Consider the following 50,614-nt stretch of genomic DNA (forward strand, 5'->3'; position numbering starts at 1 on the left):
TTGTTCTTTCCCCTGAGGAAAATGATGATAGATGGAGCCTCTTGGCGCGCCTGTTGCCTTCATTATTTCATTCAATGAAGCCGCATGCGCTCCCCGCTCGCCCAGAAGCTTTACAGCGCCTTCAATCATTCGTTCTCGAGAATTGAGAGTCATTTGTCACACCTCCCTTTATAACGTATATAACGTATCTTTTTTTCCGTAATGTTAATTATAACAATTGTACAATCCAAAAGCGTAAACGTACAGTACAGGTTACGGCAGACACATTCCAAAATTCGACATTTTTCTGTTTGGATATCACAACTCTCGAAAAAAAGTCCTATTTAACGAAAAAAAATCCTATTTAAAAATTGGAACCTGAATAATTATTCCAAACTCGCTGGCAATACCGTAATTTCCTACAAGAAGTAGTTGCATGCTTCATTCCGATATGGGAGTCCTCTGCCCTATAATTTACTTGTATCACTTAGAAAGGGGCACCTTCGTATGGCAACCAGCACTACTTACGCTATGAAAGGCAAAAGCAAACGAATCAAAAAAGACGGAATTACTTTATTTCTACTATCAACGCCTTTCATTATTGCTATGATCTTGTTCAGTTACTTTCCGGTTTATGGTTGGATTTACGCTTTTTTCGACTACAAGCCCGGCATCCCACTGTCGTCGACACCTTTTGTAGGTCTTTCTAACTTCCAGAAGATATTCGACACACCTGCTGACTTGATTAACGCACTTATCAACACACTGGCTATGAACTTTCTGAATATTCTTCTATCGCCGTTAGCAATTGTATTCGCCATCATGATAAATGAAGTTCGTTCAACCCGATACAAAAAATTTGTTCAGACGTTATCTACATTGCCAAATTTTATAAGCTGGGTTTTGGTTTTCTCATTGGCTTTCGCGTTTTTCTCCAGTGACGGTTTTATCAATACCGTGCTGAGCAAACTAGGAGTCGATAAGCAAATTGATCCTATTGGCACAGAAAGTGTGACCTGGTTCTTCCAAGCAGGAATTACGGTGTGGAAGTCACTCGGCTGGAGCGCCATTATTTATATTGCTGCAATTGCAGGTATTGACGGGGAGCTTTATGATGCAGCCAAGGTAGACGGAGCGGGCCGATTCAAGTCAATCTGGCATATTACAGTTCCTGGTGTGCTGCCAACCTTCTTCGTATTGCTCTTGCTTAGTGTAAGCAACATGCTTTCAAGTTCATTTGACCAGTATTTTGTTTTTTATAATCCTCTTGTCGCTGATAAAATTGAAGTCCTTGATTACTATGTGTACCGCGCAGGGATTAAGGTGGGCGACTATCCGTTTGCGACTGCAGTTGGTATGTTTAAAACGCTTGTCAGTGTTGTCCTGCTGTTTTCCGTGAACTTCATTTCAAAAAAAATTAGAGGACAAAGCATGATTTAGTTGGAGGGGCAGACATGACTTTAATTCTGAAAAACTTTAGCGGGAAAGCCTTTGATTGGCTAAACGGCATCCTTTTATTACTGTTCACATTGATGTGCATCTACCCGTTTTATTATGTGCTTATCTATTCGATTAGTGATCCGGCAAAAGTAGCACAAGGGATCTTCTTGCTCCCTGCCGGATTGGAGTTTGGAACGTACAAGAGCATTCTGTCTCTCCCATACATCAAGACATCGTTTTTTATCTCGTTGTCCCGGACTGTTATTGGTACTCTGTTAACTGTTCTTTGCTGCAGCTTCTTCTCTTACTTGTTAACGAAAGACCGGATGCTGCTGCGCAAATTTGTTTACCGGATGCTTGTTGTTACCTTATACATCAATGCGGGCTTAATTCCTTGGTATATCACCATGAAAATGCTCCATCTTGATGAAAACTTCTTGCTCTATGTGCTTCCAACCGCCGTCTCCGGCTTCAATGTTATTTTGATCAAGACGTACATTGAACAGCTTCCAGCAGCGCTGGAGGAGTCCGCAATGATTGATGGGGCCGGTTATTTGACGATATTCACCAAGATTATTTTTCCGCTCTGTAAACCGATTGTCGCAACCGTCGCCGTATTTGCTGCTGTAGGACAGTGGAACACATGGATGGATAATTATTTTCTTGTGAATAGTGCAAGCCTCAAAACGATTCAGCTAACCTTGTATGAGTTCTTAAGTTCTGCCAACACTTTTACCGGACTGGATGCAGCTTCTATAACTCGCCAAGCCCAAAATGTAGTGTTGACCCCTGAAAGTATCAAGATGAGCACAACGATCATTGTTACATTGCCTATTCTAGCTGTTTACCCATTTATGCAACGTTATTTCGTTAAAGGTATCATGCTCGGCGCTGTCAAGGGATAATTCACATCCCGCTTCTTGTAACTAACGATATACGATCCCTGCAAAGAGCCGATCTTTGCAGGGCTGTATATATAGAAAAATCATGGAGGGGTAAAGACAAGATGATGAAGAAAAAATTGAAGTACACCATGTCACTGGCACTTGCTATCTGCCTGTTATTTTCAATAACAGCTTGCAGCAGCGGAAACACCAAGAATGCTGAACCCAACACGAACTCTTCAAATCCAAAGGGTACGGAAGGAAACAACACCGATAAGTCCAGTAATTTGGATCCGCTTACATTTACAATCAGTTGGGATCAGCAATTCAATGGCGTACCCGGTGTTCAAAACAACCCTGTAGCGAATGCAATCAAAGAAAAAACCGGAATAACGATGGATATCATCGGAACAGACCGGGATAAACTGAAAGTTATGCTGGCAGGAGGAGACCTCCCGGACATCATGGTTCTGCCTCCGGAACTGGGTAAGGTTGCACTTGACGGTAAAATGGCTCTTCCATTAGATGAACTTTTGGAAAAAGCGCCTAATATTGCAAAGCATAAGACTGCGCTTGACGTCATCAATGCGCGTCTTGACAATCAAGATGGCAAGCACTACTTCTTGCCAATCAGCATCACCCCCGATGCAAAGCCATATGTCAACTATTCACCATGGATTGGCTGGTTTACACGTTGGGACTATTTTAAAGAAGAAGGATATCCAGAACTGAAGTCCTATGATGATATGATCCCGATGCTGGCCAAACAACTGGAGAAGCATCCGAAGACAGACGAAGGCAAGAAAGTTTATGGATTGTCTGGCTGGACGGATTGGGGATTGTGGTCGTATTACGTACCGTTCATTTACGCAGAAGGATGGACGGAGTCTACTAAGAATACCGTCACCAAGCCGGATGGTTCTTACGTCTACCGCTATGCAGCTGACGGACCGTTCTGGAGAGGCGTAGAGTTTTACAATAAAGCATTCCGCGCGGGTATTCTGGACAAAGAAATGTTTACACAAAAATATAGCGATTATCAAGCCAAGCTCAAGTCTGGTCAGCTTCTGACGATTCACATGGGATGGGAGCTGGATGGCGCAAACACTTACTTCCAGTCCAAAGGCCAGACAGATAAAGGCTTCGTAGCTCAGGTCGTTGATGGAGCAACATCCCAGTCTTACTCACTGCAATCGATTGTAGGCGCCAATGACCCGTGGATTATTATCTCTAAAAACGCTAAGAACCCTGAACGTGCAATCGCCTTCCTTGACTATCTGTACTCCGTTGAAGGATCGAGTCTCATCATGAATGGCGTCAAAGGCGAGCATTGGGATATTGAGAACGGCAAACCGGAATTGACAGATGCTACGATTAAGGCAAAAACGGAAGATAAAGATTTCACGATCAAGACCGGTATTTCCTTGTACGGCAAACTGCAGGGACTTGGCGGAAGTACAATTAATCCAGAAACAGGAACTTATATCCAGATGGATCTGACGGAGAAATACTTCAAGACCAAGTTAACTCCGCTTGATAAAGAGTACAGTGAATACTATGGCGGAACATTCCCAGGCGACGCATGGAATAAGCTGGTTGAAAAAGGAAAAGCGAAAAACTTGAGCCCGGCTTATATTCCAGCGCTGCCTTCATTGCAATCTCAAGGTGACGATGACCTCGCCAAATTGGAAGCAAATATTGAACAAATTCTGATCAAGGAAACGCCAAAAGCTGTTATGGCTAAAGATGAAGCTGCGTTCCAAAAAGAGAAAGAGCGTATCCTTGGCCTTGTGAACAAAGCTGGAATGTCTCAAGCAGATGCTTTCTGGAAAAAATCTTTTGAAGACGGAATGAAAAAATACGATGATTTAATTAAAAGTCCAAAATAAGTTATAATATATGCATAAACTTTCAAGATACCGGCAGCCTTTTTAGGATTGTCGGTATCTTGTACTCTTTTCAAACCTATATTCATTATGGCATTGCTTCAAGTCATGAGGGGGAATTAAGATGTTCAAGGTTTTGATTGTGGAAGATGAGATGCTTGTACGCGTTGGGCTGACCAACTCCATAGCTTGGAGCAAATACGATATGGAAGTTATTGCTGATGTGTCCAACGGCCGCGAAGCGTTAGCAATCTATATGAACGAGAAGCCTGATTTGATCGTAACCGACTTGAAAATGCCGGTAATGGACGGGTTAGAGCTGATTTCAACCATTCGCAGCAAAGACGTGGATACCAAAATTCTCATTCTTTCCTGCATAGATGACTTTGAATATGCCCGCAAAGCAGCAAATCTGAAAGTGTCCGGCTATATATTGAAGCTAACCATGACGATGGAGGAGATTGAAGGAACCTTAGAGGAAATTCGCAAGGAATTAGTCGCCCACTCCTATTCATTCAAGCCGCCTGTTCAGCAACAATTAAGTCTGGATTTGCTCAAAGAGAAAGTGCTTAAAGACTACTTGTTCTATGGCGTGTACTCTGAAGATGAGATGGGAACGATCATGCAGCAATTTGAACCTCCTATTCATACGGGACCCATTGCGGTTGCCATTTTGGAGACGTATCAGTACGACCGGCTGCATGAACGATTTGATGACGATCGCGGCAAGCTGATCCAATTTTCAATTCTCAATATTTTGAACGAAATCATGGTCAATCATGGCGGCGGCATTGCCTATCATGATCAAAAGAATCGGTATCTAATGATTTTCTCGTTCCTTTCTCATCATTCCGCTGAAACCAATCGTTCCAGGTTGACGGCCGTATTCGATAATATTCAGAAGGCGATGCATTCCTATTTTAATGTGCCTGTTTTCATTAGTGTCAGCGCTACCGGAGAAGGCTTTCACAGCATGAGAAGATTTTATCAGGAATGCACAAGAATGCTGAATGACCGCTACTTTTCCCATACTGCAATCATTACTTCCGTTGAAAACCGAATTATCGGCGAGCCTAAATTTAAAAAGCTGATCGCAAATAGCTGTAATAAATGGGCTCTTCTAGGGGAGAGCTATTATAAAAATCTTCAAGAAACAACATTTCATGCACTTAAGCAGCCACTTCAAGATGAAGGCGATTGGAAACAAGTATTTATTCACTTAATGGAATGGACCCGTGCTTATCTTGCCATCCCGGACGACCAGGCCGCTTTAATGGAATTGTCCGGTACGGAGCGCATTCTGGTCAGTCCTACCATTTACGATTCCATTCAGGCATGGGAAAATTATTTGGAAGAGACCGCCAAACTTAAGCATATGATCAAGTCTGTAACCAAGGAAGTTGCTGAGGCTGTTAAATATATTCAAATGCGGTACGACCAGGACATTACGCTCAAAGAGATTTCGGAATTGGTGAATCTTAGCCCCAACTACTTAAGCCTGCTGTTCAAAAAGAACATGGGCCGCAATCTAATCGAGTATTTGACAGATTACCGTATCGAAAAGGCCAAAGAGCTGCTGCAGAAAACAAATCTTAAAACTTATGAGATTGCGGAAAATGTAGGATTTTCGGATAGCGCCTATTTCAGTCGGATTTTCAAAAAAGTAACCGGGATTTCGCCGCTTGAGTTCCGAAAAATCAAAGTGCTCGGAGGGACCGCGAAGCATGAGGACATTTAAATTCTTTACGGATCGCGGTTTCAATGTGAAGCTCAAAACGCAATTAATTGCTTCATTTCTTACCATGTCTTTGCTGGTCGTTGCCGTTATTGCTATTTTAGTGTATAACAGCGTACTGACAATCCTTAGAAATCAGTCCAATGAAATGGTGACCCGGCAATTTTACCAGTCCGAACACAACATTCTGGAATTTCGAGACCAAATCGAAAAAATAGCAGGGGTTTTGGCCATTAATAAAGACATTCAGAGCTTTATTGACCGGCAGAACGCCCCTGATGCAGTACGTGTTAATGAAGTGAGAGTCGTCCTTAAATCGCTGGACACTTTTCTTAATACTTACCCTTATATCGATTCCATTTCTTTATTTCGGCCTGACGGCGAGGCGATTTATGACTCGTTGTCAGCTAGTTGGTACCGTGAAGATGCTCGTGAGGAAATTCCCTTTTATTCATCCGCTCTTTATGAGCAGATTACCCAGCAAGGTCACGGATTTCTATGGGAAGGGCAAAGCAATTCGAAGCTGTTTCAGTTGACTGATCAGGCGGACATATACGAGGAGCCGGTCCAATATATAACGGTATTCCGGAACGTGTACGTCCTCGGTCGGATTAGCCAGTCGGCGGTTATCGCTGTGAATATCAGGCAGTCTAATTTTGAATCCATTTTCAAAAGCAAGGGCAATTCATCAAACAGTGTTCAGTATCTGATAGACACTGACGGAATACGAATTTCCCAGTCGGCTTCAGGCGCAATCGGCACACGGGCAGAACTTGCAGATCACATTGCTCCAAATCAGACAAGCGGCAGCTTTGCGACTAGCACCAACGGGGACTCCAAGCAGGTCACCTATTATAATATTGGGAACACGGGCTGGACGCTTATTAACGAGACACCGGAAGGTGAGTTTATTCGCAACACTTTGGCGCTCCGCAAGCTGATCCTGGTTGCAGTGGCCATCGGCGCCATTTGCGCGCTGTTCTTGTCCAACTACTGGATTTATCGCATTACGAGACCATTTAATCATCTAGTGAATGCCATGCGTGAAATGGAGAAAGGGAACCTTGGTGTTATTATCAACGAGACCCCCAGCACTGAGTTGGGCATCATCGGGAGAAGGTTCAACAAAATGTCTCTAAGCATTGAGGAACTGATTCAGAAAAATAAAACGATCGAAGAAGACAAACGCAGGCTGGAAATCGAAGCGCTCCAAGCCCAAATCAACCCGCATTTCCTCTACAATGCTCTGAATACAATCAAGTGGGTCGCCATGGTGAGGAAGGAACTAAGCATTGTAGATAGCATCACGACACTCGGGAATATGTTGCGTTCGATTTACAAAGACCGTACTTTAACCGTTCCATTGCAAGTTGAGGTGGAGTACATTGAAAATTATTTGAAAATTATGAATATCCGTTTTGGTGAAGGGGTTAGAGTAGACATCCATATCCCGGATCACTTGAAAGACTGTCATCTCATTCGGTTTATTATGCAACCCATTGTAGAGAATGCTTTCATTCATGGGATGTCCTTAAGAAGCTATAGAGGGAAAATCGGCATCATTGCCTCCCAGGAAGATAATAACCTGATGATCACGATTTCCGACAATGGCGTCGGGATCCACGCGCAGTCGCTGGAAAAATTGCAAAACCATCTGAATGCCATTCCATCGCATTCATCGGACGCTTCCCTGCCTGAAGGGAGCATCGGTCTGTCTAACGTCAATCGCAGAATCAAGATGCAATACGGTCACGACTATGGCCTGTTTCTGGAAAGTGAAGAAGGCTCCGGGACTACTGTGAGAATTCGTGTACCGATGATTCGAACTGCAGAGTCTGTCTAGACTGAAAACCGTCGGTGCAGCGGCAGTAACTCAGGCAACCTCGAGCTATCGATTGACGAGATTTGAAAGTCGCATCCGCATGTCAAAAAGGTACAGCCTCCAAACGAGCTGGAAGCTGTACCTTTTTAAATTTGACCTGATATTACGGTTTCAGTGATGCGGCGATGATATCGCGCGCAGCCCAGTGGCTGACTGGGACGTCTTTCCATGGGGATTGATCCACATCAGCAACCTTCAGACCGATTACACGATTTATGATCGCTACTGCTTCTGCTCTAGTCAGTGACTGATTAGGCCGGAATGTGCCATCCTGGTAACCATTGATGTAACCTGCGCTTTGAACGGCTTTAATTTCCTTCTCCGCCCAAGTTCCTGCAATATCCTTGAAGCCTTTGCCCGATTCAGACAGGTTCATTGCGCGGGAAATGAGCGCAGCCATTTCAGCGCGGGTAATCGGCTGTTCAGGCTTGAATGTGCCATTGCTGAATCCTTTCATAAGCCCAAGTTCAGTTGCTTGATGGATGGCCTTCTCCGCCCAGTAGCCGGATTTCACATCACTATAGCTATTCGTACTATTACCAGATTCACCATTGAAAATGCGAGACAAGATAGTTGCTATTTCCGCTCTGGTCATCACCTTGCTTGGCTTGAACAATTCGCCCTGGAACCCTTGAATATAAGGTCCTGTATGGTCTGGCGAGATGCTCTTGCTCTTAACAGGTACGAATGTGCTGAATTTTGTTGTATCGATTTGAACAGCGCTTCTGGAACCATGCGTAGTCAGGCTTCCTTTCGTACGCTCCTTGGTGCCGTCGCTATGCTCAATATATGCGCCGAGGCGTTTGGAATCAGCCTGGCTTGGCTTCTCATCCTGAAGCGGAAGAACTAGCTTCACTTCATGGTTTTGCAAGTTGGTTTCAATATCTACAGGGCGACCGTTCAGAACGACTTCAGCGCCATTCCATGCATCAGCGCTAAATGATTTGGCATTTGCACGCTGCGCAATTTCCTTGATCCGCTCTTCCGATTTGACCGGTACTACCTTGAAGGTAACCGCTTCGTTGACGTTTTTCAAAGAAGTATTCGGAATCATGATCGCCGCATTAGCCGTGTTCAAAACCAGATCAAGATTGCTCTGCGTCAACTGCTTCACTGCCTCTTTGTCAATCGCGATACTTGTCAAGCTTGCCTCGTCCTTCTCGTCAGGAATGTCCACTACAAGAGACTTGGAACCCGCCTGCTTCGCGATGAGAGACTTTACGATATTTTCGGTAAGCCCAACTTCATCTTTATAGCTGCCATCGGATTGCTTGTTGCGCTTTACAATGGAAGAAGAGTCATTCCCTCCACCTCCAAATCCGCCGCCGCCGTTGTTACCGCCGTTGTCTGCACCCGGAAGTTGCGGTTTCGGAGTATTGAAGATAAGCTTATCGACAAGCATCAGAGCATCCGAAGCATTAACAACTTTAAGCGTATGGAAACCGTTGCTCAGCCCATTGATGGAAAACAAGCTTTTGGTCAGTGTGCGCTTTTCCGAGTGGGCGTCAACTGTTTGTTTCAGAACGCCATCCATGTAAATGTCCATCTTGCCTTGTTTTGGCCCTGTCGGGAAAAGCAGTTCAATACCGTTGCCCTTGAAAGTATACTCGAAGTAAGCGCCTTTCTTCGACGTTTCATGTACATCATCAAAGTAGTCCCCAGCGAAGTTGAAAGTCAGGTTGAGCTTTCCGTTAGGCTGCGAATTCAGATAGGATGGCAAGATTTTCACCTGATTGCCTGCAATCGTATAATCCGTTCCTTCCACAAGCACCTGGGAACCGTTATTAACCTTGGTGAGAAGATCGATGTCCTCGATAAAGCTCACATTGAAGCCCTCGTTGCTGGCTTTATCGTATTTTACGATTGTTTCTTCCAGCAGGCTAGGCAAGTGTATCCGGAATGCATCCAATACCGCAAAGCGCGCTTTTTCCAGACTGACAACCTTGATCGTATGCTTGCCGTACGGCAGTCCTGATATGGAAAAAGCGGTGTACATAGGCTCATTGCTAGCATTTGGGTCACTAGGATCGATTATACCTTTGGATTGGCCATCGATGAATACCTCGAGTTTGCCCATTCCTTTATCCTTTTCAGTTATTACATCGATACCTGTACCCTTGAACCTGTAAGAGTAGGAAGAGCCTTGCGTTTCTGTCCAATGCACATCCTTCTCGTAATTCCCGGAACGACCGCCATTATAAAACCATTTTCCAGAAAAGGAGATGCTGGAATCCGTGTTATTGACCATAGCGTAGCGCCCAGGAGCAGCCGAGTTTGTAACTGTTATTTTAAGTGGTAAAGGTGTACGATTCTTAAACTCAAAGCTCAGTTCATTTAACCCTAATGGAAGTGTGGCCAAGTAGTTTTTGCTGATCGTTACAATATTATCAGCGATTTGATAATCTGTATCGTTGACTAAAGGAGAGGTCCCCTTCTTAATACCAGTCAAGCTATCGTCGCCTGTTAGCAGTAAGTTCACCGCCAGATCAGTTTGGTTCCAGCTCGCTTTGTCAAAACTTAGATCGGTAGGAGAAATGGATGTTCCGATTATTGCAATGCTAAGACTTTGGGTAGCCCCTTCAGCAAACTCGAATGTCAGATTGACCGGCTGCAGCGCATCCTGTTGCATGAAGTAGTTCGACTTCAAGGCGACTTCGCTATCTTGCAACGTATAATCTGTATTCTTAGTCAAAGTCTTCGTGCCATTTTTAATGCTTACAAGCGACTCTGAAGCAAACGGCAACGGAATTTTGATGTCTTTAGGATCGTTTTTGTCAAAACTGTTGGCAGACGGCGTTCCAAGCAATGAGCTTGTGGTTACTCGCAATGCATCTAACAACAGGTACTTGTTCTCATTATTTACGACTTTGATCGTATGCACACCGTCAGGGAGATCGGCAATGGCGAAACCGACCTTCATAGGAATATTTTGCTTTTCAGGATTATTAGTAGTGAATTCCCCTTGGTCGACGTCATCAATATATACTTGGAATTTACTTACTCCTCTATCCTCTTCAGTTACGTATTCAATACCTGTCCCCTTGAAAGTATAGGTAAAGTAGTTGCCACTGCCATCTGTAAAATGAACATCACGATTGTGGTTCCCAAATGAACGGTTCCCATTATGATTCCAGCCATTGGAATACTGAATATTAGGATTCGTGTCGTTGATCAATATTTGATAAGACGGGTCCTCGTTCACTACGTTTGAACTGTCAGCGTTCTCATTAACGGCTTGCTCTCTACTCGCTAGCGCTCCGGCTGCAGAAGTGTCCGAGAGTGTAACTTCAAGTTTCTGTGACGCGGCAGCTTTCTCGTTGTCATCATTGCGTACCCAGTGCTCCACATATGTATCCCCTTGTTTTTCCCAGGAATAGCGAAGACCAGTATTATCGTTATTTACAGTCGCCTTGCCGCCCTTCGCAGTTACCTTGAACAAGCGCGAGGCATGCGGCTCTATTTTTGCATCCGTGAACCCTGTCTGGAACGTACCGAGTTCTTGACGGCTCCACAAATCGCGCACAGAGGCTGAGCCATCCAAGCCAATATCACTCCAGTTGACAGTTACCGAAGCTTCTTTAGAACTGAGATTAAAAAGTGCGACATTAAAAGTGCCATCGCCATTATTGCTATACCAGACCTGCTGGTCTGTAGCCATAGACACCGGACGCGCCGGCATTCCCGCCTGATTGACAGCAATAACCTCAGGATTTGTCAGCAGCTCAAGACCAAGGTCGTCCAGATTGGATATGTCGTCCCCAATATAGAATTGTGCTGCCGAAACTGCCCAGAACGTCGTTGCGGTTCGCCGCTCGTCTTTGGTCAAGCCGCTCGTTTTACCATTGCCGACATTCAGCGAATCAAAGTCATTCCAGCCTCCAGGACCGGCCTCTCGCCAGTAAATGGCTGTCATAGGGAAGAGTCGGGCAATGTTGGCCCATTCCACCATTCCTTTTTCATGGGAATAGGCTTCCACATCCCAGTGGATACGCCAGCCATTGGAATATTTTCTCCACCAGTCGGCGTAATTGGGATCAACCGCCCATGAAAGCTCCAGCCAAATATTGTGTCTGGACAGCGCTGTATGCCATGCCTTCACATCCTCGCGCGCGTCCCGGTCCAGGTTATTTTCGCCAGAACCCGGCGTGACACTGTCAAATTTGACAAAATCGATGCCCCATCCGCCAAGCAGATCCCCGATGGAATCAATGTACTTTTGAGAGCAAGGGTTACTGAAGTCCATTTTGTACGTATAACTGTCCCACAGGTCCATGATGACCGGCTTCTTATTTGCGTCCAGATAGACGGTATCCTTCACGCTACATTCAGGATGTCCGTATACTTTAATGCTTTCATCATAATACACATGCTTGGATACGCCTGGGATAAAATACACACCGATCTTCTGTCCGTTATTGTGAACATAATCAATAACTTCCTGGAAGCCATTCGGGTACAGATTTTCATTGGGGATCGGTCTGGCATATTCATCCATGTCCCCATTCCAGCCTGCATCGATATTAATATATTCATACCCGAATGGTTGCAGCGTCTTCTTCATGGCATCGGACTGCTTCTTGATCTTTTCTGCCGAAGTCCAATTGCCTGGCCCATCATAGACCTGGAGGCTGTAAGAGCTCCAGCCCATCAATGGTTTTTGCGCCAAACCGTTTTGGGCTGCCTCAGCAACCTGATTGACAGGCACAATCAAAGCGATTTGCGCCCATAGCACGATGCTTGCAATCAGACACAACAAACTTCTCTTCACATGTCTCTTCAACATTCGCTTGTTCTCCTCACCTTCTCGTTTTTTAAAGCGTTTTCAAATACTAAAGTCATTGTAGGAAAATTGATGAAGAAAACCTATGGATAGAACTATGACTTTGTTAACATTTCTCCATCAAGGACGCCCATGGGTTCAAATCAAATAGTACTATTCTAAGAAATTGATAAAATTTCTCCGATCACCCTTAGTTTGCGTGTAATTATTTTGAATATTCTGGACAAAACTGCTCGAATTGAATAGGGCCGCATAGAAAGAATTTATTTCATTTTACTCTTATTTTACCCCATTGCTGTAGAGTATAGCATGCAGCGGACCGTGACAATCGCTTCGGAATTGTACGGCGCAAACGGCTTTTTTGTCCTTCTATGGGCAAAGCTTCGTTACGCGGAGAAATAAAAAATTAAAAGGAGGATGATACTTTGCTTCAACATTGGAGTAGGATTGTCAGGAAGAGTACATTCGTATTCTTGGCACTGATCGTCATGCTTTCCACGATGCCGATTGTTCACGTACATGCAAATCCAGTATTCGACGGAGGTGATGGCTCCGAGGAGACACCTTTCTTAATTGCGAATGCCATGCAGTTGGATAACGTTCGAAATGATCGGTGGGCGCATTACAAGCTCATTGCCGACATTGATCTGTCCGTCTTTGCAACGGCAGACGGAGGGCAAGGCTGGAAGCCGATTCCCGGGTTTTCCGGGACGCTTGACGGCGACGGGCATACCATCACGGGGTTATCCATCCAACGAGAACAATCAGAATATGTCGGCTTGTTTGAAGCCCTGTATGGTGGAAAAATTACAAATCTGAACGTATTGCAAGCGGTGGTCGGAGGAGAATCCCATACGGGAATTGTTGCCGGTTTAGCATCAAACGCGGTTCTGAATAACGTACATACTTCAGGCGATGTGCGTGGAAACGGTTATGTTGGCGGGTTGGTCGGCAATCTCCAGACCGCTTCAGTTCAGCAGGCAGGATCGTCGGCAACCATTTATGGTAGCGGCGACTATATTGGCGGGTTGTTCGGCTGGGCTTTCAACTCCGAAATTAGCGACAGTTACGCAGAAGGCGCCGTAACCGGCGTGGGTGCCAGGGTCGGAGGGCTTGTCGGGGAGCTCAATGGCGGAGTTATAAAGCGTTGTTATGCAACGGGGAGCGTAACCGGATCGTCTGCGGTTGGAGGCCTGATCGGCAATGGAACCTCAAGCTTCAATCCTCCTGATACGGTTTATTTGCCAGAGGTCGAGAACAGTTATGCACTTGGCGCGGTAAGTGGGGAGAGCACGGGCACTGCCGGCGGGCTGGCGGGCTATATGTATCAGGTAACTGTAAAAAATAGCTACTCTGCCGGGGCCGTGAACGCATCCGGAACCGCAGGAGGGTTCGCAGGCTACAGCTACGACTCAACAGTGTCATCATCGGTTTGGGATGTAACATTATCCGGTAAAGCCGTTGGTTACGGATATAGCGGGAATGAACCCGGAGTGACGGGTTTGACGCCGGAATCGATGTCTAAGTCCGCCAGTTTTGCCAATTGGGACTTGACTGGAACCTGGGCGTTATCGGAAAACAAGAGCTATCCTTACCTTCGCAACAATGCGCCGCTTTGGCTGACTGATCTGACGTTCGTGCCGGATAACGGTACAACTGGCTCTTTGACACCTGGCTTTAAATCTGCGATTCGGCAGTATGCGATTAGTGTAACAAATGGGGCCTCTTCCATGGCAATTACAGCAAGCCCTGCCAATCCTGACGCGTTAGTCTCCACTGTGGGGGGGAATGCGCTAGTTGTCGGCAATCAAACAGCGGTGGTTACTGTTGCCGATCCAACCGGGGTCAGAACGTCACAAACCTATACGATTACGATCAACAAGCTCTTATCATCAAATATTTCATCAGACGCCAATCTGTCCAATCTGTGGGTAGACGGGGTGCCGGTGCCTAATTTCAACAGTGCAACTCTGTCCTATTCCATAACCGTTGGTGCTGATGTAACGGATGTGAATGTGACAGCAGAAACCGCAGATTCGGGCGCCACCTATTCCGTTAGCGGAGGCCATAATCTTCAGGCTGGAAGCAATACCGTCACCATACAAGTCATCGCTTCTGATGGGACAATTAAAACATACACCATTGAAGTTATTCGCAGTAAATTCGCCGGTGGGCAAGGGACAACGACGTCGCCTTATCTGATCAGGACGCCGGAGCAGTTCAATGCAATACGAGATTCGGACGCTTACCAAAAAGCGTTTCGGCTTATTGCCGATATCGATCTGTCCGCATATGCCTCTCAAGATGGAGGCAAGGGCTGGATACCCATCTATTTGGAAGGCTCTTTGGACGGGAACGGGCATCGGATTACCGGATTGAAGATCAACCGGCCAAGTGAGGATAACGTGGGTCTATTTAATTATGTTTATCTTGGCAGCGTATCTAATCTGGAAATTGTTCAGGCTTCAGTAAAGGGGTTCGATAAAACAGGCATATTGGTGGGCTGGCTTAGCAACGCCACCGCAAAGAATGTGCGCGTGTCCGGGGAAGTTTCGGGACGAGACAACGTGGGCGGGATAACCGGCTACAATTCAGGAACGATCCGCTCAAGCAGCTCTTTGGCCAATAGCGCTGGCAGTCGCAACAATGCCGGTGGATTAGTCGGACAAAATGCAGGCGGACAAGTGATTGAAAGTTATGCGGAAGGAACTGTCAGCAGCAACAGTCAGGCAGGCGGGCTGGTAGGGTTCGACTCATATGGCAAGATTACCAACAGCTTTGCAACCGGACAAGTAACTGTAACTATGACTGGAACTAAAGCTGGCGGCCTGGTTGGGCAGGCAACCTCAGGGACCTACACCAATAACTATGCGACAGGAAAAGTTGCTGGCGGAAGCACAATAGGCGGCCTGGTCGGCAACAATTCCAGTGGATCGTTCACCAATAATTATTGGAATACGACGACATCCGAGCGTAGCAGCGCTGCAGGATCGGGAGCATCCACTGGCATTACCGCACGCACCACCGATGCAATGAAGAACAGCACGAATTATAGCTCATGGGACTTCAGTACAATTTGGAATCTTGTCAGCGGCACGACAACGCCTTATCTGCGCACCGCGCCCCTGCCGATATGGCTGACGAGCGTAACGGTTACGGCGAATTCCGGCGAATCGGTTACCGTTGCCCCTAACGTTGACAACATGAATTCGAGCTATCGGGCTAACGTTGCGCCCGATGTGACTAGTGTAACTGTAACGGGAGCGACACTTGATCCGTCTAGCGTAATTTCGGTTAGCGGCAGCGCGAATCTAACTACAGGTGACAACCCGATTACTATTAACGTGACCGGAGCAAACGGAGTAGACAGCAGAACCTATTCCTTGATTGTTACACGTTCAGACCCTTCCGCCACAGGTTTAAGAGAGTTGGCGCTATCTGCCGGAACATTAAATCCGGCATTCAATGAGGCGACAACCAGCTATACGGTAAGCGTACCGTACAGCACTTCGTCTCTTAATGTCACCCCGACAGTCAGTCATGCCGGCTCGACTGTCAAAGTTAATTCGACGCCTGTAGCCAGCGGCCAAGCTAGCGGAGCTATCGCGCTTGCCGCAAACGCGACGACTACTGTCACAGTAGAAGTGACTTCACTCGACGGGGCGAATAAGAAGGTCTATACGATTGCCGTTACGCGGGCAGCGGCAAGCACAAATGCCAATCTGAGCGCATTGACTATTAGCTCAGGGACGCTGTCGCCAGGCTTCTCCAGCTCGGTCACCAGTTATACCGCGAGCGTAACGAATGCAACTTCTTCCATTACAGTCCGACCTACTGTGGCCGACTCAACAGCAACAGTCAAGGTTAGCGTCAATGATGGGACACCCGTATCGGTGAACAGCGGACAGAATAGTTCGTCCCTCTCTTTAAATACAGGGGTGAATACCATTGTTGTCACTGTAACAGCACAAGACGGGTCGAGTAAAGATTATCGTATTTCGGTGACACGAGCAGCCAGTTCGGAATCAAGACTTAGCGGCTTGTCACTGTCAACCGGTGTGCTGTCGCCAAGCTTCAACAACAGCACAGTTAATTATACGTCTTCCGTGGCCAACAGCGTCTCCAGCATTACAGTCAAACCTGTAGCGTTGAATTCTGCAGCAACGATCACAGTGAGCATTAATGGCGGAACATCTGAATCGGTGACAAGCGGCGAATCTAGCTCCGCATTAGCATTGAATACGGGAGAAAACACGATTGTCGTGTTAGTGACAGCCGAGAATGGAGCGACCCGAACTTATACGATTAAGGTAACTCGCGCAAAAAGTTCGGTCGGCGATATAACGGCATTCAGTTTTGAAGGGTTGACGCCTGCGGTGACGGGAACGATTAACAACACAACCATCACCTTAACCGTACCTTATGGGACAGACCGTTCCGCGCTAGTCGCAACTTTTACCCATTCGCCAAATTCAACAGTTGCAGTGGGGTCAACGATCCAGACGAGCGGGACAACCCCGAATAATTTCAATTCACCTGTAACGTATACGGTCACTGCCGAGAACGGGGCAACGAAGTCGTATACAGTTACTGTGAACATAGCTCCGAGCAACGAGAAAGCCATTACAAGCTTTAGCTTTGCCGAACAAACCGGATCGGCATTGATCGATTCTACGGCCCATACCGTATCGATTGAAGTTGCCAGCGGCACCGATTTGACTGGTTTGACAGCAACTTTTTCCCTGTCTGCAGGGGCCACCGCAACGATAGGTCCTGTGACCCAATCTAGCGGCGTAACCGTCAACAATTTCACGAATCCAGTCACTTATGTTGTAACCGCTGCTGATGGCAGCCAGCAAAACTGGACCGTTAACGTGTCGGTAGCAATTCCAGCCGCTCCAACTGGGTTAACTCACAGTAGTATTACTTCTACTGGCTGGGTTCAGACGTGGACTGCGGTAACCGGAGCAACTGGTTACAACGTGTATGTCGACGGAACGAAGATCAATTCTTCTCCGATCACTGCGACCAGCTTCACGGTCACGGATCAATCGCCGGGTACGACCTACTCCGTTGAGGTAACCGCCGTGAATGGTTCGGGCGAGAGTTCGGCATCCGATGCGGACAGCGTGACTACGATTACGGATGCTCCAACTGGACTGAATCACAGCAGTGTGACTACTACTGGCTGGGTGCAGACGTGGACCGCAGTAACCGGAGCAACTGGTTACAACGTGTATGTCGACGGGACGAAGATTAATTCTTCTCCGATCACTACGACCAGCTTCACAGTCACGAATCAATCGCCGGGTACGACCTACTCCGTGAAAGTTACAGCTCTGAGCAGTGCGGGCGAAAGCTCAGCTTCTGCCGTGGACAGCGTGACTACGATTACGGATGCTCCAACTGGACTGAATCACAGCAGCGTGACTACTACTGGCTGGGTGCAGGCGTGGACCGCAGTAACCGGAGCAACTGGTTACAACGTGTATGTCGACGGGACGAAGATTAATTCTTCTCCGATCACTACGACCAGCTTCACAGTCACGAATCAATCGCCGGGTACGACCTACTCCGTGAAAGTTACAGCTCTGAGCAGTGCGGGCGAAAGCTCAGCTTCTGACGCAGACAGCGTGACTACGATTACGGATGCTCCAACTGGACTGAATCACAGCAGCGTGACTACTACTGGCTGGGTGCAGACGTGGACTGCGGTAACCGGAGCAACTGGCTACAACGTGTATGTGGATGGCACGAAGATCAATTCTTCTCCAGTCACTACGACCAGCTTCACAGTCACGAATCAATCGCCGGGTACGACCTACTCCGTTGAGGTAACCGCCGTGAATGGTTCGGGCGAGAGTTCGGCATCCGACGCAGACAGCGTGACTACGATTACGGATGCTCCAACTGGACTGAATCACAGCAGTGTGACTACTACTGGCTGGGTGCAGGCGTGGACCTCAGTAACCGGAGCAACTGGTTACAACGTGTATGTCGACGGAACGAAGATCAATTCTTCTCCGATCACTGCGACCAGCTTCACGGTCACGGATCAATCGCCGGGTTCGACTTACTCCGTTGAGGTAACCGCCGTGAATGGTTCGGGCGAAAGCTCAGCTTCTGACGCAGACAGCGTGACTACGATTACGGATGCTCCAACTGGACTGAATCACAGCAGTGTGACTACTACTGGCTGGGTACAGGCGTGGACCGCAGTAACCGGAGCAACTGGTTACAACGTGTATGTCGACGGAACGAAGATCAATTCTTCTCCGATTACTACGACCAGCTTTACGGTCACGGATCAATCGCCGGGTACGACCTACTCCGTTGAGGTAACCGCCGTGAATGGTTCGGGCGAAAGCTCAGCTTCTGACGCAGACAGCGTGACTACGATTACGGATGCTCCAACTGGACTGAATCACAGCAGTGTGACTACTACTGGCTGGGTGCAGGCGTGGACCGCAGTAACCGGAGCAACTGGTTACAACGTGTATGTCGACGGAACGAAGATCAATTCTTCTCCGATCACTGCGACCAGCTTCACAGTCACGAATAAATCACCGGGTACGACCTACTCCGTGAAAGTTACAGCTCTGAGCAGTGCGGGCGAAAGTTCAGCTTCCGACGTGGACAGCGTGACTACGATTACGGATGCTCCAACTGGACTGAATCACAGCAGTGTGACTACTACTGGCTGGGTGCAGGCGTGGACCGCAGTAACCGGAGCAACTGGTTACAACGTGTATGTCGACGGAACGAAGATCAATTCTTCTCCGATCACTGCGACCAGCTTCACAGTCACGAATAAATCACCGGGTACGACCTACTCCGTGAAAGTTACAGCTCTGAGCAGTGCGGGCGAAAGTTCAGCTTCCGACGTGGACAGTGTAAAAACAAAGTCTACGCCTAGCTCATCGGGATCAGGTGGCCCTTATGGGGGCACAGCCACGGATGAGACGAATGTGAACACAACAGACGGGAAATTGACACTTCCCCCTGAAAGCGCCGGTTCGACCAGATTGGACGACGAGATACGCGTAATTGTTCCAGCCGGAGCGACCGCCAAAAAGCTGCAACTCGTAGTGGAAAAGGTGCTGAATACAACGCCTCTCGTTGTCAACAATGAAACTTTTGTCAGTCCTATTTTTGAAATTACAAAAAACTTCACGGAGAATTTTACGAAGCCTGTTACGTTAATTATCCGATTTGATGCCAGCAAAATAAAACCCAATCAAACGGCGGCCATATTCTATTATGATGAACAAGGCAAACATTGGGTGGCAATCGGTGACAAGGTAGAGGGCAATACCGTCACAGCAGAAGTGTCTTACTTTGGGAAATTTGCTGTACTTGCCGTCGACAAGAAGGTAGATGTAGAACCGAAAAACTCTTTCACAGACATCTCCGGTCACTGGGCGGAATCAAGTATTATAAAAGCCGCAGCGGACCGAATCGTTAACGGCTTCCCGAACGGCACCTTTAAACCAAACGACCCTGTCACGCGGGCAGAGTTCGCCGTTATGCTGATGAACGCTCTCAAACCTCAAGGTGAAGGCGCTTCGTTGAGTTTTACAGATGCGTCCAAAATTGGCGCATGGGCAAAAACAGCAGTCGCTCAAGCGGTGCAAGCCGGTATCATCCATGGATACAGCGACGGAAGGTTCCGGCCGGATACGCAAATTAATCGTGTTGAGATGGCCGTCATGATTGCCGGCGCCCTAGGTGGAAATTATTCAGTGGTACAACAAACAGGGTTTTCGGATGACACAACCGTTCCAAACTGGGCAAAATCTAAGGTAGAAGCGATCAGAAAAGTTGGCATTGTCACAGGACGCGACGGGAATCGTTTCATGCCAAATGAAACTGCGACAAGAGCCGAAGCAGTGACCGTCATTCTGAGAATGCTGGAGAAGTTAGAAAAGAAGCAGTAACAGCGTTCATCAAGCGTAAACGGCTTTGCCGTCTTTAACAGGGACAGCGTCGTTTTACTCAAGCCGTTTATCAACTGGAATTTATACATGTCTATAGTTTCAACAATGGCTGCCTCGTGTACGGCGTCGAGGCAGCCATTTTCCAATTCATTTAGAGGAGGATCAGATATGGCGCAACCAATATCTATTCATGCCGCCAAACCAGGAGATATTCTTGCCAGTGAGGTTATTACTGCCTCCGGTAACATAGTCTTGCCTTCGGGCGTGACCCTAACAAGAGATATCCTCGATCATCTCAAGCGTTTCGGCGTATATACATTGATTATTCGGAAGTAGCCTTCGGTTCCACCACGCCATAGGGGTTAAACTTATAACCTAACCGCAAGGAGGTAATAATGTAGCGAGGCAGAGCCGGATTCGGCTCTATTTTTTTGCGTAAATTCGAAATATGGGTTTTGACGGTGTCCTTGGAGTAGTAGGCATCATCCTCCCACACCTGGCGGTATAGCTGCCGCGGATGAAATACCTGGTTGGGTTTGCTGGCCATCGTAACTAGCATTTGGAATTCTTTTGCCAATAAGGAAATCGGCTGATGGTTCACCATAACCGTCATCCGCTCCAAATCGATATCAAGCCCGGGAAATTCCAACTTAGTTCCTTTGACGGGGGGATGTTCAAGCAGATTGCTCCATCGCAAGTTTGCTCTCACCCGCAGGATGAGATCCTCAGGATCAAAGGGCTTGCCTATGTAGTCGTCGCCGCCGGACTGGAGGGATAACGCTTTCAGCTCCTGCTTTTGCGTACCGGATACGAACAATATCGGCCGGTGATACTGTTTTCGAATAGCGTTACAGAGCGTTATGCCATCCATGTCAGGCATTTGAATATCCATGATGATGAGATCCGGCTCCTCAAACGCAAGCAATTCGAACGCTTGGACAGCATTGAACGCATTCCGGACAATATATCCTTCGTGCGTCAGAAAAGCTGTAACCAACTGTTGGATATCTGGATCGTCATCGATAACGAAAATGACGTTGGGCTTCACTCCGATGTCTCCTCTTTCAAATTAAAATAAATTAAGAAACTATGCACTACTAGTAGTGTAACATTTTATGACTAGTTGTGGTACTCTTGAAGAAAGGCAGTACGGCAAAAATCTGGCTAGTAAGCGAGGCCGTTTTATGAGAAGGAACTTTGCAGAACACAATCGACTATTTCTTTTCTCTATTTCTCTATTTGTTGCAGGGGTGGCCCTTGTCTGGTTTTATTTTATACCTTGGGACAAATCACCTGAACATAGCAACATGCTGAATTCCGAAATACGCTTAACTGAAGGGCTTCAACAGGTTCGGTTGAACGAAGGCATGCACGTTCTCTCCGATCCGGATGGAATGCTGACTTATGCCCAGGCTCAGGAGTTTCGGACGGAAGAGCGGTTTGCTCCAGCATCGGGACGCTCCTCTTTCGGACTCGACGGGAAAACGTACTGGATTCAAACAACGATTACTAACGAATCCACCTTGGATCGATGGGTGCTGCGGTTGTCGAATGCCATCGTTGATAGTGTGGACCTATACGCCGACGGGCAACAATTGAATACTACAGAGAATTCCGATAATGGAAAAAAGTTGGACGATCATTATTGGTCTTATGAGCTTGTCTTGCCCGCCAATCATCCCGTTACGCTCTACCTGCGAGTAACTACGATGGGTGCGATGATTCTACCCCTGGATTTGATGAATGCTTCCGTCTATTACGATAAGCTCCGGGCAGAATTTATACTATTTGGCTTGTATTACGGTTTCGTGATGCTTATGGCAGCATACATTTTTATGATGTATATCTTCATGAAAAATGTAGCTTACTTCTATTATTTGCTATATATTATTTTCTTCGCTTTGTCTCAGCTGGTTTGGAACGGATTGCCTCAAGAACTGCTCGGAGAACAGAGCGAATTGATCCGGTTCCTTCTGCGCATCTTGGGTTCCTACGAGGATATCTTCCTCTTTTTCTTCATTCTTTGTTTATGGTTTGTATTATTCTTTCTGGACAGGGTACTGCAAATAAAAGTTTACGCTCCAAAGCTTCGTTATGCGGCAACAGCTATAAAATGGGCTTCGCCATTTGTCGTACTGGCATTGCTCTTTCATTTGCCTGGCTTTTCGACGATCGCCATCTGGTACGAGTTTATCGTATTTATGGTTCTGATTGCTTCAATTTTCTACAGTGTGTTTCGAGGAAATATAGCGGCTAGATATATCGTTCTTGGTGTCATTTCGATTTTTGGTCTCGCGATTCCAGCTGTTCTGTATACTTTTGGCCTGGTCCAGCACAGCCTGTTGACCCATTATGGGTATCAACTGGGCTCTATTACGGAGTTTATTATATTCGCCGCCGCGCTCTCCTACCAAACCAGGCAAAACGAGAGGGGTAAAATTAACGCGCAGCGGCAAATGATTGTCAATCAGGAAAAGCTCGTCAGAACGCTGGAACAGTGGAACGAAGAATTGGAGCATACGGTAAGTGAGAGAACGGAAAAGCTTGTTCACTCCCAGAGAAGACGCAGCGAGTTGCTGCAAAACATTTCGCATGATATCCGCTCTCCCCTGACGGTTGTGCAAGGCGGAATTAAGGCTATGATGCTCGGCATTCAGGTTCGTCCGGGAGAGCAAAACAAGCATTTGGAAGATTTGTATGGGAAGGTTCTCTACATTACGCGATTTATCGATGACTTGTTCCAACTTAGCATAGATGAGCAGGACGATTCTAACTCTCACCACCAATCGAAGGAAACACTCCACATGCAACAGTGGGTTATGAAGGAATTCGCCTTCCTTGAGGAGTTTATTCGGATTGCGGGGTTACAATGCGAAACGGAAATTCAGGCGGACAGTGACCCGGTTATGACGGTCGATCCCCACGGAATGCGCAGGGTGCTGACAAATCTCGTTCATAACGCTTGCAAATATTCACTGGCGAATAAACGGATCAGACTGGAGGCGATAATTGACTCGGACGGCGTTCAGATCAGCGTAGAGGACGAGGGACAAGGGATCGCGGCCGAGCACCTCGTCAACATTTTCGAACGAGCGAACCGCGGGGCGCAACATGATCCATTGACAGGAAGCGGCCTGGGCCTTGCCATCGCCAAAGAGATCGTCGAGCAGCACGGGGGTACAATTACAGCGGAGAGCCTCCCCGGAAGAGGCAGCACGTTTGTCGTTCACCTTCCTGCAGCTAACAACAGCTACGTTCCCGCAGATGGGGGAATTTCATCATAAAGCAAGCCTCCTTACGCTCACAAAGCGAATAGAGGCTTGTTTATTTTTTTAAGATCACTTCATAATCTCTCCCACGCTTGAAAATCATACATGACAATTGGCTTTACATTTTTTTGCACCTCCAGGAGATCACCAACAAGACCCCATATATACGATTATTGTGCACAACAATTAAGGAAACCCAGTGTAATCAGATTATTAATTGCCTTTTCTCGATTGTTATCCGCTACGCTGAAGATTATAATCGCGCTGGCGTTAATCGTGAGATAACGCTGTTAACAAAAAATGTAGAACCTGCAGCGTTGTGTAAAGTTTTTCAAAAGCGATTGTATATATCAGTGGTATGATTTATTCTCAATTTGTGGCCATGAGTTACTTGTTAACACTTGAAGAAATAGGTTTAAACTGCAGTTTTTTTGATAAGTTCATATTTTATGGAAAAACAAAAAAATTGATGGAGGAATTAAAGTGAAAAAATTAAATATTTTTACACTTGTTCTATTGTTTGCAGTCACGACCGTTTTAGGCACATTGGGACAAAGCAACACCGTACATGCAGGCAATTCGCCAGTTACTGTGTATAAAGATGCGAATTTCGGAGGAGCATCCCAAAGTTTTGATGTTGGCTTTTATGATGTGGGCGTCTTAAATTCGGGAGTCGGCAACGATGCAATCTCTTCCATACGTGTTGCTCCAGGCTATCGGGTGACACTGTACCAGAATGCCAAGTTCTCTGGAGATACTTATGTGGTAAAGTCGGATTTCTCTATCTTGAGCGACTTCAATGATGCCACTTCCAGCCTTAAGGTGGAGCTGATTGGCGGACCAAGCTTGCCGGTCATCGCTTATGACCATTCACCGTATGGCGGGATGGAGCAGCAATTCGACGTTGGATCCTATAACGTGGATTCACTTGTAGCCGGCGTGGGTAATGATAAAATCTCTTCTATTCGGGTAAGACCGGGCTACAAGGTGACGCTATATAAAGATGGCAACTTCTCTGGAGCTTCTAGAGTATTGACAGCCGATACCTATCACTTAAATGACTTTAATGATGTCGTATCCAGTTTGAAGGTCGAAAAGATTTCCCCGGTAGATTCCACAAGTATTCCCGTACCGGGCAATGTATACAGCGAAACTGCCAAACGGCAAATCCTTGCAACATTCGCCCCTAGAATTTGGTTTGCCCAAGGCGAAGTCTATTTCCCTTCCTCGGTTGAGTATACTTTCCCGTATGTTGACCGGTATCTGAATCCAGACTCCGGCAAGTATGAGTTGAAAACAAAGACGCCGCTGAATCCGTACGATTTGAAGCTGCCTTACTTCTCCGGCGATTTGGCCAATGCGCCGATCTATGCTTTTTGGGTAGAGAAGGAATACCAGAATGTGGATTTGGTTTATTTCCAATTCAGTGCTTATGATTTGGGTAAAACAGTGCTTGGAACTGAAGTTGGTAATCACGTAGGAGATTTTGAGAGAGTTACAGTCCGGTTGGCCAAATTCGAGGACAACAACACCCAATATTTGAAGCCTGTTCAAGTGTTGTACGGAGCTCATTACTTCAGCAACGTTTACCCTTGGAATGAAGTTGACAAGGTTAATGGCACGCATCCGGTAGCTCATTCCGCATTCGGCTCGCACGGCATGTGGAAGGACACAGGCAATCATGTTTATAAGGATCTGGTTGTTGTTCAATTGATTGACGTAGCGAATAAAGGAACTGCGTGGGATACGTGGAACAACGTGCAATACTTCCAGTTCTTCCCTAATCAAGGTACAGGCGTTGGTCTAGGCAATCCGTACCCGGCTTGGCTGGGCACAGATTACACCAACCCGAACAGCGGAGCGATTTACCGTTTTGGTAATCCTACACAGGGTACATTCTTCGGTCAGCCTAAGCTGGCAGGAGGACCGTCTGGTCCGCAAGAGAAAGGCACATTGCTGAACGATGTGGAACTAGACTAAGACATACAGCAAGCCGGAGTAGCCAGCAGGATTCACCTCCGGTACAGAATCACCCCTTTTAGGGCCAATAAAGGCGGAAGCTAATCAAACATTGATTCAGCTTCCGCCTTTTTCATGCCAATTCAAGCCTTGCACTGCCACCGATAGAGGGTAAAAGCAGCAGTTTAGAGATTTGTCAGCCATGCAGCCAATTCTTCGGTCTGGTTTAAAATAGCAATCGGGTCCCAGTAGCCCGAACGATCGCTTGTCCATAAAAACACATGACCATTTTTGACCGCCGGGAGGGTACCCCAGATTGGGTCCGCTTTGAGTTCATCCAGCGTCTCCGAATCGGAAGTCAGAATAATGTAGTCTCCCGCGTACTTTGGCAATGCTTCGGCAGAGATTGAGGCCCAACCAGGATCGACCATTTCAGCAGCGATATCCGCGGGAGGTTTGAAGCCAAATCCATTGTAGATCGGCTGACCCCCTTTTCCAAAGTCGGCCCCAACGGCCATTATGCTTTTCTCTTTAAATTCAATAACCGAAAAAGTGCTGTCCGCAGGTATAACCTTTAATACGCTATCCTTGGCACTGGCAATACGGCTGTCATAGTCAGCCAGCCAAGCTTTAGCCTGTTCTTCCCGACCAAGCAACTCTCCGAAATAAGTAATCTCTTCATGTACCGTCTTTAGAGAAGCATACGGAACCACAACAGTAGGAGCAATTTTCGACATTTTCTCATTCAGCTCCGGATAGAAGTCGTCCATAATAATCAAATCCGGTTCAAGCGCCAATATTTTCTCCATGTTGCCATTGCCGTTCCCAATATTCTCTACGTCTTTCAAATACTGCTGGAAATAAGGATTTTGAATATGATGATCGGAAGTTCCGATAGGCGTTATCCCAAGCGCAATCAGACTGCCAAGATACTCGCCTGCAACGATTCGTTTGGGTTGAAGAGGAATCTCTACCTCGCCATCGACTGTTTTAACGATTTTAGACTGCAATTGTTTGGAAGTAGCGGACGTATCGCCAGGACTTGACTGTGATCCGGTTGTCTCTGCACCGTTTGCACCACATGCGCTCAGCAGAAGAATGACGCTAAGCAGTACTGTGGGTGCCCATGCATTTCCTGAATGTTTGAACATAATTAAATCTCCCTCTCCATCACCTTGTTGTTGATAATCATTATCATTTATATTAGTATAATCAACTGGTTCTGAAGGAACAATGGAGGATTTTATGGTCATGGAAGGATTATCTTCTGTTTTCTCTTCTTTAACAAGGATTTCCCTGTAATGCATAGGAGACACGCCTTTATGCTTTTTGAACAGCCGGCTCAAATAGTTAGGGTCCTGATAGCCGACGCCGAATGAAATTTCCTTTAGTGTGGCATCCGTTTCCCTTAGCAGCGCCGCGGCTTTATCGATGCGCACCTTGATTAGGTAGTCAATCGGACTAAGTCCTGTTCGAAGCTTAAAATAAGAAGATATATGAGGAACGCTGTAATTCAGGCTTTCCGACAGCGTCTCCAGCGTTATGGCATCTCCATAATGCTCATGGATGATGGCTGCAACCTGGGCAGCCAAATCGCGCTTGGCTGGGCCTGCACCTTGCCTCATCAGTTGATTGAGCAACTCATATACAAACTGGTAAAGTAATGTCCGAACGCGCAACTGAACAAGTGGATGCCGTTTCTCCCACTCTTTGAACATTTCGCTCAATATCCGATGAAGCGATACCGGATTATCCGGCGTTATGCTGTACGAATAATCGGCAAGTTCCGAGGATACCAGAGGCTGAAAACTTGCTTTATAATAAACGCTATAGTAATCCAGACCTTCGCTTCCTGCAACAATGTCCAGCATAGTGCCTTTGCCTGCATGAAGCACTGTAAAACGCTGCATGCGATAATATTTCTGTCCCAGACTGGCTGCTGCATTACCGGTAATCGACATGAGAAACAGACCCGAGGGCACATAATAAGATCGTATGGATTCGCCCGGACTGATTGTCGCGCGCCGAATGTCTATGACCTTGCTATTCGCATGATTCCATAGAGCAATCAGACCATTAATGTCCATACCTTGTCCCCCTGTCCTGATTATTGCCTTACTTTTGATACGTTTCACCGCAAGGCGAAATCACTTGTAGTACTCTCACCTATCGGAAGATGAACTTCAACTGTCGTTCCTTGGCCGACACGGCTTGCCATAATTATGTTTCCGCCATGAAGGGTTATAATTTTCTTGACGATTGCGAGGCCAAGGCCGTTGCCGCCAACATCGCGGTTCCGCGCAGGGTCAGTTTTATAGAACCGTTCAAAAACCAGTTCAAGCTTGTCCGGAGGAATACCAATCCCCGAATCCGTAATAGTAAATACGATTTCATTTTTATCTGAAACGATCTGGATAGCAATATGCCCCCCTGCTGGCGTGAACTTGATGGCGTTGCCGAGCAGGTTCATCCATACCTGGTTAAGCTGGTCGTTATCCGCTGTAATCTGGACTGAATCTGCCATGTTCAATTCAATAGCAATTTCTTTAGCTGACCATTGAGGCTCGCAGGTGACGACAACCTGTTTGATCTGCTCCGTAAGATTGTACGTCGTTGCCTCGAACGGATGTTGCTCGGAATCGAGGGAAGCCAGTCGGAGCAGATTGTCGCTTAATCTGGACAAGCGCCCGCTCTCTGAGATAATAATGTCCAAATAATAACTTCTGTCCTTTTCAGCCACAAGGTTGCTGTTTTTCATTGCCGTCGCGAAACCGGCAATGGAAGTTAGCGGGGTTTGAATTTCATGGGAGACATTGGAGACGAAGTCCTGTCTCATCTGCTCCAACTGTTTTAGCTCATTCGCCATTTCGTTAAAGCCCTGTGTTAGTGCTCCGACCTCGTCCACTCGATTAGTCTTGATCTCAATACTAAAATCACCCTTGGCGACTCGCTTGGTCGCTTGCGTCAGTGTTTGAAGCGGTTTGACCAGATAACGTGCTGATATAAGGATGCATAGACTCCCAATGAGCAATCCGAGCAGCAATACAAGCAGCATCAGCCGATTCATCAGATTCTCATTCTGCGGGGTGAACTGCATAAACATTGCATGAGGCGCACCATCGAATGGAAAGGGAAGGCCCACGAAAGTCAGCCCTTGTTCAACAGGAGAACGATACTGTTTTCCCTGAAGCACCTGATGAACGACATCCGGCGTTATAACGGCATCCTCGGAATTACTTGGGCCATAAATAGTGGCTCTGCCAGAGTTGTCGTACAGATGAATACGGTAGGCGGACACCGTCGCCATGCGCGATATAAATCTAGTTCGATCATCGGGTTTTGTCTGTTCATACAATGCGATTATTTCTTTGCCAACGGCGATCATATCGTTCTGGCCGACATGGTTGATTTCTTTTTTAAAGAGAAAAACTCCTGCAAGAAAAGAGGTCAGCAAGCTGAACAAAATAACGGCGAGAAATGTACAGACGATGCGGACGTACAAGTTTTTTTTCATAAAATGACCAGCCTGTACCCCAGACTCCGGACCGTCTCAATCTGAAAATGCTGTGTATCGTTAGCGAAACGCTCCCGCAGCCGCTTAATGTGTACATCGACTGTTCGATCGCCGCCTTCGTAGTTTTTACCCCAAACATGAGTGATCAACTGTTCCCGAGTAAAGGTCTGACCTGGATAGCTCGCCAGCTTGAACAGCAGCTCAAATTCCTTAAGCGGCAAATTCAGTGTCTCTTCCCCGCGTTTGACCTGATAATTAAGGCGATCCAGAACAATCCCTCCAAGCTGTACGTTTTGGGACGAGACAATCTGGTAACGTTTGAGCAGCGCTTTTACCCGCATGACCAGCTCTATCGGATCAAATGGCTTGGTTAAATAATCATCAGTCCCCAGTCTGAACCCCTTCACCTTTTGCGCCGATTCCCCTTTAGCAGTGACCATCAAGAGCGGAATGTTCGAATCAAAGCTTCGGATTTCTCTGCACAACTCCCAACCGTCCAGATGAGGCATCATAATGTCCAGAATGACCATATCAACTCCGTCATTCTCCACAATCGATAGTGCTTCGGTACCGTCTTTTGCTTCCACAAGCTCAAAGCCCTCATTCCGTAAAAATAATGCGATCAGCTCGCGAATCCGAGCATCATCATCTGCGATTAGAATTTTTGCCATTGAAATTTGCCCCTCTGCTATCAATCAAGTTTAACCAAACTGCCAGCCCAACAAATTCCAGTGATAAAAGAATACGCTCATAACAACTGCCGCTAGCGTAATGAACGTATAATGCACCCGCTTAGGCAGCGTCCAATAGCTGTTTTTCCATGACAGCACGCTAAAAAAGAGGAGCGCTGCTGTTAAAGCGGCCAAAGTAATCGGCATGACGAGAAATAGACGAAGCGACATTGTGATGCGGCTTAGCCGATCCACTAGCCCCATGTTCAGCACGATGACGAACGTGCCCAGACAAGTGGCGATTGCCCAACCGGAAGTAACAACTGCCAGGCGGACTGCCCATTTCTGAGCGGCAGGCATCGCTTTCGTATGCCGCTTGCGATAGAGAACTCCTAACAGCACAGTAAGGAACAGCGCCAGCGACAATCCCATTAAAGGAAACCACAGTTGCGTCTGATTAATTACAGGCGTTCGTTCAAGCGGCTCTGACGAAAGGAAATCGATGAATAAGTGCGTAACCTTCCCGGATTCATCTGTTCGGAAAGCAATCAGGTTACCACCTTCGTCCTGAAACAAATCCTCACCTACGCGAGCAAAAGTGAGCTGCTCGTCTCCACCGCCGATCGTTAACCGGTCCCCGGAAGCGCCGATATTCATCTTGACCAGAAAGCTGTAGAACTTGTCGATGTCGGTATGATTGCGGCGTACAAATTGGTAGGAGCCTGCATATTTTTGCAAAGATTCATCAGGTGTTTGGCTGGCTGGCGGAAACTTGATTTCCGGGGCCGGATAGTAGCGATTCAACAGCGCTTTTGTCAGGCCTAATGCAGCCGTAGAGCCTTCCCCGCCGCTGTAAGACAGGAAAATGCCGAGCTGCTTTTCAGGAATGAGAAACAATTCCGTGTTAAACAGAGGGTCCGCTCCGCCATGCGCAATAACGCGCATTCCGTTCATTCTTAGCTCATAGAAGCCAAGATCCATCGCCGGCATATCCTTATGAAAGACAAAAGCAGGAGAATGCATGAGTTCGACTGTTTCCGGCTTCAATATTTGCTTGTCGCCAAACCGTCCGTTCTGCAGGTGGGCGATCATGAAATGCGTCATATCGATAGCCGATACTGATGCAGATCCTGCTGGACGAAAGCCGCCTTCGAACGTCGGCGGCTGTGTCACGAAGCGGCCGTTTTCTCTGGCGTAACCGATCACCTCGTATGGTTTCAGGCTGGCAGGGACAGGCTCCTGTACTGTAGCGTAGTTCATATCAAGAACGTCGAACAGATTTTGTTGTATATAGTCATTATAAGCCATTCCGCTCACTTCTTCGATAATCAGTCCCGCCAGAGCAGTACCATAATTGGAGTAAGACATCATCTCTCCCGGCGGGTTAACCCTTGCCGGCATATGTTTGGCAAGCGTCTCGGAAATAGATACGGGCAGCTTGCTCGGATCTGTTGTAATCTGATAACCTACGCCGCCTTCCTCGAAGCCGGCTGTATGAGTCATGAGATGGCGCATCGTTATCGGCTGTGCATACGTTTTTGGCATTTGGATGGTTTTCAAGTAGGAGTTAATATCGGCATCAAGATCGATCTTTCCTTGCTCGACCAACTGCATGACGGCTGTCCACGTAAACAGCTTGGTCGTCGATGCAATACGGAACAGGCTGGTTTCCGGATCAACGGGTGACCCTTTTTCAATATCCGCATGTCCGTATCCTTTCGCAAACAGCAGCTTCCCGTCTTTCACAATGGAGATGACCGCACCCGGAATTTTATTGGAATCCATATGCACATTCATAATGCCGTCAATAAAAGGCTGAACGCTATCTCCCCAATCATCCGCTCCCTCGGGCGACGATGTTGCCGTTGTCGCCGCGGATACCTGCAATGGCGCTTCTAATAAGCTTATACCCAGCGCTGCAATCAGCAGCACCAGCAAAATTTTATTCATGGAAATTGACATAGTTGGCCCCCAGCGTTCTGCATATTTTTGAATGATGAACGTTCAACTTCAGGAGAGAGCTTATCAAAAATTTGTGAACGCAGAATGAACGATAATGCTTCAGGTGACATTCAATTCCCGACATAGAATTAAGATGCTCGTAAGATTACGTTTTCCTTGTTGTAAGATAGGCGCCCTATAATAAAACAAAAGAGATAGAATGGAGTGGGATAATGAAAAAGCTTATGTTAATGGTTGTTGCAGCTACAATTTTACTGTCTGGATGTGGCGGAGGAGTTAACCGCAATGCTCCTGAGCCTGACAAGGAGACTACAATAAACACAAAAACGGAGGAGGAAGAGGAAAGAACGATGAGATATAAAACTGAAGAAATTGCACAAGCGCTGCTCGATCAGGATTATGAAGGTATTTATGGGCAATTAAGCAGTGATTTTAAGGAACAGTTCACATTGGAGAAGTTTCGCGACACCATTGGTGGACTTCTGAAGGATGTAACGGCTTGGACAGCGGCTTCCACACTGAAATTGAATGAATTCAATTACTATACCTGGATTGATCAGACGGGCGCATTCGGCCTGAAGCTAGGCAGCCTGCCTGACGATGAGATCGTTTCGCTTCAAATTATCCCACTTCAGCAGTTCCCGGCCACCGATTCCGCCAAAACGAAGCATGAATACGCGCTGCCATTTAAAAATGAATGGTTTGTATTCTGGGGAGGAGAAAACGTCCTGGCGAACTACCACTACGAGTACGACGTCCAACGTTACGCCTATGATTTGATCCAGGTTAAGGACGACTATTCCTATAACGGTGACCCGACCAAAAACGAAAGCTACTATGCATTCGGACAAGAAATTGTAGCCCCACGCGAAGGCACCGTTGTTCGTGTAGTGAATGACATTGAGGATAACGAACCGGTTGGCACGATGAACGCTGACCATCCGGAAGGCAATGTTGTCGTCATCGACCATGGCGATGGAGAGTACAGCTTCCTGGCCCATATGAAAAAGGGGTCTGTCGTGGTCAACGTTGGCGACCACGTGCAGAAGGGCGATCTGCTCGGTCTGTGCGGTAATTCCGGCAATTCCAGCGAAGCGCATCTGCACTTCCAGGTGTCCGATAACCCCGATTTATTTGAAGGAACGGCTATTCGGGTCAATTGGGAGAACGGCCTGAGTCCAAAGCAAGGAGAGACGCTAAAGCCTTAGTGCTTACTTAGTAAAGGCGCTCGTTCCTCGCGCATTAAAAATTAGTACCCATACACTGGACACTCCAAAAAAAGTGCGCTGAATGATTATTTATAGCAAAACAAACCCCGGATAACAATTCGGGGTTTGTTGACATGCACCGCATCATTCCACGGGGAGTTCCTCGAACGCTTCCTTCAACAGCCGGAATGACCTCTCGCGCTTGGCGAAATCTGGCACAATTGTCGTGAAAATCAGTTCGTCGACGCCGTATGCATCCCGTAGCTCCAGCAATCGCTTGCGCACGGTCTCCTTTGTACCTCTCGTAATGTCAGCGTCACGCTCTTCGACTGTATACGACTCGCCGGCCTGTTTTGCGAACGCCTCTGCTTGCTGCAGGGAACCAACGTTGACCGTCTTGCCGCTCGCCAGCGTGACGCGTACGCTTTTGAAAATACCGGCCGTCTCCTCAGCCTCCGCTTCCGTGTCCGACACAATGACGGACAGCGCCAAGATCGCGATTGGCTCTGTTCCCTTCGACCGGTCAAAACTTTCCCGATATGTATCGAACGCTGCCTTGGCCGCCTCCGGATCGTTGTTAATGAACAGTGCGAATGCATATGGATAGCCGCGCTCAGCAGCCAGCTTGGCGCTGGAAACGCTCGTGCCAAGCAAGAAGATCGATGCGGGTTGTTCCGGGAGCGGATTCGCCTGCAGCCCTGCGAGCGGGTGTGACTCCTCTAACGACCCGTGCAGCAGCAGCTCAAGTTCGCTCAGCTTCTCTTCCAGCGTCTCCGTCTCCTGCGTCCCACGCTGTAGCGCCTTCGTCGAACGGGGAAGACCGCCTGGGGCACGGCCGATGCCAAGCTCGACGCGGCCAGGCGCAAGCGACGCCAGCACGTTGAAATTTTCCGCGACTTTGTACGGGCTGTAATGCTGCAGCATGATGCCACCGGAGCCGATGCGAATCGTCTCCGTGCGAGCCAGCAGATGCGCAATCAGCACCTCCGGCGACGCGCCCGCCATCTGCGGCGAGTCATGATGTTCTGACACCCAAAATCTGTCGTAGCCTAGCGTTTCCGCAAGTTGCGCGAGCTTAACCGTATTCGCCAATGCTTCTGCCGACGTCTGCCCCGGGAAAACAATACTCTGATCCAAAATCCCAAATTTCAACCCCATCTGTCGTTCACTCCGATCCTTATATTGAATAGACTTACTTCCATCAAGAAACATGCCAAAATCCGGAGCACTGAGACAATTTCAACTCTCAACTCATCTACCATGCCAGTCTCGTCCGACAAGTTGCTTCATTAGCAGGAAGGCTCACTCTTCATGACCCAAATTAAATTTATAATTCCTAGTTCACAACTAAGATTTAATGGTATTACGATAGCATCCCCGCCTCGCCTCGTCAACGCTTCAGATAATAAAGAAAGCCTATCGATTAATTCAAAATAACGATCGATACATTGCGGTAGCAAAAATCGGGATAATTCTAGCAGCTAACGCCCCTCGCTCCATGGGAAGCATGCCTTCGTCTGATTTCATTGACATGGATCACTAATCATGGTACTGTCGAACTATAATTCAGACTACGCCAATAGGGATTAATAAATGTTGCTGAAAGCCATTCATTAGGAGTGAGTCAAGATGCATGAAATACCTATGCGCTATGTGAAAGCCAATCAAACCGGCATCGTATTGTTCGTTATCCTTTCTTTTTTCTTTAACCAGCCCTTACTGTTGGGAATTCTGTGGGTGATTCAATTAGTTGGTCTGGCTTCAGGGGGGAAATGGAATCTCTTTGTGCGGATTGCAAAACCTCTCTTGAAAAACAAAGGGACTGAGACACAAGCTGCCGAACTTCAGCGCTTCAACAATTCGTTGGCGGTGTTGTTCCTGACCTTGGCACTGATTTCGACTGCGCTGGGTTGGCAGATCGTAAGCTATATCTTCTCCGCCATGCTGCTGCTTGCTGCAAGCGCTGCTTTGCTAGGCTATTGCATTGGCTGCACAGTGTACTTTTGGTATAAGCAATTCCGCGCAGGTAGAAGAATCGGTCGTTCCAGTTAGTTAAATCGAATCTGCACCGTTTTCCAGCAGCCTCAGTCCCAGGTCTCACAGGTGGAGCAAGGTTCTTGGGGATATAACGAAGATAACAAAAATACACCGTTTAAGACGGTGTATTTTTGTGCCTTTATCCTGTAACGCATTTTGAAACTTTTTTAATAAACACTAATCACATAATTATTGGGGGTAAATGGATAGGACGCGCTGCTCACATCGATGTTAGCTACTGCACCCGGCTGCAATATAATGTCATAGACATAGAGTCCCGGTTGCTGCGCCAAATAGTATATTCTGCCTTGACCAGTAATCGTTATGCTCGATGGATAATAGTTGGCCGATCCTGAGCTAGAAACAGTTACTTGATATGCCCTGGCATATGAACTGTAATTAAAAATCTTAAATGATTCTGTTGCCCCGGGGGCCAATGTACGGTAAAGGCTACTACCAGAATCAATTGGAGTATAGGAGAAGGTATTAACTATTCCATCCGGTGTGCTCGCGGATGCAGATGCAGAAAACAACAGTAAACCAACAATAAGAGAAGCACTTAATAATGTGATAAAACTCTTCTTTAATCTGTTAATCACCATTATGGCAATCCTCCCAAGTATTCCTATCTGTAGACTGGCCAGTCCCAACATGAATTTACCATTATTTATATTTTTTTGAAATAGTTAGTTAGTACCAGTTTCTATTTTGATGAATATCGAAATATATCGAAACATCAGATTCGAGCCTTTCAAGTTTGAGGGGAAGATCACCAGAGACATTTGAAACGCGTCAACAATCCCTTGGATTTTTCCTACAAGCCAGTTATATTTTGCGAACCGCAAACCAGAGTTCGATATAGTTGAGGCCGTTTTTTGTCCCGTTCATTTCAAACTCTACCCCGTCCACCTGCTCATAGCCAGCCGTAGGGAGCCATTCGGTGTAAAAACGACGGTAAAGCGTTTCGATCGTCTCTCCAAACTGCTCCCATTGATGCGGCTCCGACGGAAAGATCGCCCACGTATATGCGGGAATCGTTACCGTGGTGTATCCGTCTGTGTTGCTGCCCCCTTCCTTGAATGCGCACAGCATGTAAGGAAATGTATCCGTTCCAGTCTTCCTGTAGCTGCAAACGGCATTCACAGGGTATATATCTTGGCTCACGAATGATGGCAAAACGCCCGCACGCACTTCAAGTTGCTTCACGTCGCCGTTCGCATGGCTCTGCTCCCAAAGCTTGGCCGGCGTTTGAGGCGCCTCTCCACCTCCGTCGGTGCGAAAAATGCCTTCAATTCCGAATACTTCAAAACTTTCCTTTGTTTCAATCCGATAATTCATTGCATCTGCCCCTCTGATCGTGATAAGGAAGGACAGACGGGGGTAGGCTTTGAGCACAATCCCGTCTTGACGAGCCATGGCCGGAGTGATCCCGTGCAATGCATGGAACGCCCGCGCGAACGAGACCGGAGAGTCGTAACCGTATTTAAGCGCAACATCGATTACCTTCGCTACTCCGCTATGCTGCAGCTCCAGCGCAGCAAGCGTCAGCCGTCTCCGCCGAATGTACTCCGCCAGCGTCACGTCCGTAATGAACGAGAACATTCGTTGAAAATGGTACGATGAACAGCAGGCCATGCGTGCCGCCTCGCTAAGCTCAATATCCCCGGTTAGGTTCTCCTCAATGTAGTCTATAGCCCTGTTCATTCGCTCCAACCACTCCATCTTAATCCCTCCTCTCGAGTTCAAGTATAGTCGGAGCAGAAAAGCGCTTCGCAACGATTTGTGCACAAAGAAGTTGCATCCTCGATTGTATTGAGCCGATGCCCTTTCGTGGCGACTTCCCTGTCAGTCAGAATTAAGTGATCGAACCATGTTTAATACCATTCTGTGGATCGCTCGAAGTGGCGCTGCCTGGCGTGATCTTGAACGAGAACGCCAAAGAGGGCCACAACTAGCCCGCCTCCCGGCAACCTGTCACAGCCCTCAACCCCGCATCCGGGCAGCCCAACGACTACCCTTCCTCTCCTGTCGCCACCGGATTCTCCTCATAACTGATCCAATCGCTCCAGCTTCCCAAATACAATCTTACATTATCGAACCCCGCCTCATGCAGAGCAAGCACATTCGGGCAGGCTGATACGCCGGAGCCGCAGTATACGATGATTTCTTCGGCTTCTGCCAAATCAGCAAAGCGTTCTCTTTGCGCGGCTTCATCCTTGAACAAGCCTTGCTCATTCAGGCTGTCTTTCCAGAAGCGGTTCACCGCACCCGGGATATGACCGGCAATCTTGTCAATCGGTTCAACTTCGCCCCGATATCTCGCCGCTTCGCGGGAATCAATCAGCTTGGTAGACGCTGAGCCCAATCGCTCCTGCACATCATAGACTTCAGCCAGCATGCCATGCTGCACCTCTGCATAGAAGGTCCCTGGAATTGTTGCACGCTGCTCATCCGTTACGGGGAAATCAGCCGTCTGCCAAGCCTCATATCCGCCATCCAGCACGTATACCTGCTCATGTCCCAGATAGCGCATCAACCACCACAGCCGGGAAGCCATCATTCCCCCTTGGCTGTCATAGGCGACGATGCGACTGCTATTGCTTATGCCTGCTCTTGCCAGCCGATGAGCCAGTCCAGCCGGATCAGGCAGCGGATGCCGACCCCCATGCTCGTCCAATGAAGCGGAGAGATCCCCCTCCAAATCCAGATAGATCGCACCCGGAATATGCGACTCCTCGTAAGCCTTGCGCCCTGCTTCAGGCTGCCCGAGTGCAAATCTGCAGTCGACAATGACGATATCCGGTTCATACATTCTGGCCAGCAGCCATTTTATCGATACGACGGATTTCATAATAATCATTCCTCCCACAACCTTGAATTACGATGAAGCTAATTGTGATTATAGCAATAATTGAATAGAATAAGTGTAAATGACTCTACCGTTCTTTGACCAAGCGTAAACGGCTTTGACGGGCAAAAACTTCATTTCGTGGTGAAATATAAGCTCATTTACAAAAGAAACTTTATAAATTCTTATATTTGAACAAAAACTGCGTTTCACCCACAAGATTTGTCATGCATGATTAGTGCGCTTTTCTTCCTTCCCCGCTCCAGTATCGCTAGTACAATCATAATAATCAACATAACGACCGTCATCGCAGCAAGCATTGCAAGTGTCCAGTTTGCATTATAACGGTCCATAAGCCAGCCCGTCAGCTTCGGAAACAAGGCGCCGCCGAGGCCGCCGAAGGCAACCAACAGACTGGTCGTGCGTTCCGTATGGCCAATCAGCAGATGGTTCATATAGACCAGACCAATAGCGAATACGCCGGCCCATACCAGACCGCTCAAACCGATGATAAACAGGCTAAGACTAGCCTGCCCGACAAGAGTAAGCGCGATTAAACATAACGTCCCTGCCCCTGTAGTCGCCACCAGAAATCTCCCATACCCGCTCCACTCAGCTACTCTCCCCGCGAAGAGCCGTCCGACAACCATCAGCCCCCAGAACATGCTGATCGTCGAAGCCGCCTCCGCTTCCTTGAGCCCTAGCCGCTCAATCATAATGGAAGGCAAGTAGTTGGAGAAGCTCATCTCCATGCCCACGTAGATCATGAAGAACAGGGTGCCAAGCACCAAAATCGGCATGCTTCCGACAGGATAGCGAACCCGCACAGGCCGCTCCTCCTTTTTCAACTGTGGCTTGCGTACCATCAGCTCATCGACGCGGCCGAAAGACATTGTGAGCCATAGCAGCATCGTAACCGCAGACATCACTGCCACAATCGGGAACGACAGCTCCCAACTGCTGTTTTTAATCAGAAACGCGGCAATTATCGGCATGACCAGCGCTCCTACGCCAAAGAACGTTTCAATGAAAGTCATGGCAGAGGCCTTTTTCTCCTCCACATATTCAATAATCATGACCCCAATGATCGCTTCCGTCATCCCAAAGCCAAAACCCGCGACCGGCGCAATCGTCAGCATCCAGCCCCATGGCAGGAACAAGCTATATAGGCCTTCTGCCAGCGTCAGACTCCCAAGCGCCAGCAATAGCGTATTCCTTCTCCCAATTCGTCCGGACAGCCACGGCGTAATCAGCACCCCGCCTAAGAATCCGAGAAATTGATTCATAATAAATTGCCCGCCTGACCGATAATCCAGCCCGTAGCTGGCAATCAGCGGCTCCAAAATGGCGCCTGCCACAACATGTGCCATACCAATGACCAAATACGACAAGCAGCCCATCCAGATAAGCTTTCTCATGGTGCAACTCCTTTTAAAATCTTGGAAAAAATAAATACATGAACCCCAACACTCACCTATGATATCATGGCCGCCCTCATTTGGTATAATGAATTCAGACACATCAAGGAGGTATCAAATGGGACACGAGTATCCATCCCGGAGAGAACAACGACTATCAGCTGAGCAATTTACATTCTGTCCCTTGACTGAAGCCTACGCCCAAGAAGCCTGTTCCTGGCGTTATCCCCCTCCCTACGATGTTTTCGAACGATTATCCTGGGAGCATCAGAAAGCGGCTGAAATTGACCTTGGCGATCCCATCGTACGGGACAAGCAGTATCTGGCCATTGTAGACCAACATTACATCCTTTGTGGCTATGTCCAGCTATTTCCGCTGTCCGGTGTGCTGCGGCTCGGAGTCGGACTACGACCCGATCTTTGCGGCCAAGGGCTGGGCGCTCCACTCATGCGCAAGCTTGCGCTTGAAGCCCGTCGACATGCTCCCGGTCAGGAGATTGATTTGGAAGTGCCGGCATGGAATGTGCGCGCTATTAAAGCTTACGAAAAAGCCGGGTTCCACATTACAGATACTTATGCACTCAAGGTCGGACCCGACTGGCAAGACGTACACTGCATGGTGCTGAACAACAAGGAATAGCCTAACAAATACTTCATGCTGCCCGTCACCCCCCAGAGACAACGTACCTCTTCCTTCCATATATCCGACAACAAACGGCAAACAGTCTCCAGCGGGACAATAACTCCAAGGCTCCGGCCTCATTGTCAATCTATTATGTCAGACGAACAATCCGAATTTCCTTTCCATCAACGGCCACCTCAATAATATGAAACTTCGGGTGATACGTCACCGTTCCTTCTCCTACCGTTATCACAGGCTCCACGCCAAGCCCGTAGAACACATCATCAGCCAGCGCCTCAATTACATCACCGCGCTCCGGCTCGCCCAGCTCCGCCCATTCCTCATTCGTCATTTCAAAAAATTCATAGCTGTTGCTGATCGCGCCCAGCGCCTCTGTCAAATCCGTCAGAATCTCATTGTATTCACGTCCATGCCTTACACCCATTGCTCCATACCTCTTTCCTTAAAATTTACGTTCCATACTGCCACTCCGGCCCTCTTTTTATAAGCGCAAACGGATCTTTCAAAAAAAGCAAACCGAAATTTCCCGCTGAATGACGCCTTTTTTTTCGATTTCATTCGCATTTCCTCTACATTTTACTCTAATGTAATTGCGAGATTTGTCGATATATAAATATATCAGAGTAACGCCATAGTTTCATACGATCAGAAGCTGTTGTACATCTTCGCGTAACGAAGTACATAGCACCCTCCCCAGGGTGCCATCTCTAGCCGGTGCAGATTAAGCCAAAGTTTAAATGGCGGCATGTCCACATTTTAACTCATTATTCTGCTCTAGGCGTATACCTAATTATTCAGACGGGGTGTCACATGGAAAAATCAACGATTATAGGTATTATACTCGGTTTAACTGCTGTTCTTCTCGGTATGTTTCTCAAACACGCGCCGCTCGCAAGCTTGGTCAACCCTGCCGCATTCACCATCATTATTGTCGGGACAGCAGCCTCCCTGTTTATCGGTTTTCCGATGTCGGAGATCGCCAAGTTCCCTACGCTGGTGAAAATGATCTTCATCAATCCTAAGCTGATTTCCCGCAAAGAATTGATTCGCCTGTTTATGGAATGGGCCACCATCACTCGCCGTGAAGGCTTGCTGGCTCTGGAGACCAAAGTTGAGGAGATTACAGATCCGTTCCTGAAAACCGGGATGCGAATGATCATTGATGGCAATGATCAGGATTTTGTACGGGATGTACTGCTTGAAGATATCTCGGCGACTGAAGAACGCCACAAAGCAGGCGCGCTCATCTTCACCCAGGCTGGGACCTATGCGCCTACCCTGGGGGTTCTTGGAGCCGTTATCGGTCTGATTGCAGCCCTTGGCGAACTCTCCGATACGAACAAGCTGGCACAGGCGATCGCTGCGGCGTTCGTAGCTACATTGCTTGGTATTTTTACAGGATATGTGCTGTGGCATCCAATTGCCAATAAGCTGAAGCGACTGTCCAAGCGGGAAATGGAGATCAAGCTCATGATGGTAGAGGGCTTGCTTTCCATCCAATCCGGCGTTTCCACGATTGCCATCAGTCAAAAACTGTCTGTATACCTTACACCTACTGAGCGGGCTAAGCTGGCTGAGAAGGAAGGTGGGGCGGTTGAGTAAAAAGCGCAAGCATGATGAGCATGATGAGCATATGGACGAGTCATGGCTGATCCCTTATGCAGACTTGATGACCTTGCTGCTTGCCTTGTTTATCGTTCTCTACGCTGCAAGCTCGGTGGACGCTAAAAAGTTTGAAGAGATGAGCCAAGCTTTCAGCATTGCCTTCAATAGAGGCAACGGCTTGCTGGAAAGCTCCTCGATGGTTACAACCGGTCAGCAGATGACAAACCAGAACAAACTCAAGAATATGAAGGATGGCGACCAGCAGGAAATGACTCGCGAGCAGCTTGTCAAGAAAGAGCAGGAAGATCTTGAGAAGTTGAAAAAACAGCTTGATCAATACATTGACAAAAATGGACTCTCCAGCGATCTGGAGACCAAACTCAATCAGACACAGCTGTTGATCACCATTAGCGATAATGCGCTTTTCTCGTCAGGCAGCGCTGCGGTCAAGCAGGAATCACGCAAGCTGGCAGTAGCCATTGCCAATATGCTCCAGCAATATCCAGATTATAATATCATTGTTGCCGGACATACGGATAATCAACCGATCTCCAACACAGAATTTGAGTCAAACTGGGAGCTAAGCTCCAAGCGTGCCATCCGGTTCATGAATATATTGCTTGTAAATCCGAACATCGATCGACAGCGGTTTAGCGCCATTGCTTATGGCGAGTACCAGCCGGTCGATACCAACGCAACAACCGAAGGCCGCGCGAAGAATCGCCGAGTTGAGGTTTCAATCATGCGTAATTATGTCAGTTTGGATAATACAGATAACATCTCGGTTCAAAATCCGTAACGTTATCCACATGTGAATAACTTTTCAGGCCGTCGTTGTTCTTTGCAGCGGCGGCTTGTTGTTTAGTTTTGGACGTATTCAGTTCAATGTCCGCGCAAATTGCCTTCATGCCCGGATAATTTGACAACCCCGAGAGCGTCGCCGCCTTCGGGGTTGTTTTTTTATCGTGTCCAAGCATTCAGATGTGGTTATTGCGGGCGATATTGCAGCGTTCGAAACATGACTTCCAGTTCATCCGCGGTAAGGTCCCGCCACTTTCCTGTCGGGAGTGTCCCAAGCTCAATATTCATAATTCTCACCCGCTTCAACTTGCGTACCTGATAGCCAAATGCCGAGCACATACGCCGGATTTGACGGTTTTTGCCCTCATTTAGTATAATCCGAAAAGTCCGCTCGGCCAGGCGATTGATTCGACAGGGCAGCGTCATGCTGCCTAATATTTTGACGCCCTCGCTCATTCCTTTAACGAAGGCAGGAGTTATAGGCTTGTCCACCGTGACCATATATTCCTTATCATGCTTGCCTTCAGCTCGTAAAATACGGTTGACGATATCCCCGTCGTTAGTCAGAATTATCAAACCTTCCGAATCCTTGTCCAGTCGGCCGATCGGAAAGATTCTCTCCTTATGTCCAACGAAATCCACAATATTGTCCTTTATATGCGATTCCGTTGTGCTGGTAATGCCGACTGGCTTGTTCAAAGCAATATATACATGCTTCTTGTGCTCCCCGATCCGCTTGCCGTCCACCCGCACGTCGTCCGTATGCTCGGCCTGGCTTCCCAACTCTGCTGTAACACCGTTAATGGTTACTCTGCCGCTCTCAACCAGCTTGTCCGCCTCACGACGCGAGCAAAAACCAGTCTCACTAATAAATTTGTTAATTCGCATTCTTACAAGGCCCCTTTGGCAGCCCTTCCTAGAGGAAGCTCAATGGCTGATGTTTCGATGCTATCCTTGTACGAATTTCCGTAGTATGATGGATAGCAGGCTATATCTTGGATCATACCATAACTGTACCTGCAACATCTAAAAATTCAGATAAAATGAGTTGATTTTCAGAGTTATACACAAGTTATTCAAGTTTATCACAACTATATTGTTGATATGTGCACAAAACTGTGTATGAGTATCTATTTATCCACATAATTACCCACATGCTGTTAACAAGAATGCCTGTTCGCGGTACAGATCGGAGATATAATAAGCTGCAAGGAGTTGGCAATATGAGTAGCGATACGGAATTAGAGGATATCAAATGGATGAGGGAGGCAATGGATGAGGCTCGCAAAGCGGAAGTGATTCGGGAAGTACCGATCGGAGCTGTAATCGTCAGAAATGGCGAAATTATCGGTCGGGGCCATAACTTGAGGGAAACCACCTGCAACCCTACGTCTCATGCAGAGATGGTGGCAATTGTAGAGGCCAGCAAGCATTTGAATGCTTGGCGCTTGCTCGACTGCACGCTCTATGTCACGCTTGAGCCTTGTCCGATGTGTGCAGGAGCCATTGTGCAATCCCGCATAGGGCGTGTAGTTTATGGAACGCCGGACCCAAAGGCAGGGTGCGCAGGAACCTTGATGAATTTGCTTCGCGAGCCGCGTTTCAATCACGAGGCCGAGGTAGTAAAAGGTGTGCTGCAGGAAGAATGTGCTTCGCTGCTGACACAGTTTTTTCGTCAGCTGCGCCAAAAAAATCAGCCGTCTCAAGGGACAAGTTAATTCTCTGCTAAGGCTTCAGAAGATTTTCATTCTTTTTTATACGCTGCAAAGCGACAATGACCTCATCGGCTTCCTCGCTGATTGCAATCACTTCGGGGTCGGTCAAGCTTCCGCGGGTTTCGGCCACTTCATGAAGCCTGTGGCGAAGCTTTTGCAGCTCCATATATAGTATTATTTTATCCATTTCAAGCCCCCATGAGGTCTCTTCAGTACAAAATACTCTAGTATTCTATTTATTATAACTTTAATACTATAATAATTTTGTAAATTTTTGTCGACAAATTACAACTAAATTCAACCAATATTCGACATTATTCGGTATAATTCATCTTTTTTCAATTGAGTATTTGGGTATTAATAAAGTTGTCATATGTGGAATTCCATGATATTAATAGTAAATAAGCGTGTGTGTCTAAAGATTTTGTCTATAGGTCGTATTGACCTTAATTTTTTTGTTACTTTCCCAGAACTTCATCCTTTCTTCCTATCAGCAAGCTCCGAATTTTTTGACCCTTTGCAGATGCTTTATGATATACTATAAATGTTATGGCCACGTAGCTCAGTTGGATAGAGCAAACGTTTCCTAAACGTTAGGTCGGATGTTCGAGTCATCTCGTGGCCGTTTTTGATCCTTTCCAATTAGTACAACCCTCAATATTGCAGATTGGTATGAATTATCAGACTATCAGACGGCGATCCCACAGTTTGCCGCGAGAATGCTTTGCATTCCCCCCTACCCACGCTACAATGAACCTATTCCTTACTAAATCCATGTTTCAGCTTTCGTCAAGTCTGTTATTCTACAATACTGAACGAAAGAAGTGCCTTTATGTGAATAATTTAAAACCTAGTAATTTTAAATCCGCCACAGGCAGAACTACTGATCGATATTCTAGTAAGTATAATACGACCCAACATAGCATATATGTATCCGCAGGACGTAGGGGGCGGGGAATATTCCTGCTTTCGATATCGCTGCTCATTGTCATCTCGCTCTTCCTGCACCCCTTCCAGGCCAGTCAGAAAGAGATTCCAACAGATACACCCGTCTTCGTTCACTACAAGACGAAGATTGACCATGTTGCCACCCCGCGCCAAAGCATATTTCTCTATCTTGTACACCAGCCTATATCAGCTGAGGCCGCTTTGTTGTGGACCATGTTGGCGTTTATAGCCTGCGGCGGCTGTATCCTGCAGCTCAAATCTTATCGCAGTGAAATCTACAAGCGGCTACTCAAGCTGCTGCTAGGCCCCAATAAATTCAGGTCGACGTTCGTGGACAATTCTCCCTTCCCAATCTAAAGCTTAACAGGGAGGAGGGAACAGCTTGAGCGGAATGCATTCACGGACTGAGACAGATGAAGAGATCCAGGCACGCGTGCTTGGCGAAGTTAAGTATGTCATGATCTTCACAATTTTTACAATTGTTTTGATGATTGTCATGAACGTTGTGATGTAGTCATAACTGAAAAAGATCAGGACGTAATCGTCCTGATCTTTTTTGCGAGCTTGTATACTCACCCCAAACACTCGGGTTTAACTAAGCACAATATCAGTTGACGGTGCAGACAACGCATTGACCGTTACACTGCGCCCGTCTGCAATCGATAGAATGAACACTCGGTATGATACGCCGCTGCGAAGCACATTACCATCTACATCAAGTGTGGAAGAAGGAAGCACAACCGAATTGCTGCCGCCTGTCTTGCTCACTTGCGTATACCGGGAAGCCGAGAGCGCATTCGCATCAGACAATCTGAAGCTGTCCGCACGGCCGGACGGCACAACTAGTACCGCATAGTATGCCAGATTAGACTCATTATCCGATTTATTAAAGCTTACAGAGAGGCTCGGGCCATTACCGTTATTGCCGGCGTCCTGGACATTGGTAATAACAGCTGGCGTCGCCGAGAGATCTGTCAGCATAATTGTGTTCGAAGAGTTGGACAACGCATTACCCGAGCTGATACGCGTATCGCCTACGGCAAGCACGAACACTTGATAATTTACATTTTGTACGATCGAATTGCCCTGGACATCCCTTGCTGTTTTGCTTAGAGATGTTTTGGGAACGCTGCCCTGTCTGGAAGCCACCGTGTAGTTAGCAGAGCTTACATTGTTTGCAGTCAGCAAGTTAAAGGTATTCGCCTGATCCGCGCGAACAACCAAAATCCGATATTCCGTAATGTTGGACTCGTTGGACGGCTTGCTAAATGTGACCTCCAGATCGCGAGTATCCCCGTACGTATTCGCAGACGCCGCAGCCACGCCTGTCGGAGCAGTTACAGAGTTGTTGGACAATGTAATCGCAGCAGATGCCGTAGACAATGCATTGCTGCCTGCAAGCGAACCGTCATTCACTGTCAATACAAACATCCTATAGCTCACACCATTGCGAATTGCCGCACCGTCTACGTCTTTGGCATCCGAGGACAAGATGGTGCTTATGTTTGCGCCTGTTTTGCTGACAACTGTAGAGTTGGTGATAGATACAGCATTCGCCTGATCGAGCGTAAAGCGATCTGCATTGGCCGATTTTACAACCAGAATCCGATAGTGATTGATGCGTGACTCGTCACTGGCTTTATTGAACGAAACAAGCAAGTCACGTCCGTCTCCATAGTCGCTTACGTCACTAGCCTTCAGATCCGAGACCGCGCTGCTGCCAAAGTTATTGGTCAAGGTAAGAGACGAAGACGCCGATGAGAGTGCATTTTGATAATTGGCTCTATCATTGCCAATTGCCATAACATAGACACGATACTGCTGGCCGCTTGTAATCAGATAACCCAATGTGTCTCTTGATGAAGCGTTCAACGTAATCGATTGATTCGTACCGTTCTTGTACACATCCATATAGTTGCCGTAAGACACATTATTTGCATTTTGCAAGCTGAAGCTGGAAGAGCCGCGGCTCAAGTTGACAACGAAAATCCGATAGCTGCTGACCTTCGACTCATCCGAAGATCTGTTGAAGGATACACGCAAGTCACGTCCATCTCCATAATCGCTGATGTCCTCGGCCTTATTAATCGACGGGGCGGAAATGTTGCTGCTCTCCTTCAAGGTAATCGACGAGGAATTGGAAGATAGATTGTTTGCTGTCGAATAAGAATTGTTGCTCACAGACAGTACAAATACACGGTAAGCGACACCGCTGCGGATATACTCCCCGGAGGAGTCTCTGGCAGACGAAGCGAGCGATGTGGTCTGTGTCGATGAATTCGTCGAGTATATCGTTGTATAATTCGAGCTGGATAAATTGTTGGCAGCTGTCAGGTTAAAGCTGCTTGAATCCGAAGCCTTCACTACGATAATACGATAGTGGGAAATATTCCACTCATCCGAAGGTTTGTTAAAGCTTACTGTAAGGTCACGCCCGTCTCCATAGTCGCTGTCATCGCTGACCCGCAAATTCGAAATAACGGAAACAGAAGGCAATAAAGATAATGTAACCAAGCCGGAAGAAGAAGACAATGAATTGTTGAAGCCGGCATTCGTGTTCCCTACTGCCATTACAAAGAATCGGTAGCTTTCCCCTCGCTTCAACACATTGCCCTGCACATCTTTCGTGCCGGAGCCGAGCGCTACACTTTGGTTGCTGCCGTTTTTATTTGCAGTTGTATAATTGCTGCTCTTCACATCGTTAGCCGTTGACAGATTAAAGTTGCCAGACTGGCTGCTCTTCACAGCGAAAATTCGGTAGGAGCCTACTTTGGATTCATCGCTGGAACGATTGAATTTCACCATCAGGTCACGGCCATCACCATAGCTGTTGGAATTATCAACGCTGCTTACAACGGGAACAGTCGGCGCAGTGTTTGTTGTACTCAGGTTAAATACGGAAGAACCTGCCGAAAGTTGACTCGCTTGTTGACCCGAATTATTCGTTACCGCAAGCACGAATGCCCGGTACGACACACCCGTACGGATAGAGTCCCCGGAAGTGTCGCGCGCACTGGAACCTAGGCTGACCGACAAATTGCTGGAGCCCGTTTTGTAGACGGTTGTATAGTTCGAACTGGACACATTCGTAGCTGCCGTTGCATTAAAGTTATTTACATCCTGTGTTTTGACCACAAAGACACGGTAATTGGAGACATAGTTATCATTTTGCGCTTTGTTGAAGCTGATCGACAGATCGCGACCGTCTCCATAGGATGAGATGATATTAACTTGTACGTTGCTTGCAGCCGCCTGATTGGAGCTGAGGGTTACATAGGAAGAGGGCTGCGACAAGGCCGCTTGATCACCGTTTCCCACCGCCAGTACAAATACAGCATAGGCTTGATTGCTCGTAATATAATCGCCGTCTGTATCCCGGCTGTTCGAGTAGAGCGTTTGTTTTTTATCACGTCCGTCTTTGGAAACCACAGTATAATTGCTGCTTGATTGAGATAATGCTTTCCCTACGGTAAAAGATGATGCATTGCGTGATTTAACCACATATATGCGGTAATGATCGAGATTGGCTTCATCTCTTGCCTTGGAGAAGTTTACTTCAATATCGCGTCCATCTCCCTGCTGCCCGGCGACCGTCGCCGATACATTGGATGGCGCGTACGTTTTCGAAGAGGTTTTAATGTATACATTCTTGCTTGCCTCATCCCAGATGACTTCCTCACCCAATGCTTCGCTTACAAAACGTACCGGCACCAAAGTCCGGTTATTCAGTGTTCTGGCTGCTACATCCATATACACGGTCTGATCATCAATCGTGGCTATTTTAGAACCAATCGTCAAGGTAACTGTGACTCCATTTTTTCGTGCTACAACAGTCTGTGTGTTGTTATTCCATGTGACCTTGGCATCCAAAGCTTCAAAGATCGCACGCAGAGGAACGAGTGTCCGATAGTTAATCGTTGCCGCCCCTTGATCCGTCTGAAGCTCAGTACCGTCAATATAAATGCGAATCGACGATGGCGCTGCATATGCTTGCGGCTGAACCACCATTAGCAGCATCGTAGCGCCAAGCAGCGTGGAAAATAGCCTTTTCATCTGACATCCTCCCAAATTCTTTCAGTTAAGTTAATCTGCTCTTCCGTTCGTTCAATAATGAAGAGTATGAACAGTAGACGCTGCTAATCAGGTAAAAGTTGCTATCGTTTAAAAAAAATTTTGCCCGACGGATTACTTCCAACTCACTGGCTGAGTCCAATAACAAAGAAGCCCGAACGGGGCTTCTTCACAATCTTACATGCCAATTAAAAAACGCATAAGAAGAAAACTTAATTTTTATATTAGAATTCATTGACAAAAAAGATAATATTATATAATATCATAAATGGTTTGTATCTAGGTTTTTTATGTATATTGACCTAAAATACGGTTAAGTGGAGGGGTAGTATTGAGGAAAATACTTATTCTAGCTGTTGTTTTTAGTATGCTAAGTCTTAATGGCAGTCTGATTTTTGCAAAAGATGAAGTGATTGATCCATCTTTGTATGAAGTAGAGGCCACCGATGCACAAATTGATGCTTATTATAATAAAATAGGAGAACAAAGACCCTATTCAACTTTAAACAAAGCTGCTGCCAGTAATGTAATTGGCAATGTAGTTGACAACCTCATTTTTGTAAAACAGGAGAGCACATCTGATTCCAGCGGTAGAATAACCAGCGAAACAAAATACTATAAATACACCTTTAAAGATTCAGATGAGGCAAACACCATTCAAGATACTATTGAGAGCCAACAAATATTCACTCCATTAAATTCTCTCAACACTCCTGGATTTACTCCAAATTCGTTTTTTCCTTCCGAAGGTGATTTTCGAATTCATATCGCATACGATCCCTTAAATGTCACTACTAAATTTGATTCAAGTACACAAAATTATAGGTCTGCTTTTCTTACGGAAACATATAGAAGTCCACTTCAATTGGCTGCTGGCTTTATAAAATCCCATCCTATTATTGGTTTCTTTACAGGTGCGGTTCTTAATAACTTAATTGATGGATTTAAAGGAAAAGGTGATGCTACTGGTTATCAAAGACTAGTAGTAAAGTATGGACAAGTTTACCGCAATAACCAATGGAGATCTTATTTTGAAACCTATCAACGCGAGACATATTGGAAGCATGAAACATTTAGTTATAATTCCAATGGTTCATTAAAAAGTGCTGTAACTAACTATTACTTACCCTCGACATCAGGTACAAGTTATTGGCCGTTTATGTGGATGAGAACAGGTAGTTTTTCAAAAAATAATGAAATTGCAGAAATTGCATTGTATCAATATAGCGTAGAACCGAACCGTTCAACGCCAGTTCTCGACTTTTATAGATATGAAGGTGGTCTAGAAAATTGGGCTACAGTAGGCAGCTTCCCATATTAAAACAAAAGGACCCTAAGGGTCCTTTTTATTCTCCTGGTAATAAAATATAATTTATATAAGACTGCATATATTAGGAGGAATTATGAATAAAACGATAAAAT

At 47.0% G+C, this 50,614-nt stretch carries 33 protein-coding genes and 1 tRNA gene (1 of these 34 running past the window's edge); 18 read left to right on the plus strand and 16 right to left on the minus strand.

Going from position 1 to position 50,614, the window contains the following annotated elements:
- On the minus strand, window positions 1-153 hold the 5' end (the start) of the coding sequence (locus JFN88_RS05375; protein ID WP_199018300.1) for a TetR/AcrR family transcriptional regulator. The gene continues 426 nt to the left of window position 1, outside the view; only the first 153 of its 579 coding nucleotides appear in the window; its start codon is at window positions 151-153; its stop codon lies off the left edge, out of view.
- A 333-nt stretch (window positions 154-486) separates the two neighbouring features.
- Here JFN88_RS05375 and JFN88_RS05380 point away from each other — a divergent pair, with 333 nt between their 5' ends.
- The 5 genes from JFN88_RS05380 to JFN88_RS05400 all read left to right on the plus strand — a co-directional run bounded on the left by JFN88_RS05380 (window position 487) and on the right by JFN88_RS05400 (window position 7,767).
- The gene (locus JFN88_RS05380; RefSeq protein ID WP_199018301.1) at window positions 487-1,419 is read left to right on the plus strand and encodes an ABC transporter permease subunit; all 933 of its coding nucleotides are present in this window, start codon (window positions 487-489) and stop codon (window positions 1,417-1,419) included.
- Window positions 1,420-1,433: 14 nt separating this feature from the next.
- Window positions 1,434-2,324 (plus strand): carbohydrate ABC transporter permease, encoded by an 891-nt coding sequence (locus tag JFN88_RS05385; protein ID WP_199018302.1) that lies wholly within the window; start codon window positions 1,434-1,436, stop codon window positions 2,322-2,324.
- Window positions 2,325-2,425: 101 nt separating this feature from the next.
- Window positions 2,426-4,192, plus strand: coding sequence for an extracellular solute-binding protein (locus JFN88_RS05390; RefSeq protein ID WP_199018303.1), 1,767 nt, complete (start codon window positions 2,426-2,428; stop codon window positions 4,190-4,192).
- 121 nt (window positions 4,193-4,313) lie between these two features.
- Window positions 4,314-5,927, plus strand: a complete 1,614-nt coding sequence (locus JFN88_RS05395) for a response regulator transcription factor (protein WP_199018304.1) — start codon at window positions 4,314-4,316, stop codon at window positions 5,925-5,927.
- Window positions 5,914-7,767, plus strand: coding sequence for a cache domain-containing sensor histidine kinase (locus tag JFN88_RS05400; protein WP_199018305.1), 1,854 nt, complete (start codon window positions 5,914-5,916; stop codon window positions 7,765-7,767). Before JFN88_RS05395 ends, JFN88_RS05400 begins: the two co-directional genes overlap by 14 nt.
- A gap of 142 nt (window positions 7,768-7,909) precedes the next feature.
- Here JFN88_RS05400 and JFN88_RS05405 read toward each other — a convergent pair whose 3' ends face one another.
- Window positions 7,910-12,589, minus strand: coding sequence for a X2-like carbohydrate binding domain-containing protein (locus JFN88_RS05405; protein WP_199018306.1), 4,680 nt, complete (start codon window positions 12,587-12,589; stop codon window positions 7,910-7,912).
- Between the two features lie 422 nt (window positions 12,590-13,011).
- Between JFN88_RS05405 and JFN88_RS05410 the strand changes: the two genes are divergently transcribed.
- Complete coding sequence (locus JFN88_RS05410; protein WP_199018307.1) at window positions 13,012-20,523, plus strand: cadherin-like beta sandwich domain-containing protein; 7,512 nt, start codon at window positions 13,012-13,014, stop codon at window positions 20,521-20,523.
- A 168-nt stretch (window positions 20,524-20,691) separates the two neighbouring features.
- A complete protein-coding gene (locus tag JFN88_RS05415; RefSeq protein ID WP_199018308.1) occupies window positions 20,692-20,859 on the plus strand; it encodes a hypothetical protein in 168 nt (55 codons plus the stop codon).
- Here the strand turns inward: JFN88_RS05415 and JFN88_RS24935 are convergent.
- Window positions 20,846-21,571 (minus strand): response regulator transcription factor, encoded by a 726-nt coding sequence (locus JFN88_RS24935; protein ID WP_199018309.1) that lies wholly within the window; start codon window positions 21,569-21,571, stop codon window positions 20,846-20,848. The genes JFN88_RS05415 and JFN88_RS24935 overlap by 14 nt on opposite strands.
- A gap of 136 nt (window positions 21,572-21,707) precedes the next feature.
- Between JFN88_RS24935 and JFN88_RS05425 the strand changes: the two genes are divergently transcribed.
- Both JFN88_RS05425 and JFN88_RS05430 read left to right on the plus strand, forming a co-directional pair.
- On the plus strand, window positions 21,708-23,807 hold the full coding sequence (locus tag JFN88_RS05425; RefSeq protein ID WP_199018310.1) for a sensor histidine kinase: 2,100 nt from the start codon (window positions 21,708-21,710) through the stop codon (window positions 23,805-23,807).
- Between the two features lie 468 nt (window positions 23,808-24,275).
- Window positions 24,276-25,772, plus strand: a complete 1,497-nt coding sequence (locus JFN88_RS05430; RefSeq protein WP_199018311.1) for a beta/gamma crystallin family protein — start codon at window positions 24,276-24,278, stop codon at window positions 25,770-25,772.
- Between the two features lie 164 nt (window positions 25,773-25,936).
- On the opposite strand, the gene JFN88_RS05435 is transcribed toward JFN88_RS05430, so the two are convergent.
- The 4 genes from JFN88_RS05435 to JFN88_RS05450 are packed head-to-tail and all read right to left on the minus strand — an operon-like array spanning window position 25,937 to window position 31,898.
- Window positions 25,937-27,838: an AraC family transcriptional regulator gene (locus JFN88_RS05435; protein ID WP_199018312.1), complete on the minus strand. Its 1,902-nt coding sequence runs from the start codon at window positions 27,836-27,838 to the stop codon at window positions 25,937-25,939.
- A 44-nt stretch (window positions 27,839-27,882) separates the two neighbouring features.
- Window positions 27,883-29,265: a HAMP domain-containing sensor histidine kinase gene (locus JFN88_RS05440; protein WP_199018313.1), complete on the minus strand. Its 1,383-nt coding sequence runs from the start codon at window positions 29,263-29,265 to the stop codon at window positions 27,883-27,885.
- Window positions 29,262-29,936, minus strand: coding sequence for a response regulator transcription factor (locus JFN88_RS05445; protein ID WP_199018314.1), 675 nt, complete (start codon window positions 29,934-29,936; stop codon window positions 29,262-29,264). The genes JFN88_RS05440 and JFN88_RS05445 overlap by 4 nt, the downstream gene beginning before the upstream one ends.
- A 30-nt stretch (window positions 29,937-29,966) precedes the next feature.
- Window positions 29,967-31,898: a serine hydrolase gene (locus tag JFN88_RS05450; RefSeq protein ID WP_199018315.1), complete on the minus strand. Its 1,932-nt coding sequence runs from the start codon at window positions 31,896-31,898 to the stop codon at window positions 29,967-29,969.
- Window positions 31,899-32,110: 212 nt separating this feature from the next.
- On the opposite strand from JFN88_RS05450, the gene JFN88_RS05455 reads away from it, so the two are divergent.
- Window positions 32,111-33,106, plus strand: a complete 996-nt coding sequence (locus tag JFN88_RS05455; protein ID WP_199018316.1) for a M23 family metallopeptidase — start codon at window positions 32,111-32,113, stop codon at window positions 33,104-33,106.
- Between the two features lie 144 nt (window positions 33,107-33,250).
- On the opposite strand, the gene JFN88_RS05460 is transcribed toward JFN88_RS05455, so the two are convergent.
- On the minus strand, window positions 33,251-34,264 hold the full coding sequence (locus tag JFN88_RS05460; RefSeq protein WP_199018317.1) for an LLM class flavin-dependent oxidoreductase: 1,014 nt from the start codon (window positions 34,262-34,264) through the stop codon (window positions 33,251-33,253).
- 471 nt (window positions 34,265-34,735) lie between these two features.
- Here JFN88_RS05460 and JFN88_RS05465 point away from each other — a divergent pair, with 471 nt between their 5' ends.
- The gene (locus JFN88_RS05465; RefSeq protein ID WP_199018318.1) at window positions 34,736-35,158 is read left to right on the plus strand and encodes a DUF4395 domain-containing protein; all 423 of its coding nucleotides are present in this window, start codon (window positions 34,736-34,738) and stop codon (window positions 35,156-35,158) included.
- 152 nt (window positions 35,159-35,310) lie between these two features.
- On the opposite strand, the gene JFN88_RS05470 is transcribed toward JFN88_RS05465, so the two are convergent.
- The 4 genes from JFN88_RS05470 to JFN88_RS05485 all read right to left on the minus strand — a co-directional run bounded on the left by JFN88_RS05470 (window position 35,311) and on the right by JFN88_RS05485 (window position 39,409).
- Window positions 35,311-35,745, minus strand: coding sequence for a hypothetical protein (locus JFN88_RS05470; protein ID WP_199018319.1), 435 nt, complete (start codon window positions 35,743-35,745; stop codon window positions 35,311-35,313).
- A 223-nt stretch (window positions 35,746-35,968) separates the two neighbouring features.
- Window positions 35,969-36,865 carry an AraC family transcriptional regulator gene (locus JFN88_RS05475; protein WP_199018320.1) on the minus strand — a complete coding sequence of 299 codons (897 nt, stop codon included), beginning with the start codon at window positions 36,863-36,865 and terminating at the stop codon, window positions 35,969-35,971.
- Between the two features lie 289 nt (window positions 36,866-37,154).
- Window positions 37,155-37,994 carry a sulfurtransferase gene (locus tag JFN88_RS05480; RefSeq protein WP_199018321.1) on the minus strand — a complete coding sequence of 280 codons (840 nt, stop codon included), beginning with the start codon at window positions 37,992-37,994 and terminating at the stop codon, window positions 37,155-37,157.
- 206 nt (window positions 37,995-38,200) lie between these two features.
- On the minus strand, window positions 38,201-39,409 hold the full coding sequence (locus JFN88_RS05485; RefSeq protein ID WP_199018322.1) for an MFS transporter: 1,209 nt from the start codon (window positions 39,407-39,409) through the stop codon (window positions 38,201-38,203).
- A gap of 118 nt (window positions 39,410-39,527) precedes the next feature.
- On the opposite strand from JFN88_RS05485, the gene JFN88_RS05490 reads away from it, so the two are divergent.
- Window positions 39,528-40,049, plus strand: coding sequence for a GNAT family N-acetyltransferase (locus JFN88_RS05490; protein WP_199018323.1), 522 nt, complete (start codon window positions 39,528-39,530; stop codon window positions 40,047-40,049).
- A gap of 133 nt (window positions 40,050-40,182) precedes the next feature.
- Here the strand turns inward: JFN88_RS05490 and JFN88_RS05495 are convergent, their stop codons facing one another.
- Window positions 40,183-40,476: a hypothetical protein gene (locus JFN88_RS05495; RefSeq protein WP_199018324.1), complete on the minus strand. Its 294-nt coding sequence runs from the start codon at window positions 40,474-40,476 to the stop codon at window positions 40,183-40,185.
- A gap of 386 nt (window positions 40,477-40,862) precedes the next feature.
- Here JFN88_RS05495 and motA point away from each other — a divergent pair, with 386 nt between their 5' ends.
- Complete coding sequence (motA, locus tag JFN88_RS05500) at window positions 40,863-41,654, plus strand: flagellar motor stator protein MotA (protein WP_199018325.1); 792 nt, start codon at window positions 40,863-40,865, stop codon at window positions 41,652-41,654.
- Window positions 41,647-42,456 carry a flagellar motor protein MotB gene (gene motB / locus JFN88_RS05505; RefSeq protein WP_199018326.1) on the plus strand — a complete coding sequence of 270 codons (810 nt, stop codon included), beginning with the start codon at window positions 41,647-41,649 and terminating at the stop codon, window positions 42,454-42,456. The genes motA and motB overlap by 8 nt, the downstream gene beginning before the upstream one ends.
- A gap of 188 nt (window positions 42,457-42,644) precedes the next feature.
- Here motB and rluF read toward each other — a convergent pair whose 3' ends face one another.
- Entirely contained in the window at window positions 42,645-43,346 is a 702-nt protein-coding gene (rluF, locus tag JFN88_RS05510) for a 23S rRNA pseudouridine(2604) synthase RluF (protein ID WP_199018327.1), read from the minus strand.
- Window positions 43,347-43,681: 335 nt separating this feature from the next.
- Between rluF and tadA the strand changes: the two genes are divergently transcribed.
- Window positions 43,682-44,176 carry a tRNA adenosine(34) deaminase TadA gene (gene tadA / locus JFN88_RS05515; RefSeq protein WP_199018328.1) on the plus strand — a complete coding sequence of 165 codons (495 nt, stop codon included), beginning with the start codon at window positions 43,682-43,684 and terminating at the stop codon, window positions 44,174-44,176.
- 7 nt (window positions 44,177-44,183) lie between these two features.
- Here tadA and JFN88_RS05520 read toward each other — a convergent pair whose 3' ends face one another.
- Complete coding sequence (locus JFN88_RS05520) at window positions 44,184-44,360, minus strand: aspartyl-phosphate phosphatase Spo0E family protein (RefSeq protein ID WP_199018329.1); 177 nt, start codon at window positions 44,358-44,360, stop codon at window positions 44,184-44,186.
- Window positions 44,361-44,724: 364 nt separating this feature from the next.
- On the opposite strand from JFN88_RS05520, the gene JFN88_RS05525 reads away from it, so the two are divergent.
- Window positions 44,725-44,798, plus strand: a tRNA-Arg gene (locus tag JFN88_RS05525).
- A 705-nt stretch (window positions 44,799-45,503) separates the two neighbouring features.
- Window positions 45,504-45,635, plus strand: coding sequence for a hypothetical protein (locus JFN88_RS24785; RefSeq protein WP_269846515.1), 132 nt, complete (start codon window positions 45,504-45,506; stop codon window positions 45,633-45,635).
- 77 nt (window positions 45,636-45,712) lie between these two features.
- Here JFN88_RS24785 and JFN88_RS05530 read toward each other — a convergent pair whose 3' ends face one another.
- Window positions 45,713-49,174 carry a copper amine oxidase N-terminal domain-containing protein gene (locus JFN88_RS05530; protein ID WP_233167419.1) on the minus strand — a complete coding sequence of 1,154 codons (3,462 nt, stop codon included), beginning with the start codon at window positions 49,172-49,174 and terminating at the stop codon, window positions 45,713-45,715.
- A gap of 349 nt (window positions 49,175-49,523) precedes the next feature.
- On the opposite strand from JFN88_RS05530, the gene JFN88_RS05535 reads away from it, so the two are divergent.
- On the plus strand, window positions 49,524-50,513 hold the full coding sequence (locus JFN88_RS05535; protein ID WP_199018330.1) for a hypothetical protein: 990 nt from the start codon (window positions 49,524-49,526) through the stop codon (window positions 50,511-50,513).
- Window positions 50,514-50,614: the final 101 nt, after the last annotated feature.

The organism is Paenibacillus roseus (assembly GCF_016424485.1).
Lineage (GTDB): Bacteria > Bacillota > Bacilli > Paenibacillales > Paenibacillaceae > Paenibacillus_D > Paenibacillus_D roseus.

What these genes read in the sequence shown, in the direction of transcription:
- JFN88_RS05400 (WP_199018305.1), top strand. Translation starts at nt 5,914, where the DNA reads ATGAGGACATTTAAATTCTTTACGGATCGCGGTTTCAATGTGAAGCTC.
- JFN88_RS05425 (WP_199018310.1), top strand. Translation starts at nt 21,708, where the DNA reads ATGAGAAGGAACTTTGCAGAACACAATCGACTATTTCTTTTCTCTATT.
- JFN88_RS05455 (WP_199018316.1), top strand. Translation starts at nt 32,111, where the DNA reads ATGAAAAAGCTTATGTTAATGGTTGTTGCAGCTACAATTTTACTGTCT.
- JFN88_RS05470 (WP_199018319.1), bottom strand. Translation starts at nt 35,745, where the DNA reads ATGGTGATTAACAGATTAAAGAAGAGTTTTATCACATTATTAAGTGCT.
- JFN88_RS05440 (WP_199018313.1), bottom strand. Translation starts at nt 29,265, where the DNA reads ATGAAAAAAAACTTGTACGTCCGCATCGTCTGTACATTTCTCGCCGTT.
- JFN88_RS05435 (WP_199018312.1), bottom strand. Translation starts at nt 27,838, where the DNA reads ATGGACATTAATGGTCTGATTGCTCTATGGAATCATGCGAATAGCAAG.
- tadA (WP_199018328.1), top strand. Translation starts at nt 43,682, where the DNA reads ATGAGTAGCGATACGGAATTAGAGGATATCAAATGGATGAGGGAGGCA.
- JFN88_RS05485 (WP_199018322.1), bottom strand. Translation starts at nt 39,409, where the DNA reads ATGAGAAAGCTTATCTGGATGGGCTGCTTGTCGTATTTGGTCATTGGT.
- JFN88_RS05490 (WP_199018323.1), top strand. Translation starts at nt 39,528, where the DNA reads ATGGGACACGAGTATCCATCCCGGAGAGAACAACGACTATCAGCTGAG.
- JFN88_RS05480 (WP_199018321.1), bottom strand. Translation starts at nt 37,994, where the DNA reads ATGAAATCCGTCGTATCGATAAAATGGCTGCTGGCCAGAATGTATGAA.
- JFN88_RS05530 (WP_233167419.1), bottom strand. Translation starts at nt 49,174, where the DNA reads ATGAAAAGGCTATTTTCCACGCTGCTTGGCGCTACGATGCTGCTAATG.
- JFN88_RS05390 (WP_199018303.1), top strand. Translation starts at nt 2,426, where the DNA reads ATGATGAAGAAAAAATTGAAGTACACCATGTCACTGGCACTTGCTATC.
- JFN88_RS05475 (WP_199018320.1), bottom strand. Translation starts at nt 36,865, where the DNA reads ATGGAGTGGTTGGAGCGAATGAACAGGGCTATAGACTACATTGAGGAG.
- JFN88_RS05495 (WP_199018324.1), bottom strand. Translation starts at nt 40,476, where the DNA reads ATGGGTGTAAGGCATGGACGTGAATACAATGAGATTCTGACGGATTTG.
- JFN88_RS05415 (WP_199018308.1), top strand. Translation starts at nt 20,692, where the DNA reads ATGGCGCAACCAATATCTATTCATGCCGCCAAACCAGGAGATATTCTT.
- JFN88_RS05465 (WP_199018318.1), top strand. Translation starts at nt 34,736, where the DNA reads ATGCATGAAATACCTATGCGCTATGTGAAAGCCAATCAAACCGGCATC.
- motA (WP_199018325.1), top strand. Translation starts at nt 40,863, where the DNA reads ATGGAAAAATCAACGATTATAGGTATTATACTCGGTTTAACTGCTGTT.
- rluF (WP_199018327.1), bottom strand. Translation starts at nt 43,346, where the DNA reads ATGCGAATTAACAAATTTATTAGTGAGACTGGTTTTTGCTCGCGTCGT.
- JFN88_RS05385 (WP_199018302.1), top strand. Translation starts at nt 1,434, where the DNA reads ATGACTTTAATTCTGAAAAACTTTAGCGGGAAAGCCTTTGATTGGCTA.
- JFN88_RS05520 (WP_199018329.1), bottom strand. Translation starts at nt 44,360, where the DNA reads ATGGATAAAATAATACTATATATGGAGCTGCAAAAGCTTCGCCACAGG.
- JFN88_RS05460 (WP_199018317.1), bottom strand. Translation starts at nt 34,264, where the DNA reads ATGGGGTTGAAATTTGGGATTTTGGATCAGAGTATTGTTTTCCCGGGG.
- JFN88_RS05380 (WP_199018301.1), top strand. Translation starts at nt 487, where the DNA reads ATGGCAACCAGCACTACTTACGCTATGAAAGGCAAAAGCAAACGAATC.
- JFN88_RS05395 (WP_199018304.1), top strand. Translation starts at nt 4,314, where the DNA reads ATGTTCAAGGTTTTGATTGTGGAAGATGAGATGCTTGTACGCGTTGGG.
- JFN88_RS05405 (WP_199018306.1), bottom strand. Translation starts at nt 12,589, where the DNA reads ATGTTGAAGAGACATGTGAAGAGAAGTTTGTTGTGTCTGATTGCAAGC.
- JFN88_RS05445 (WP_199018314.1), bottom strand. Translation starts at nt 29,936, where the DNA reads ATGGCAAAAATTCTAATCGCAGATGATGATGCTCGGATTCGCGAGCTG.
- JFN88_RS05450 (WP_199018315.1), bottom strand. Translation starts at nt 31,898, where the DNA reads ATGTCAATTTCCATGAATAAAATTTTGCTGGTGCTGCTGATTGCAGCG.